Genomic DNA, 49,895 nt, shown 5'->3' with positions numbered 1-49,895 from the left:
CCAGCTGGTGCGAGCTTGCAGCTCGTTCCCTTTATTAAACACTAAATGAGCAGAAAGTATAAATTTTACAATAAAGAAGGACTGTATTTTGTAAGCTTTGCCACAGTTTACTGGCTTGATGTTTTTGTAAGAGATTTATATTTTGATAGGATGCTTGAAAGCCTGGATTATTGCAGAAAGGAAAAAGGCATGGAAATTTTTTGCTGGTGTATAATGCCCAGCCATGTGCACTTAATATTTCGGGCAAAGGACAATAACCCGGGAGAATTATTAAAGAGCCTGAAAACATTTACATCGAAAGCCTTACAGGCATCAATTGAAAACAATATGCAGGAAAGCAGGAGGGAGTGGATGCTATGGCTGATGCAGCGGGCAGGTACAAAAAACAGCAATGTAAAGAAACGGCAGTTCTGGCAACAGCATAACCATCCGATAGAATTATGGAGTGCAGAAGTAATAGACCAGAAAGTAAATTATATACATCAAAACCCAGTAGTATCCGGTTTTGTTACCGAAGCACACCATTGGAAGTACAGTAGTGCAATTGATTACAGTGGCGGAAAGGGAGTTTTAGCAATAGACTTTGTATAAAAGCAGAAAATAAACGAGCTGCAAGCTCGCACTAGCGGATGTTTTAGCAATAGACTTAGTATAAAGCAGAAAATGAACGAGCTGCAAGCTCGCACTAGCGGAGTAAGACTTGCACTCTGGCCAAAGAAAAGCATTTCAGCAGACACAAACCTCCCTGAGCAAACTTCTTCTTCTCTTGAATTTACAATTGGGCATAATGTAGACAGTAAAGAAGAGGTTGACCGCATTATGAAGCAAGCTGAAAATGCTGGAGCCAAAATTATTAAACATGCTCAAAACACTTTTTACGGCGGATACGCTGGTTACTTTCAAGACCTGGACGAGCATTTGTGGGAGATTGTTTGGAATCCGGCATTTGAGACTAATGAACAGGGGTTATAATAGGAAAGCCAGCTCGAATTTGACTATTTAAACCTCTCCCCGCTCCAACCTTTAGGCTTGGCCGGCACGGTGTTTTTAAATCTGATATTTTCTGACAAATCCCCCTCTATCTCAGCCACCACCTCACCGCCGGGAACGTCAAATTTCACGTTCTCAAATTTAAGATTGCGCACATCGTTCAGCTGCATTAAAGCGTCCTGGGCGCTAAGCACCACATTCTTAATTAACATCCCATCTACATCTGCCGCGCGGAAAAGCTTTGTGCTGTTAACCTGGGCATTCTCCAACTTAAAGTTTTGCAAAGGCGATTCAGGGATAGCATCTACCCTTATAAAATATCGGGCATGCTCTATCACTATATCTTTAGCGCTAATATTTTTGTAAAAAGGCGTCAAACGGTTAACCGGCAGTGCCGGTAAGCGCTCTGCAAGCTTGCCCACATAAGTCGGACTGCCCAACATATCCCATCTAAAAGCATCTTCGCGCAGGTTCATGCGCACACGTTCATAATGCAGGTTTTCGCCACCACCGCCTCTGGGCCTTCTGGTTTTAAAGCGGATGCCCACACCAGTATCGTCAAAAACCGAATCGTGCACATATAAATTTCGGATTACCCCCGCTGTTTCGCTACCTACGGTAATACCGCCATGACCTTCGCGCGCCAAACAGTAACGTACCACCACATTTTCGGTCGGTTTGTTCACGCGCATCCCATCTTCGCCCCTGCCGGCTTTCATCGTAAAACAATCATCGCCACAGCTAAGCGTGCAATACTCAATCAGCACATTGCGCGTCGATTCGATATCGATGCCGTCCCCACGCGGAATACCCACCGAATTTACCGTCACGCCACGAATAATAACGCCGTCGCAATACACCGGAACGATATTCCAGAATGGGGTGTTCTCTAAAGAAACCCCTTCTATAAATACGTTTTTACATTCGGTTGGCGAAATAAACATCGGTAAAAAAATATACTGTCCGTTAGCGCCTTCGTACACCCGTTCGCTCACCGGTTTATCATGCGGAACAACATCTTCAATTACGCCAACGTCCATAAAACGCTTGCGCAGAGGCGAATTTGCCGGTGGCCCAACCAGTTTTCCCTTTCCCGTTAGGGCGATATTTTCTTGCTGATACGCATAAATGCAGGCGCCTAAAGAATACATTTCTATCCCCTCGTTACGTGTGAAAACCGCAGGCAGATAATCTTCTACTTCTCCGCTAAAGTGCAATTCGGCGCCCTCTTCTAAATGCAGATTTACATTACTCTTTAGGCTGATTCTACCCGTTTTCCACGCTCCTTTCGGCACAATCACCGTTCCGCCGCCTTGGGCATTTACCTCGTCTATCGCTTGCTGAATGCTTTTTGTCACCAGCACCCCAACCTTTGCACCTTTATGGATAATATTTACCGAGCGCGCCGGGAATGTGGGGCGTTTAAATTCCGGCATCGCAAAAGGAGCTTTTACCGGTGCAATTTCCAAAGGCATCACACTTGCACCCACCTCATTTAGCGTAGGCACAGCCTGATTAAGCTGGATTACATTAAGCGGTTTTACACTGTTGCAGGCTGTTAAAGCACTGAGTATAATACCCGTGATCAAATAATTGAAAGAAAAAGAGCAGCTTTTATAATGTTTGTTCATGTGCATTTGAATAAACGGTTGCAGTTTAAGCGTTGGATGTTACGCTTAACGCGATAATCCCGACCTGTTGCGAAATTAAACCGTAAAATAAGCGCTAAAGGTATTGAAATAGCTTCTGACTTTCTTGTAGCATTTAAGCTAATAACTGTAAGATGTCGAGGGGGTGAAAATTAAAAAGGTAAAAGTAAAAATTAAAAAAACAATCCACTTAGTGTCTCACGCGATAAGCCCGGCCTTCCGAGTTTTGGCAGTGTAGCCCGGGAAATCTTTTGCGAAAAAACATCAATGCTTGCACTAACGTGAGCAAACCGACGAGTGGTGCAGAAACTCTGTTAAAGCACCGCCATTCGCACGGCTTCGGTTTGTGCTCAAAGATTTCCCGCAGGCGCAACAAACAAAATGAGGTCAGCCTTGACCTTTGGTTCTTTGTGTCAAGACAAAGAACTAGGCATGCCGCGCCGATGAGCGGCGGAAAGCATTGTGCTTTGGCAAATTGGATTTATCTTAAGTAACTATTCCCCCGCCTCATTGCCGGCGGTAGGCTATTTCTTTTTTCATTCATCTTTATTTCTTTTTAAAGGCATTCAAGAGTGCTTCGCAATTTTTCATTTCTTATAGTCGTTTTTAAAGGCATTCAAGAGTGCTTCGCAATTTCAGATGAAAAGAAACAAAAATCTTTTTTTGGCGCACAGGTGCCTTTGGGCGCATAGCCAACGCCCAGCAAAAAACCGGCAGCGCTGCATTCTACTATTCCTGCGTACCCGAACGTTCGCTGCAACCCCGAACGTAGAACTGCTTTCGCTTGAGGCTCGGCAGTGCAAGATGTTCGGGAGTACTACGGTTTTTTGCTCTTGCCTGGCACTCGCCGACGCTCACGAGCGAATTAAAAATGTAACACGCTTAGTGTCCCATGCGATAAGCCCGGCCTTCCGAGTTTTGGCAGTGTAGCCCGGGAAATCTTTTGCGAAAAAACATTAATGCTTGCACTAACGTGAGCAAACCGACGAGTGGTGCAGAAACTCTGTTAAAGCACCGCCATTCGCACGGCTTCGGTTTGTGCTCAAAGATTTCCCGCAGGCGCAACAAACAAAATGAGGTCAGCCTTGACCTTTGGTTCTTTGTGTCAAGACAAAGAACTAGGCCTGTCGCGCCGATGAGCGGCGGAAAGCATTGTGCTTTGGCATCTTCCTAAAAAAACATTGTGGTTTGTTAATTCATCTTCCTTACTTAATTTAGTGCCTAACTAAAGAGACTGCAAACACTACCATTTCTGCGTAAATTATAATGCTTAATAATTTTTAGTTACAACACACATCTCACAATAATCAATTCAATAAATTTTAATGGACATTTTAGAAAAAAATAAGGCAATAGTAAGACAATTCAACAGCGAAGTCATTGAACAATGTAATTGGGATTGCTTCAATGCAATGATGGACAAAGGTTTTATAAATCAAACCGCACCTTTAAGCGCTAATAAGGCAGACAGTATGTGGAATACTTTTAACAACATCTTAAAACCTGCTTTTCCAGACTTGAAAGTTGAAATTTACGACCAAATTGCAGAAGGTGATAAGGTAACCACGCGAAAAGCAATTGTGGGGACGCACACAGGTGTTCTTATGGGGATAGCCCCTACAGGCAAACAAATTAAAATTGATGTTATTGATATCGTAAGGTTAAAAGACGGCAAATATATGGAACACTGGGGAATTAATACCTTACAAACTGTGATTGCCGAACTTAAAAAAGTATAATAAGAAAGCAAGGCGTTTGAGAATAAAAACAAAAATCTAACTCTTCCTATTGCCTTATATTGCAAGACTTTAACGAAAACCAGTTCCCGGAATTGAACTTAAAAACTATACTAACACTAAAAAATGCAAGTTACAGAAGAACATAACCAGCGCGTGGCCAAACTCTCTTTCAGCTCGGTTTATCCCGCATTATTGGCTAAGGTACAACGCAAAGGCCGTACGCAGGCAGAGCTTGACGAGGTGATTGAGTGGCTAACGGGCTACACCGCTGCCGAAACCGCAAAATTAGTAGCGCGCGGCACTAACTATCAGGAGTTTTTTGCCCATGCACGCTTAAACCCCAACGCCTCCTTAATTAAAGGAACAATTTGTGGATATAAGATTGAAGAAATTGAAAACGAACTGACGCGTCAAGTGCGTTATTTAGACAAGCTGGTGGATGAACTGGCCAAAGGAAAAGCCATGGATAAGATTTTGCGCAAGCCAGCTTAAAATTGAGTTCCGATTTTGTTAATTTAGCATAAACCTTTAACCTAAGGACTTACGCTATGGAAAAAAATTGTCTGGATTGCGGCTCAGCTTTAAAAGGCAGAGCTGATAAGAAGTTTTGCGACGACCAATGCCGGAGTAATTACAACAACAGAATTAAAGCCGATGAAAGCAAAGAGGTAAAACGCATCAACGGCATCCTGCACAAAAACCGTAAAATTTTAATCGCGCTAAATCCCGAAGGCAAAACTACCGTAGCTAAACAGCGCCTGGAAGAAGTCGGCTTCAATTTTAATTACCACACTCATCGCTACCAAACCAACAAAGGCTCCATCTACATCTTCTGTTACGAATACGGCTACCTCCCCATAGAAAACGATTATTATCTGCTGGTAAAAAACGATTAGTAGAAGCTTCATTAGTAAAATGAGTTCATTGGTTCATTGGTAACATGAGTTTATTAGGCTCCAGACTAACCAACTAACACCGAACCACCTAACAAACTAATCCCGAACCAACTCCCCCTTCGGCTCAAAATTTGCCCTATGACATCCATTATTCACTAAAAAACAAATATTATGGAAAGGGCAGAATTAGAATCAATCATGAAAACCATCGGACACCAACAGCATTCATCTATACTAGGTGGTATGCAGGCCGAGTATGAAGAGCTGGAACGTATGGGCTACATCAGAATAAATTGGGACGAAGATAAACTTACTGCGGTGATTACCCCGGAAGGAAGAGCGTTTGTAGGCTCGCTTTTAAAGAAAGAAGAAGAAAAATAAGCCACTGCAATGGATTTTGTATGGCTAAAACTACATTTTCTGCAAAAACAGACGTCCGGGAACAGCCTTAAGAAGACTCTTTAAACCGCTACTTTACAAGTACTTATTTAACATCGGGCAAAGCAAACTGTATTTTGGTCTGTTCATTGGATTAGGGTGTGCAAACAATTAAAATTGATTATGAAACGATTATTCTTAGTAGCAGCAGCCCTAGTATTTGGAGGCGCTACCTTCGCACAAACTACAACCCCATCCAGCAACACCGGAACAACTCGCTTTGGTTTAAAAGCAGGGGTAAACTTACCAAAGTACAAATTCGTTGATGATGATGCTAACACATCATACGACACAAAAACAACTACAAACTTTAATTTAACAGGCTATGCAGACATTCCAGTATCCACTTATTTTTCGGTACAACCCGGAATATCGCTACAAGGGAAAGGCGCAAAACTCTCCGATGACGACGACAACAACAAAATCGAAGACAACATCTTATCCATCGAAGTCCCAGTAAACCTTTTAGTGAACTTACCAGCGGGTCCAGGCCATATTTACTTGGGCGGTGGTCCGTATGCAGGGTTTAATGTTTCAGGACAAAGAAAATCTACAATTTTAGGAGTCACAAACGAAGATGATTTGAAGTTTGGAAACAGCGACAATGACGACATTAAAGCTTTAGACTTCGGTTTCAACGTGTTGGCAGGTTACCAACTTAGCAGTGGTTTCAACTTTGGCGCCGGTTACGGTTTCGGACTTACTAACTTAGCTCCAACTAGCGATAGCAACACCAACAACGAAATCAACAACCGTGTATGGTCTTTCACCGTTGGTTACGCATTTTAAAAAATTAATCATTAACCTTATAAACAGGGCAGCTTAACCAACTGCCCTATTTTTTTTGCCAAAAAACGAGATTTAAAAAACGTAAAAATAAAGTGGTGATTTATGCGCTAACATTTTATCTTTAAAAGCTAAATAAAACGCTTATTAAAAGATTGTTACCGCTCTCATTTTCTCGCCATCAGGGCAAAAAAAATGCTCCTAGGCTTTTAGCCACTGCCCTTGCTTTGCTTTTTAATTTTGCCGCTTTCGCTGATGCGGATACAGACAGCTTAAAAAACTTATTGCGCACAAAGCCAAAAAATGAAGCCACTATTTTGGCCGAGCTTTGCTGGAATTACAAATATAGCCACCCCGATAGTGCAAAAAGTTATGGTTTGCTGGCTGCCAAAAAAGCAAAAGCACAAAAAAACGATGCGGTGCTATCTACCGCCTACCACAATTTGGCCATTGTTTATGGCGCCGAAAGCAAGTTTGAAGAAGCAATCAACTACAATCAGCAAGCTTTAGCGCTAAAGCGCAAGCTAAAGGACCAAATGGGCATTGCCAACAGCCTAAATAACTTAGGTGGAATTTATGACCAGCAAGGTAACTACATTAAAGCGGTTGATTTATACAAAGAAGCTTACGCCATTTACAAAAAAGTTGGCAACCCAGAGAGTTTAGCACAAATTAACCTTAACCTTGGTATTGTGTTAAAAGCACAAAAACAATATGATAATGTGCTTAAATACTATCGCGAAGCTTACCAGATTTACAAAAACCTAAACAAAACTTTTGAGGTTGGCGCCAGCGAAGCCAACTTAGGCTCTTTCTTTTTAGAAATTAACCAGCCCGACAGTTCCATTTTTTATTCAAAATTGGCCGAGAAGAAATTTAAAGCGTTAAAAATCGAGAATTTTTTGCCGGTAGTGCGTGCCAATTTGGGCATAGCTTATGCAAAAAAAAACGATTTAGCTTCATCTAACCATTATCTAAAACTGGCGGCAAAAGGGCATCAGCTATTCAATAATAAAAAGGAACTTTCCTTTGTACAAAATGGCTTGTCGGAAAATTACGGCACACAAAATATCAGTCAGGCTTTGCTTTATGCCAAAGAAGCATTAAACAATGCAGAGGAATGCAAATCTCTGCCCGAAATAATGAAAGCCAGGCGACAGTTAGCTACGCTTTATCAATACATAGGCAACACAAAGTTAGCGCTTCAAAACTTCCAGCTTTACAGCGATTTAAAAGATTCGCTTTTCACCATCGAAAAAAACAAGCAGATGAGCCAATTTAACGTGGTTTTTGAAACAGAGAAAAAAGACCGGCGCATTACCGAACTGGACCAGCAATCCACTATCCAGCAGTTGGAGATTAAAGAGAAAAACATTCTGCTTTATGCCGCCATTGTACTCATCGGCTTTAGCATTTTTACCGCTTATTTGATGATTAAAAAACGGCGGGCGCAAGCACAAATGGAGCTAAATGCCGAAAAAAACCGTCAGCAAGAACTGCGTGTTAAAGAAGTTTTTGATGCCGAAGAACGCGAAAGGCGACGCATTGCAGAAGATTTGCACGATGGCGTGGGGCAAACCCTCTCTGCCGCGCTGATGAACCTAAACGGCCTGATTGCCAAAGCCGATTTGAAAGATCCGCAACAAAGCGCACTTGCCGAACGCTCGGTTGCGCTATTGAGCGAAAGTTACGACGAAATGCGTGCTATCTCGCACCAGATGATCCCAAATGCCTTGTTAAAATCGGGCTTGGCCGCCGCCGTGCGCGAGTTTGTGAACAAAATCAATCAGCAAACGCTAAAAATAACTTTAGACATTAACGGCCTGCAAGAAAAACTAAACGAAAACGTAGAAACGGTAATTTATAGGGTAATACAAGAAGCTACAAACAATGTGATTAAATATGCCAAAGCCAGTAAGCTTTCTATCCAAATTAATCGCGACGAAGATGGGATAAGCCTTTCTATTGAAGACAACGGAATTGGTTTTGACCCCTCGCAGCTGAAAAAAAGCCAAGGCATCGGATTTAAAAACATGTACAACCGCGTTGCTTCTTTAAACGGCACGCTGGAAATAGATAGCCAGCCCGGAAAAGGCACCTTGTTGAATTTTTATTTGCCGGCTTAGGTTAAAAACTTACGAAGCCTCCAAGACTTCGTAAGTTCATCTGCATTTTAGCTAAGCGCTATCCTTTTAAGCGCTTTTACCGCTCAAAAACCTCAAACTTTTCCCAAAAACCATCTTTTGGCAGGGGCGCATAAATGCTCACCGGTTCTTGCTTTACCGGGTGAATAAACTCCAGCTTTCTGGCGTGTAAACAAATAGATTTTTTACGGCTTCCGCGCGGATATCCGTACTTGTTATCGCCAACTATGGGGCTGCCCAAAGTGGAAAGCTGTACTCTAATTTGGTGTGGTCTGCCGGTTATCGGGTCAACCTCAATTAAATAGTAGCCTTCTAAATTGCCCAATACCTTAAAGTTGAGTTCGGCACTTTGGCCTCCTTTAACCTCTGTATGATAAGCCGTGGTAATATTTTTCTTCGGGTTTTTAACCAACCAATGCAACAGCTTTCCTTCCATCTTGCTAGGTTTCTGCCTAACCACCGCCCAATAGGTTTTGTGCATTTGGCGTTCTTTAAACATTTTGTTGATACGATCCAGCGCTTTAGATGTTTTTGCAAACAAAATAACCCCGCTCACGGGGCGATCCAGGCGGTGCACCACACCTAAGAAAGCACCGTTGGGTTTATGGTATTTTTCGGCGATGTAGGTTTTTACCATTTCATCCAAAGATGGGTCGTTGGTGTCGTCCACCTGCACAATCCATCCTGCTTTTTTATAAACTGCAATAAGATGGTTATCCTCGTAAAGAATGTCTTTATCGGTTACCCTATAAAAATCTGGATCTGCTTGCATGGTTTAATTGTGAATGATTGAATTTTGAATGATAGCTCGGATTTAATTGTGAATGATTGAATCCTTCTAATAATGAACTCCTTACTCCTAATGAACTCCCTTACTAATGAACCAATGAACTCCCTCCTAATGAACTCCTTACTAATTAGCCAACCTCTGCCTCACAGCTTCATAAAGTACAATCCCCGCAGAAACGGAAACGTTTAGAGAAGCAATTTCGCCCGCCATCGGAATTTTGGTCAAATAATCAGCATTACGCATCAGTTCAAAGCTAATTCCTACATCTTCGGCGCCCATAATGATTGCACTGGGCGCGGTAAAATCGGGCTTGTAAATTAAATCGTCGGTTTTTTCGGTGCAGCCCACAATTTGCAAACCCGAATCTTTTAAAAAACGCAAAACCTGCAATAAGCTATCGTGGCGACAAATAGGCACTTTATATAACGCGCCGGCAGAGGTTTTAACCGCATCCGGATTAATTTGTGCAGCTCCTTTTTTGGGCACTACAATAGCATGCACACCGCTACATTCGGCAGTACGCACAATAGCGCCAAAATTGCGTACATCGGTGACGCCATCCAGCAATAAAATCAATGGTGTTTCGCCACGCTCATAAACCGCTGGAATCAAATCTTCAATTTTTTGATAAGTAATGGGCGATATAAACGCAATTACGCCTTGGTGATTTTTAGAGGTGATGCGGTTCAGCTTTTCTACCGGCACCTGTTGCGATGGCACATCGTATTGGCGCAATAAAGTTTTTAACTCGCTTATTAGGCCTCCGGTTAAACCGCGCTGTATAAAAAGCGACTCTATTTCTTTTCCCGAACTAATAGCCTCTATCACAGCACGGATGCCAAAAATCATCTGGTTTACCTCGCGCGGTTCGGCTTTAAATCTTCTCTCTGTCATAAAGCCTGCAAGTTAAATAATAGTTTGGCTACCGTTAAAAATAATTGACGATTACACAAGGCATCCTCAATTGTTAACAATGCCTCATTTTATCAACAAGCCCTAAAAAAAATATAAAGCGTTATTTTTTGATGATGCCAACAACTTTTTCACATGAGCTGTTGATAACTAGGCGTGTAACTTTGCACCAAGGCTTTTGTAATTTTTTTGTTCGCTGCGCTGTTTAAAACTAAGCGTCCCACTCGGCAATTTTTGTATATTTTTGTAGCTATGAGTTCTGAAGTCGACAACAGCAAAAGCACTTTTATTAAAGACAAAAGAAGCAGATTAAGCAATATGGTTTCGGGCTTAGGGAAATTGCCGCCCCAAGCTTTAGATTTAGAAGAAGCTGTTTTAGGCGCCCTGATGCTGGAAAAAGATGCGCTTTCGGCCGTTATCGACATCCTGAAACCAGAAATCTTTTATAAAGACGCCCACCAAAAAATATTTAAGGCTATACAAACACTTTTTACCGCATCATCACCGGTAGATATTTTAACCGTTTCGGCACAATTAAGGCAGGAGGGCGAGCTGGAAATGATTGGCGGCGCTTTTTACATTACCGAACTCACCAACCGCGTGGCTTCTGCGGCTAATATTGAGTACCACGCCAGGATTATCTCCCAAAAATTTATCCAGCGCGAGCTGATCCGTATCTCTACCGACATCATCAACCAATCGTACGAAGATACCAGCGACGTGTTTGAATTGTTGGATTTTGCCGAGAAAAACCTGTTTGATATTGCCCAAAACAACCTCCGCCGCGATTCGCGCAAGATGGACGACATCGTTAAAGAATCTTTAAAGCAGCTGGAAGCTTTACGTGGCAAAGACGGTTCTTTAACCGGCGTTCCTTCTGGTTTTACCGCATTGGATAAAGTAACTAACGGCTGGCAAAAATCAGATTTGGTGATCATTGCCGCACGTCCGGCGATGGGAAAAACCGCCTTTGTACTAAGTTGCGCCCGCAATGCTGCCGTGCAATTTGGCAAAGCCGTGGTGGTGTTTTCTTTGGAGATGTCATCCGTACAGCTCACCAACCGTTTAATTTCTGGCGAGGCAGAAATTGAGCAAGAGAAAATCCGTAAAGGAAGTTTAGAAAACTGGGAATGGCAACAAATGACCAGTAAAATTGGCAAGCTGAGCGAGGCACCACTAATTATAGATGATACCCCAGCACTGAATGTTTTTGAATTTAGGGCAAAATGCCGCCGTTTAAAAGCGCAGTACGATATCCAGATGATTATTATCGATTATCTGCAGCTGATGCAAGGGAAATCTGACGGAAAAGGTGGCGGTGGCGGCGGTAACCGCGAGCAAGAAATTTCCAGCATTTCGCGCGCTTTAAAGCAAGTGGCTAAAGAACTTAACGTTCCGGTAATTGCGCTTTCGCAATTGAGCCGTGCCGTAGAAAACCGCCCCGGAGGCTCCAAAAAGCCGATGCTATCGGATTTGAGGGAATCTGGAGCGATTGAGCAGGATGCGGATATGGTATTGTTTTTATACCGCCCAGAATATTACGGCCTAGACCAAGACGAGAACGGAAACCCAACCGCCGGCGTGGGCGAAGTGATTATTGCCAAACACCGTAACGGCGAAACCGGCTCGGTTAACCTGCGTTTCATTGGTAAATATGTAAAATTTGCCGATTTGGAAGATTTTGGAGGCATCAGCGCGTCAGATGGTGGCGGCGCCGATCCGTTTGCAGGACTAAGTCCTTCTTCACAATTTGAAAGCATTACCCTAAAACCAAAAAACTGGGACGTGGAAGATGATGATCCGCCGTTTTAAGCAAAAGCCGAGTAAGAAACCCACCGTCCCAAATACTTTCATCGGCCCTAGCCGGATTTAAAACCTCGTTCTTATTATAAAATGTTAAGCTAAGCAGCGGCAAAGGCAAAGCAACCCTTACAGCGCAAAAACACCACTTAAACCGCTACAAAAAAAAATTAACGTTGCCAAACCATTTCTGCGGCATATAGCTTAACTTTAATCTTGCATTTTGTTATCCAAGGATATGTCAAAACAAGAAGATAAAAACATCGAAAACCTACAAGAAGAGCTTTTTTTGGTAGAACATGCGCAAAAATTAGCAAATTTCGGTAATTGGTTTTGGGACATTAAAAAAGACAGCGTTCGTTGGTCCGATGTGCTGTACAGCATTTACGGATTAAACAAACAAAATTTCAAAGCTACTTTTTCGGGATATTTAGAGCGTTTGCATCCCGACGATAAAAGTCGGATACAATCCATTATTTCCGATGCCCTCGCGCAGCAAAAAGACGTGCATTTTGAGGAGCGCATCATCCGCCCCAGTGGAGAAATCAGACATTTAAAATCTTGGGGATTTGTAAAAACAAACGACATTGGCGAGCCGGTAAAAATGATTGGAGCATGTATTGATATTACCGAAAGCAAGCTGATTGAACAAAGCCTAAAAGAAAGCCAAAACACCTTAAAACTTTTAATTGCTCGGCAGCATCGCTACATTGAACTGATAGAAAAACAGAGCGAGCGCTTAAATGAAATTTCATATATCCAATCGCACGTGGTGCGTGCGCCCCTGGCAAAAATAATGGGCCTAGTGGATTTGTTGGTGAACCACGACAACGGCAAGGATGATAAAACTGAACTGTTCCAGTATCTGTCTGATGCGTCTTTAGAGTTTGATGAGGTCATCCAATCCATCATCCAAAAAACGGAACTTTAAAAATTGCGCCCAAAAAGCCCGTTGCAGTAAAAGCAACGCTTCTATCCTAAAAATTTTCCTATTTTTGCCCAAACCACCATGCTGATGCGAAACTTAACACTTCTTGACGGTCAGAAATTCCAGGTTACTATACAAAGGCTTTGTCATCAATTAATTGAAAACCATAACGATTTCTCAAATTCGGTAATCTTAGGTATACAGCCGCGAGGCATTTATTTGGCGCAACGTATTTCCAAAGAACTGAAGGAAATTATACCAAGCACACAAATTCAAAATGGCATTTTAGACATTACTTTTTACCGCGATGATTTCCGCCGTGGCGACAGCCCGCTGGTGCCCAATACCACCCAGATTGATTTCATCATCGAAAATAAAAAAGTGATTTTAATAGATGATGTGCTGTGGACGGGGCGCACCATCCGCGCAGCTATGGACGCTATTTTGGCTTACGGCCGCCCAGAAAAAGTAGAGCTTTTGGTGCTGGTGGACCGCCGGTATAGCCGTCAACTCCCTATCGAAGCAGATTACATCGGCATGAAGGTAGATTCTATTTCATCGCAAAAAGTAGTGGTAAGCTGGGAAGAAACCGATAAAGAAGACAAAGTTGTACTTGTATCTGAAAACGTTTAAAATATGTCTGAAATAACACAAAGATTGAGCAGCAAACACCTTTTGGGCATCAAAGATTTAAATGCCCAAGACATTCAGCTCATTTTAGAAACGGCAGATACGTTTAAAGACGTTATAAACCGGCCGATAAAAAAAGTGCCTTCCTTGCGGGATATCACCATCGCCAATATTTTCTTCGAAAACTCTACGCGCACCAAGCTGTCTTTTGAGCTGGCGCAAAAACGCCTTTCGGCAGATGTGGTCAACTTTGCGGCATCAAGTTCATCGGTAAGCAAGGGCGAAACGCTAATTGATACCGTAAACAATATTTTAGCCATGAAGGTAGATATGGTGGTGATGCGCCATCCCTACCCCGGCGCCGGCGTGTTTTTAAGTAAACACATTGACGCGCAAATTGTTAATGCTGGCGATGGCGCGCACGAGCATCCTACACAGGCTTTGTTAGATGCCTTTTCTATCCGCGAAAAGCTGGGCGCTATTGAAGGCAAAAAAATTGTGATTGTGGGAGACATTCTGCACTCGCGCGTGGCACTCTCTAATATTTTATGTTTGCAAAAATTGGGTGCCGAAGTCATGGTTTGCGGGCCAACAACCCTAATTCCGAAATATATACACACGCTGGGCGTTAAGGTTGAGCATGATTTACGCAAAGCCTTAAACTGGTGCGACGTAGCCAATATGTTGCGCATACAGCTGGAAAGGCAAGACATTAAGTACTTCCCATCTTTGCGCGAATATGCGATGATGTACGGTTTAGATAAGAAACTGCTGGATTCTTTAGACAAAGAAATTGTGGTGATGCACCCGGGCCCTATTAACCGTGGCGTGGAAATTAGCAGTGATGTGGCGGATAGCAAACAATCTATCATTTTAAACCAAGTAGAAAACGGCGTAGCCGTAAGAATGGCCGTACTTTACCTGTTGGCCAGCCAAAAATAGCCTCCGGCTAAAGGCTTTTTCAGAAACCTAGATATGATTGGCGCAAAAAATGCGTTGTATTTGCTTTACTAACAGCTGTTAGTTAATTCATAGGTGATAAAGCCGATTGCAAGCCTATATTTATCAGATTTACTTTAAAGAGATTATGCGCAAAATAACGTTCTTTCTTGTTCCACTTTTTTTAACTACCGCCTTAGCGCAAGCACAGCTGCCGGCGTTTTTTAAAATAAACGAGAAATATAAAAATGCTTTAGAGCTGTTAGAGCAGGAAAAATACGCCGCGGCATCGGCACTTTTTTACGAGGTAGAACAAAACGCTACGGTAGAAACGCCACAATCTGAGAAAAACACAGACGTAAGCAACATTAAAATCAACGCCGAGTATTACCGCGCATACTGTGCTTTGGCGCTGGATAATGATGATGCCGAACAATTGTTTAAATTGTTTATCAAAAAACATCCCGAAAGTCCGCGCGCAAAACAGGCTTATTTCCAAGTTGGTAAATATTATTTTAATCAGGGCGATTATCAAGAAGCTTTAGACTGGTTTACCAAAGTAAGCTCGGTAGATTTAGCCGGTAAAGAAGATGCGGAATACAAGTTTAAAACCGCCTATGCCTATTTTGAAACCAACGATTACGCCAGCGCCAAGCCACTTTTTAGTTTAGTTAAAGACGGCGACTCTAAATATCGCGAACAAGCCACTTATTATTTTGCTTACATCTCTTACCTAGATAAAGAGTATGCCGTGGCCTTAAAAAACTTCGAAAAATTAAAAAATTCTAAAACCTACGAAGCGAGCTACCCTTATTATATATCTGCTATTTATTATTTAGATAAACGATACGATGATGTTTTAGCCTATGCGGTGCCTATTGTAGAAAACACTAAGCAACTGCGCGAAACCGAACTGTTACGCATCATTGCCGCTTCTTACTTTGCAAAAAACGACTATACCAATGCTTTAGCGTACTACGAGCGTTTTATGAAGCAAGACATGGGCAAAACCCAAAACAACCACGATAGTTACCAAATTGGTTACACCTACTATAAGCTAAAAAAGTACAATCAGGCTATTGAGCAACTGGGCAAACTGATTAATGATCAAACAGCATACAGCCAAGCCGGTTTATACACTTTGGGCGATGCTTACTTAACCACAAAAAACAAACAGGGCGCGCGCAATGCTTTCCAATTTAGCTCTAAAATGGATTTTGATAAGCAAATTGAGGAGGAAGCACTTTTTAATTTCGCTAAACTGTCTTACGAGCTACAGTTCCACAACATCGCGCTTGACGCAGCACAAGAATATTTAAAAAAATACCCGCGCTCTAAACATTTAAACGAAGCTAAAACCCTGCTGGCAAAGGTTTTATTAAGCACCAAAAACTATAAAGAAGCCATAGATATTTTGGAGGGCATTGATGATAAAACCGAAGACGCCAAAGAGGCTTACCAAAAAGTAACTTATTACCGAGCTTTAGAGTTTTACAACGAGCGCGCCTTTGAAAACTCGATCGGCTTGTTTTTACGGTCGAACAATTTCCCGGTGGATAAAGAAATTTTTGCTTTAGCCACTTACTGGTGCGCCGAGGCGATGTATGAAGTGCGTAAATACAGTGAATCTGTAAATTACTTCGAAAACTTTTTGGGTATGCCTGCATCGCGCAAAACAGATTTGTACAACTACGCAAACTACGCCTTAGGTTATGCAGCTTTAGAGGGAGAAAATTATCCGAAGGCCGCCACCTACTACGCACGTTTTTTAAACGGAAACGAAAAAGATCCTAAAACTATTAAAGATGCCACTTTGCGTTTGGCAGATGCTTACTTTGGCGCCAAAAACTACGACCTAGCTTTAGGCTATTACAATAAAATAATCGCGCAAGGCGGATCAAGTCAGGACTACGCTTTGTTTCAGCGCGGTATTATTGAGGGTTTACAAAACCAGCCACAGGTAAAAATTGCAACCTTAGAATCTTTGCTCGCAAAATTCCCGAATTCTAATTATGCCGATGACGCCGGCTTTGAAATTCCGTACACCCATTTCTTAATTGGCGAGGGCGACAAAGCAAAGACAGATTTAACGGCATTTATCCAAAAATATCCGCGTAGCTCGTATGTTCCGCGTGCCTTGGTGACCATTGGTTTGGTAAATTATGACCAGAAAAACGACCAAGCGGCCTTAGAAACTTTTAAACGTGTTATTGCCGAATATAAATCTACCGATGAGGCACAACAATCTTTAAAGCTGATCCAAAAAATTTATTTGGATATGGGCAATGCCACAGAGTTTATCAATTACGCCAACACCACTTCTATCGGTAATTACACCACTTCCGAACAAGATAATATTATGTTCCAGGCGGCCTACAGCCAATATTTAAGAGGAAACTGGGAAAACGCCATCGAATCTGTAAATGCTTACTTTGATAAATTCCCGAAAGCCATCCAAGATAAACAGGCAAAGTTTATCCGCGCAGAAAGCTATAAAAACTTAGGCAAATACGCACCGGCCATCATTGATTACGAATACATTTTGAACGATTGGACCAGCGAATACACCGAACGTGCTTTGATAAGCATTTCTAAAATTTACCTAAGCACCAAACAGTATAACGAAGCTATCGTTCACCTTAAAAAACTGGAGATTGCATCAGAATATAAAGCCAACTACAGCTTTGCCATCAACAACCTAATGGTTGCTTATGCCGGCATTAAAGTGCCAGATCAAACTTTACTGTACGTAAATTTGGTACGCGATTACGAAAAATCATCTGAAGAAGACCGCAACAAAGCCGGTTTATACGCCGGTAAAGCCTATTTGCTTTTGGCAGACACCGTAAAAGCCAAAAAAGAATTTGAAGGCGTGGTAAAAGCTACCAAATCTGTTGCTGGCGCAGAAGCTTTGTACAACGTAGCCGAAATTCAATATCAGCAAAAAGACTATAAGGCATCGCAAAAAACCTGCTTCCAGCTGATAAACGACATGCCTAATTATGATTACTGGGGCGCAAAATCTTTCATTTTATTAGCCGATAATTATGTGGCTTTAAAAGATAAAGTGCAGGCCATTGCCACGCTAAAAAGTATCATCGAAAACTACGAAGGCGATGACGAAATTGTAGAAACAGCAAAAACTAAATTGAAAGCAATAAACGGCAAATAACAAATGAATAAAACACCATATATCAGCGCTTTTATTTTTTCGAGCTTATTTGCGATTGGCGCTAATGCACAAAACACGGCTAAACCAGCACCTGCGCAAGATGCCAACAAGCCTCAAACTACGTCAAGCACCGCGGTTAAGCAAGATACCAGCAAACGCAACGCAGTAACCGAGGAGGTGGAGATTGTACGCTCGTACAAACCTATTTTGGCCGATGCCGTGAAGATTAGAAGAAGCCCGAATTTGAATGAGACAAAACCTTTTAATCCGCAGGTAAAGTACAACCTGATTGATAAAAAACTGGATTTAAACAGTGGCTTGCGCGAGTTGGAAGCGCAAAAACTGGCCAAAGAAATTGCAGCCCAGCGTCAAAACAATTACGCTAAATTGGGCTTTGGTAATTTAGGCACCGGTTTAGCGCAGTTGAATATCGCTACCGGGCAGGACCCCGCTTTGCAGGCCGGTTTCAACTTCAACCATTTATCTATGAATGGTAAAGAGAACCAGCAGAAAATAAGCAAACAAAGCTTAAGCGGCTACGGCCGAAGCATTGGCGACAATTTAGTGATGGAAGGCAAATTGGGCTACGACCGTTTGGGAACCTATTTTTACGGCACAGATCCCTTAGCATCTTTCAGCAACCCCGACCCGCATAAACAGCTTTTCAACTATTTTAATGCCGAAGGTTTACTTTTTAACCGTGTAGATGCCGATGATGAAAGCAGTTTCACCTACGCCGCAAAAGCCAAAGGCTACATTTTCAATAATGCCTTTAAAGCCAAAGAAAACTCGGTAATCATCTCTGGCGGTTTGGGCCAAGATCTAAACAAATTCCATTTAGGCGCCAATGCATCGGTAGATTTAACCACCAGCAAAGACTCCGCCTACAGCTTCAACAACAATTTGTTTAAACTAAACCCTTACATTAAAATACAAACAGAAGTTTTAAAACTAACCGGCGGTATCAATTACGTAAACGAGTTTGGCAGCAACCAGCGCATCCATATTTTCCCTGCAGTAAGTTTAGATTTTATGCTCATCAAAAACTACCTTACCATTTTTGGAAGTTTAGGTGGCGATATCCAAAAAAATACCTTGAAAAATTTAACGGATGAAAACCCTTATCTGAACCAAAACGTAGGGCTAAAAAACACGGTAGAAAAAATCAATATTTCTGGCGGTATCCGCGGAACCTTTGCACCAAATGTGGGCTACAAAGCAATGGTGAGCTACAAAACCTTGGGCGATCTCTCCTACTTTGTTACCGACAGCACCCAGCGCAACAAGTTTAACGTTGATTATATGCTGGGCAACACCAACGTAATCGGCTTTACCGGCGAGCTTAATATTAACTTTTCTGAAGCCTTCAATTTAGACAGCAAAATTGACGTTAAACAATACGATAATAGCCGAGAAAACTACGCTTGGTTTCGCCCGGGTTTCACCTTACAATCTACCGCTTCATTTAAAATTGTAGATAAAGTAAAAATCTTTGGCGATTTGCTTTTCCAAGGCGAAACAAAAGCGAAGATATTCGACATCCCGTCTAATTATCCTAACCCAACTTTTACTACTAAAACCATTAAGGCTTTCGCCGATATTAGCGTTGGCGCCAACTACCAGCACAACAAACAGCTAGGCGTATTTTTTAGGGTAAACAACATATTAGCTAATGATTACGAACGTTTGCCTTATTACAATAACTATGGCATAAACATCTTTGGCGGTGTAAGCTACGGCTTTTAGAATTTTTTAGGCGTTACCGCTAAAAAAACTATTTTTACAGATTGATGGAAATCGCGAATTATTTGGTTGAATTAATTACGGAAAAAGATCAGGTAACGGTGCCTGGCTTGGGTCGTTTTTTCAAAAAACGGCGCCCCGGATATTATGATGATGCCAACAAAACGTTTTTTCCGCCTGCCAGTGAAATTGCATACAGCGATGAATATATGCACGATGATAAATTGGTGCACCTCATTAGCCAAAAGCAAAACACGCCGCTAACCTCCGCTTATGCGATATTAGATGAATATATCCGCGAAATTAAAGCCGCTTTAAAAGTTGAACCCGTTTTTTTAAACGGCATTGGCACTTTAAAAAGCGAGAACGGCCAGCTAACCTTACAGTCGGACCGGCACCATGCGCTTAACGAAGAGTTTTTTGGATTGCCTGCTTTAGATACTTTTTCGCCACGCTTGGTGGGTAAAGAGGCCGAAACTTATAGCTTGGCGCAACAGGCTTTAAGCACCGCACTGCCCGAAGATTACGAGGAAGAGAAACCAAAACGTGGCATTTTAGCCATTAGCATGGGCATTGTTGCGGTGGTTATTTTGGCCGCTGTGGCGGGATTGTATTTTGCCAAACCAGACATTTATAAAAACCTGATTAAGCAAATCCAAACCTACAACCCGAAAACAAGTCCTAGCCCGATAGCGCCAGTTAGTCCGCCAAAAAACAACGCAGTGGCTTCAGATCTGCAAAAAGCAGATTCTATTTACCAAGAAAACGACATCGAATCTAAACTGAAAGCAGAAGGTTTTGAAGTAGAAAAAGCGAAAGACTCCGCAAATGTATCGGTAAAAACTAACGTTTTGCCTAAGCGCGGAAATATCAAATACGAAATTATTATTGGTTTATACACCAGACGCGAAGATGCCGTTAAAAGAGTAAGCCAATTAAAGGCAAACGGTATTGATGCACATATTGTAGAAGACGCCGATGGCCCGATGATAAAAATCAGCTGCGCCACACTTTACAGTGATGCCGAAGCAGAAAAAGAATTAGCAAGAGTAAGAGAAGAGTTAAACCCACAAGCATTTAAAAAAGCGATTAAAATTTTAAATTAAAATATGTTTTTACAGGACACCTTACAACCCTTAACCGATACGGCAACAAGTGCTGTTTCTGCATTGCAGGCCTCTCCAGATCAAGAATTGAGTTTATTTGATTTGCTAACCAAAGGTGGCTGGGTAATGATACCGCTGACCATTTTGGCACTTTTGGGCTTGGTGATATTTTTTGAGCGCTATTTGACCATCAGAAAAGCCGCACGTGATGAATCACAACTGACTATGCAAGTGCGTTCTAGCATTAAAACAGGCAACCTAGAGTCGGCAATTGCCATTTGCAAAAGCAGCAATACGCCTTTAGGCCGAATGTTGCAAAAAGGTTTGTTGCGCATTGGCAGGCCCATTAAAGATATTGAGGGCGCTATTGAAAACATTGGCCGTTTAGAGGTTTCTAAATTGGAAAAAAACCTCGGTATTTTAGGAGTAATTGCCGGTATTGCGCCCATGTTGGGTTTCGTGGGTACCATTATCGGGGTAATTACCATTTTCCATGATGTATCTGTAAAAGGCGTAATTGAAATTGGAACCATTTCTGGCGGCTTGTATGTGAAGATGATTTCATCTGCTACCGGTTTGATTATCGGTATTATTGCCTACATTTTGTACAATGTGCTTACCGCGATGGTGGATAAAGTGGTGTTGAAGATGGAGACAGATTCTATTGAGTTTATTGATTTATTAGAGGAGCCAGGCCGATGAATTTTAGGAAAAGACAAAGACCACATGTAGAGGTGCACACATCAGCACTGAACGACATCATGTTCTTTCTGTTGCTGTTTTTCCTGTTGGCATCTGCTGTGGTAAACCCAAACGTGGTAAAGCTGTTTTTACCGCGTTCAAGCTCGGGACAGGCATCGCCGCAAAAAACCATTAATGTTTCCATCACAAAAGATTTGGAATATTATGTAGAGAAAGAGCAAGTTCCGTTTAATGCTTTAGAGCAAAAGATAGCGGCATATCAGCAAGCAAATCCTGATTTAACCGTTATTTTATATGCAGACAATACCATCGCTATACAAAATGTGGTGAGTTTAACAGATATTGCCAACAAGCTTAAAATAAAACTGGTGCTGGCCACCGAACCGCAAAAATGATTAACAACTTATTAAAGAGCGATAACGACAATAATTACCCGAAAGCCATAGCAATTTCGGTAGGCTTGTTAGTGGCTTTTTTGCTGTTGAGCATTTTTTACATTGTTAACCGCGCCGCACCGCCAGAGGAAGTTGGTATTGGCGGTATTATTGTAAACTACGGCACCTCTGATGAAGGGCTGGGCAACGATTACATGAGCGTTGAAGAGCCTTCTGTTGACCCCAACGCCAACAATAAAGCTCCGGATAAAATTACGCCTAATGAAGAGGTTACGGCAAACACGCAATCGGTAAATGCCGATAATAATATTGTAACGGATGACAATTCTGACGCGGTTAGTTTAAACACCAAAAATAACGCTACCAAAAACGCCCCTACGCAAAAAACAGAAGATAAACCCGCCAAACCGGTTATTAACCAAAACGCTTTATATAAAGGCAATAAAAACAAGGGTACAGGCACAGGCGATGGTACGGGCGGCGCGCCGGGCAACCAAGGAAAACCCGAGGGCGACCCCCTGGCGGATAACTACGATGGCACAGGCTCTGGAAACGGCGGTGTGGCCTTATCTTTAAAAAGCAGGCGCTTTGTGAACTTGCCGGTGATAAAAGATGATGGACAAAAATCCGGAAAAGTGGTGGTGGAAATCCGAGTGGACAAAAATGGCGTGGTAACAAGCGCCAAAGCCGGTGGCAGAGGCACTACCCTAACCGACCCCGTGTTGTGGGATAAATGCGAAGATGCGGCTTTAGGTTCGCGCTTTAACACTTTGGAAAACGCACCGGATATGCAAGTGGGCACAATTGTGTTTAACTTTAAGGTGAAGTAATCGCAAGCATTTAAAAATCCTTTCTTTTTAATTTTTACCTGCTCTAATTTTTTTAATTATTTTTATCTGTTAAATCCCGGATATGGAAACGATAAACATTAAAGCTTATACATCTGACAGCTCTAAAATTGACGCTTTAAAGGCTTTTATGAAAGCGTTGAAAATTAAGTTCGAGGTTTCAAAGGAAACCCCTTACAATCAGGAATTCGTAAACAAGATTTTAGAAGGAGAACAAGATCTTTTAAAGGGAAAAGGTGAAAAAATGACTTTAGATGAGCTAAAAGCCTTATGGAAATAGTTTTTCTACCCAAAGCAAAAGAAGACTTAGACTTTTGGGTAAAATCTAAAAACACCAATATTTTACAGAAAATTTATCAACTTACAGAAGCGATAGTAAACACTCCTTATAGAGGGATTGGCAAACCTGAAGCTTTAAAACACCAATTGAGTGGCAAATAGTCTAGGCGGATATCGCTTGAACACCGCTACGTTTACAAGATTGAAACAGACCGGCTTATCGTGTTTTCTCTAAAAGGCCATTATTGATGTTATAAACTCAAAGTATCTCACACTTATTCCATAAAAATTTACATATAAGAGGTTTTACAACTCAAAATTATGCGAAAAGTTAGGCATTTAACAATTCACTCATTCTAATATTCACTCATCCCATCATTCATTCATTCTATCATTGTATCAATCTATCATTGTATCAATCTATCATCCAAAATTAAACAATGACCTATCCCCAAACCCTAGACTACCTTTATACCAAACTGCCCATGTTTACGCGCGTTGGCGCATCGGCGTTTAAAAAGGACTTGCACAACACCATTAAGTTTTGCCAGCATTTGGGGCATCCCGAAAAAAAATTTAAAAGCATACACATAGCCGGCACAAACGGGAAAGGCTCGACCTCGCATATGTTGGCGGCGGTTTTACAGAAAGCAGGATATAAAACCGGCTTATACACCTCGCCCCATTTAAAAGACTTTCGCGAGCGCATTAAAATAAACGGCGAAATGATTGGCGAGCAACAAGTAGTTGAATTTGTAGAGCGTAATCGAGAACTGATAGAAAACCTAGAACCTTCTTTTTTTGAAACCACCGTGGCTATGGCTTTCCAGCATTTTGCGACAGAACAGGTAGATGTTGCAGTGATTGAAGTGGGTTTAGGCGGCCGTTTAGATTCTACCAACGTTATCCATCCAGAGCTTTCCATTATTACCAATATCGGGTTTGACCATATGAGCATGTTGGGCAACACTTTGGAAGAAATTGCAGGCGAAAAAGCGGGGATTATCAAAAATAAAGTACCGGTTGTAGTTGGCGAATACCAAGCAGAGATAGCTAACGTTTTTGAAAATATCGCGGCAGAGAAAGCTTGCGATTTAAGCTTTGCCAGCGAAATGTGGGCCGTGCTACACAACCATGTTACCGATGCTAAAAGGCACTTAGAACTACAGGGCGGAACACAACAATTATCACTCTATTTAGATCTTACCGGCACGTACCAAATTAAAAATGTGAAAACCGTTTTGACCGCAGTCAATCAACTGCGCCAACTGGGTTTCAACATTAGCGATGACCACCTGCTAGCTGCATTAAGCGAAGTAAAAACACTCACCGGTTTAATGGGGCGGTGGCAAACGCTTCAACAACAACCCTTGGTCATTTGCGATACCGGACATAATGAAGACGGCATTAAAGAAGTTTTGCAAAACATTAAACTTACGCCGTACCAAACTTTAAGGATGGTTATTGGGATGGTGAAAGACAAAGACATTAGCAAAATCTTGAGCCTTTTGCCTAAAAATGCGGTTTACTACTTTTGCACGCCCAATTTAGAGCGGGCAAAACCTGCTGATGAATTACAAAGAGAAGCTTCTGAATTTGGTCTAGTTGGTGAGGTCTTCGCTTCCGTACAAAATGCTTTATATCGCGCCAAAACTGAGGCTGAACTTAAGGATTTAATTTTTGTTGGCGGAAGCACTTTTGTAGTTGCGGAAGTGGTTTAACCTTTATTCCGCTCGGAATTTCTCCACTTTATATTTTAAAATAACTGCACCAAGCTTGCTTTGGTAGCCCATTACCGGTGCAACCAATAAATTCAGCGAGTCGTTGATGCTGTTTACGCTCACGGTGTCGCTCTTTAAAAGCGCCAAATAATCTGGCTTAGCCATGGTATCTTCCAGCTTTTTGTCGGTGGAGTTGATGATTTTTCCCGCTGCATTTAACAAAGTGATTTCTGTAACGTTCCTTTCCTTCACCAAATCGGTGTTAAACACGTTAATCTCATCTAAATTATTGCGCAACATTTCGCTACGGATAGCCCAAACCAGAGGTTTAGCACTCAATTTTAACAGTTGCTTGTTTTGTTTGCTCAAGGCCGAATCTGCCTGTGCAGACAAGTCTTTACGTAGATGTTTTAGTTGATAGCTCTGATAAAAGTATAAACCAGCGCCAACAACAATTAGTATCATGATGATGACCCAACGGTAATCCATTTTCTTCTTTTCCTGATTTTCCATATCCATAATTATTTTTTGGGATGTTGTTCTGCTTGTGTTTTGACGTTGAAACTGGGCACCACATAATCTTTAGGCAAATAATCGGCCGGAATGGTGGTTACGTTGCCATCACGTGCGGCACGGTAATGTGGCGACATAATCTCGATACCGGCTTCATTACAGGCATCTTGAATGTTTTGATACAGATTTGAGTAAATAACGGCCTGCTTGCTGGCATGTTTGGTGTAAGCGTTAATTTGGTAGGCCACGTAAAAATCCTCTAATCCGGTTTGCAGTACAAAAGGCTTTGGCTCCTGCTCTATCAAATCGGTGTTTAACGCCGCCTTTATCAGCACTTCGTATAAAGTACGCCAGGGCACATCGTAACCAATGGTAATGGTTACGTGCACAATTAAACCCGGCGAACTTGCGCGTTGACAGTTTGCAGTGTAGTTGATGGTACTGCCAGAAAGCACTGCCGAGTTAGGCACCGTAATATCCTCGTTCTTGATTGTTTTTAAGCGGGTAACCAGCATGGTTTTCGCCATTACATCGCCAACATGCTCCCCTATTTTTACACGGTCGCCAATTTTAAATGGACGCATATAGGTAATTACCAAACCCGAAACCATGTTGGCAATGGCGCTGGACGAGCCCAAGGAAATGAGTATACCCAAAAAAACCGACACACCTTGGAAAGCGGGCGAATCTGACCCGGGCAAATAAGGCCATATGATAACCAACATAAAGGCGTATAAAATAAAACGCAAGATGTTAAACGTCGGATACGCCCAATCTTCATGGAAGCCGGATATTTGAATATTGCCCTTGCTTATCTCGCGCACAAAATAATGCAAGGCTTTAATGGTGTATCTAAAAATAAAGTAGATAACTAATATGGTGACAAGGTTGGGTAAAAAATCAACAATGGCATCTAAAGAAGATAGGAGCGGCGTTAAAATCCACTGAATAAGCTGCCCCGTAAGACTTTTGGTTTGCGGAAAAATGCTGAACAAAAGAGGCAAAGAAAGATAAATGACCAATAAAATTAGCAACAGCCTTAAAACATTATAGACTTTGAGCAAAAAAGAACGCAGTTGAGCTGCATTAAAAATTCGAACTTTTTTGCGCCACAGAAAATCAAAAAACTGTTGATTTTTTAAGTCCAAAAAACGTTCGCCATGCTTAAAAACTTTGTTGAGCAATTTGATCAAAACCCCCAAACCAATAATTACCCCTAAAGCCAAAGCAATATTTTTTGCCCAGTTTATTAAACTGTTCTGCTTTTTCTGTAATGATATTTCATTCTGGATGGTCTTTAGGTAGCGTTTAGCCAAGCGGGCTGGCGTTTCATCAAACCATAAAGCATCTAAATCACTTACAGACATGACCACAACTTCGCGGTTGTAAATAATATCGTAGCTGTCTTCGTTTTGTTGAATTTTAAGCGAATCTGACCTAAAAAACGGGTCGCGGTACAAGTTTTCGATTTTTTTAGAGATAGACTCTGCGCGGTCTTGCGCTTTAAAAGACCCTACACGCATATAAACGTGGAAAAGCGTATCGTGCAAAAGCACCACCGGGTAGCCTTTTGTACTTTTTTTTAACTGCGCAATTTTTTGGCTTTGTTGTACCCGCCTTACCGAGTCGGATTTATGAATTGCCACAAGCTTTTTTTGTAGTTCAAGCGTTTTAATTTGGTCGCCTTTTACGTTCCGCAGTTCTTCTTGGATTTGTAATTTAAGCAGAGAATCTAAGCGGCCTTGTTGCTGTTGACGGATAAGAATGCTTTCCGTAACGCGTGCGGTATCATTTTTAAGAGAGTCTTGAAAGGCCTGTGCTTTTAAATATTGCGTTTGCAACATCCAAACCGTCAAAAAACAAAATACTAAACACTTTTTATGCATAAGAAGCTCCCGAAAATTAAATATAAAAAAGCCGGTGAACTTTTAACAGATTAAAAGTGCTTTTGTTTGTTTAGCGCGATGGGAAAAAACAAAACCCGGCAAGGAGAATATCCGAACCGGGCAAGCGCTAAATAGTTTTCAATGCGAAAAAAACTAATAGCTCACACACCGCGAAGCTTTTGGTTTACACCGCACAACCATTTTGTATTGCTGTCAATTGCGCTTCAATGGCGTTTCCGTCAATCAAACCCCAATGTTCAGCAATTTTACCGTCATTAATCTTAAAATAACGAAAGCCGTTTACGGTTAAAGAGGTGCCGGTACTTTCAATTCCGCGCCACAAACCAATATGCCTTAACTGCAATTTCACCTTTACCATTGCCCTATTTTTATCTGCCAGCACATCTTCTATATGCGTAAAATGCGAGAATGCTTCAGATGTCATCTCAATCCATTTGATGGTGGCTTTAACATCGTTTCCTAATGATTTGGGGAGCGAAAAATCTCTGTAATCATCACATAAATATATCGTTGCATTAGCAAAAGATTGCTTGTTCCAAAAATCATTAATGAAGTTAATAATCAAGTCTTGATTGTTCATTTGTAATAAATCTATCGGTTAGCTTTGATATCGAAACTTAAATCTATGCCATCAAGCAAACGGTCATCCGCAGGGTAACTTTCGTCTAGATGATAGTTCATCCCCCACAGGCTTTGTTTAAAACTTGGTTTAGCTTTAAGCGATAGTACATTGCTGTTTAAAATAATCCGCGCAGGAAATTCTAAAGCATGCGTTTGCCCTAATAATGTCATTTCTCCCCTCACTTGGTAATTGTATCCGTTAACGTCATTGTTAAGCCTTTCGGCCGATAGAAATCTGAAACTTACTTTAGGATGCATCGCCATGTAAAAAAAGTCGGATGTTTTTAAATGATTTTCCAAAACAGGTTTCAGATGCGCAGGTAAATTTGTCACCTCGATAGTTAAAACGGGCATCTCTACAAGTCCAGCATGAATTCGTTTTAATTCTCCTCCCGGACTCACCACTGCATCCACGTTTCCCGTAGCTTGTATGGTGCCTTCGTTAAAATTGCCGTCAGCTGCTTTTCCTTTCCATGCTATTCGCGATTCGGGCGCTAAATTAAAAGTCACCAAATTGGTGTTTTTCGGCTCTTCCGGATCGTCAGAACATCCAGCCATTAAAAGACTTGCTACTAAGCCAATTGTTAAAATTATTTTTTTCATGTTTTATCGTTAACGGCAGTAACGCAGGTGTCCACGATTTAAACATTTGTCACTGCCTTATTTCAGCTTACAAGTCTGAGATAAAACAGCTGATAAACCACACAACAAAGCCAGAAAACAATTTCTATCGGTGAAAGTTTCGTTTACATCGACAAATGCGTAAAGTATCAAAAAGCACAGTGTCTATCTATAAATAGCACGCAGTCATAATTTATATATTATCATTTTAAGAAAATGAGTTATTTTTATTTATCAAAAAAAGACAAAATGAAAGCATTAAAGATTATTCTTTTCACTTTAGGAGGCATCGTGCTTATGGTAGTTGCAGGCGCAACATACGTCAACTTTGCACTTCCTAACGCCCAACCGGCAACGCAAATTAAAATTGACATTACCCCCGAACGTATTGCCCGAGGTGCCTATTTAGCTAATCATGTGGCGGTTTGCATGGACTGTCACAGCAGCAGAAACTGGGACCTTTACTCGGGTCCTATGGTTAGTAATTCCTTAGGAAACGGTGGCGAGCAATTTGACCAAAAAAAGGGCTTTCCGGGAAAAATTTATGCGCCCAACATTACGCCCTATCACCTGAAAAATTGGACAGACGGAGAGATTTTAAGAGCTATTACTACCGGAGTAAGCAAAGACGGCCATGCGTTGTTTCCACTGATGGCTTATCCGAGATTCGGAAAAATGGATAAAGAAGACGTTTACAGCATTATTGCCTACATTAGAACTTTAAAACCCATTGCTAAAAACAACCCGAAAACCGAACTGGATTTTCCGGTAAATCTTATCAACAAAACTTTACCAAAAGAAGCGGATTTTAAAGCCAAACCGGCAGAAAACAACCAGATTGCTTATGGTGCTTATTTGGTGAATGTAGCCGGATGCGTAGATTGCCACAGCAAAACAGAAAAAGGCAGCGTAATTGCCGGCACCGAGTTTGGCGGAGGAATGGAGTTTGCCATGCCTAACGGGAAAATCACGTCGCCCAATATCACCATGCACAAAGCCAACGGTTTAGGAAATTGGAGCAAGCAAACATTTGTTTCGCGTTTTAAAGCTTACGCGGATAGTAGTTACAAAGCGCCAAAAGTTGGTTTAACCGTTGCCAACACGCCCATGCCCTGGACCATGTATGCCGGAATGAGAGAGAAAGACTTAGAAGCTATTTATGAGTATTTAAACAGCCTGAAACCGCAAAACAATAAAGTTGAATTGAGGCAATATTATTAAGCTAAAGCGCTCTTCCATTTACACCAACAGTAAATGGCCGAGCGCTTTTTTCATCAATCTACCCCATATCTAAACAACTAAACAAACGCCGTTCATCTACTCGTTGCGGTAATAACACCTTTAAATAAGCCTTCCGGCATCGGTCAAAACTTTAGCTCTTCAAACTTTTTAGCATTGTTAAAAAATTCATCAAATGAAAAGAAAATTAACAAACAAAACGTTGGGGCTTTTGCTAGGCACAACAACACTCTTAAGCTCATGCTACTCGTACACCGCAGTAGTGGGCAAAGGGCCACAAACTCATGAGAAAATTGTAAAGTGGAATCACTATGTAGTTTACGGCCTGGCGCCGATAGCGGTGTCGGATGCTAAACAGTTGGCAGGTGACGCGAAAGACTACACGCTGCACATAGAGCATAGCTTTGTAAACGGATTGGTAGCGGCGCTCACTTTCGGCATTTACACGCCAACTACTGTAAGTATTACCAAATAGTGTTAAAAAAGGCCGGCTAAAGCCAGATGCTGTACCATCTGGCTTGGCTTGCCCTAATGCGAAGAAATGAAAAATTTAATTTCTTGTTTGCTGATGCTTATTTTGATTTTTAGCTTGCGCGAAGTAATTAACGTTACTCGTTATAATGACAGCCTAAACAGCTATTGCGTAGGATATGTTATTGGTAACGCTGCCGTGTTGATGGGCGCGCTATTTATTTTATATAGGATAAACAGACAACGCCTTTCCTAAACGTAAAAACGCAGAGTTTTTCACTTCAAGAGAAGTTTCCGAAAAGTTCGCGCAGTTTCTTTTGACTCTCCAGTTTGTAATTGCGGCCAATTGGCAACTGCTTTCCTAATATTTCGATGCAATAAGAGTGATAACTTTCTATTTTATCACAAGCTACCATAAAAGACCTGTGGATGCGGATAAACTGGTTCTCGGGCAAAAGCTCTTCAAGGGTGCTAATTTTCTGCTTGCTTATCAGCACCCGATCTTTTAAAAACACCTTGATATAATCTTTCGCGCTCTCTATCCAATAAATATCGCTTACCCTAACTTTTACCATTTTCCGCTCTACACGTAGGTAAAGCACACTTTCTGTAGGCGTTTGTACAGGCTCGGCTTTTAAAGTTAAACCGGTATTTTGCTTTAATTTATAATAGTCAAGCACTTTTTCCATTGCTTTTAAAAAGCGGTCAAAAGATATTGGCTTCAGTAAATAATCTAAGGCATTTAGCTCAAAAGCCTCTAAAGCAAAGTTTTGATACGCGGTGGTGAAAATAATGCGTGGCGGGCGCTTTAAAGTCTTTACTAAATCTGTGCCCAGCAAACCCGGCATTTTAATGTCTAAGAAAAGCAAATCAACAGGCGTGCTCTGCAATATCTGAAAAGCACGCACGGCATTGTCGCATTTTTCTACAAGCTCAAGCTCTGGAAAATTACGGATGTAGTTAGCAATTACTTCTATAGCTTGGGGCTCGTCGTCAATGATTAGTACTTTAATTTTCATAATGGCTTAGGATTTAGGTTGCAGATCTAAGTTTAAAACCACCGCATATAAAAGTTCTTCATCTATAATTTTTAAGGTATGATGCTGATAACAAGTCAGGTTTAACCGTTTCTGAATGTTTTTAAGCCCTATGCCGGATGCTTCCCCTTGAGCTTCGACTAGCTTGGTGGGTTTGTTGTTAGATATCTTAAAGGTAAGTTTATTGGCTTTAACCACTATATCAATGTTTATCCAAGCATCTGAACTTATCTCGGCGGCGCCGTGTTTAAAAGCGTTTTCAACGAAGGTGAGCATCAGCAAAGGCGGTATGCTTAAACCGTCCAAATCTCCCTCTATGTTCAAATTCAAATCCAAACGGTTGTCCACATAGCGTACACGTTCTACATCTATATAACTTTTTAAAATAGAGATATCCTTTTTTAAATCAACGCGGTCGGCATCGCATTCGTAAAGCATATACCTTAAAATTTCGGAAAGCTTCAATATCAGAAACGGCGATTTTGAGGATTGTTGAAGACTTAAAGAGTAAATATTGTTTAAAGTATTGAACAGGAAGTGCGGATGAATTTGATTTTTCAGAAAATTAAGTTCCGCTTGCAATGCCACTTGCCTATCTGCACGCCACAGCACAAAAAACTTCAACGAAACGGCTATCCAAACCAATTGGTTGCTTTGTTCAAAAGCGTTGATGATGAAAACCGGTTTTAAATACTGTTCTGTAATGCTGCCGTCTAACTTTTTCCACCGGTAAGCAGGGTTATCTACCAGCATTTCTTTTAGGATGTAGGGATCCGAAAAAAATATCTCGATGCTACGAAAGACGAAGGCACAAAAACAAGCCAAGGCTATGATGGTGAGGATAAAGGCGGGATATTTTTTACGGAACAAAAAATGCGGAATGGCAAAAAGCGAGATGCTGTAATAGTAAAACAGATGTAGCGGCAAAAACATCAATATCACGTTGAAGGCTGTGGCAAAACTAAGCCCGGCGATAGTAAAGGAAGAGGTAATTACCAATGTGCAAAGCAACCAAAACAAAATATGGTTTACCAAGCCTGCGTTAAGTTGGTTTGCACGGATATCCATCTCCAAATATAATTACCCGCCGGTATTTTTTCATGCAGCGTAGATGGGCGTAAGCTTTTTGTAGACAAACGGTTAAAAACAAAACATAAAAAAAGCACGATGTGCTTTTCATCGTGCAATTTGTTTTGAATAGCAACTATGAAATTATCGTGATATCCATACAAAATGCAAATAAAAACGTAATGTTTAAAAATCATCCGTTCTAAACGGCGATGCCGGCAAACCATCTTTGTTAAACAAATTGGGGTTCATCGGGCTATCGGCCCAAGCATAACGCACATATTTAGGGTTCGCCACATCCGGCGAACTTACCACAACGTTATTTCCTACAATCTTTGCATTTGCCCAAACAAATTTCCCGTCCTCCCCGGCAATGGCAAAATCAGATAAAGGCGCTCCATCTATGGCTTGCAAGCCTAAGCCTGTGTGTGTAAAATGAACAATAATTTCCTGCCCTTTTATCTCGGCAGATTGAAAAATCGGTCCACTGTATTCCAGCTGATTTTCACCATAGTCGAAATGGCGGGCAATCAGAGCTAAACGCTCCCCTACCTCCTGTTTCCGGTCCGGGTGAATATCGTTCCATTCGCCCAAATCAATGGTTACTGCCATTCCGGTGTTTGGGATGCTTAAAGTTTTGAGTGCTGCTTCGCGGACCAGAGCCGTTCCGCTTTCTGATGGCAGATAGCTTACATCGCCAAAATTGGGCAGTTGCACATAATAGAAAGGTAAAGCTGCGTTGCGGAATTGCTGGCGCCAATCGGCAATTAAGGCTGGCAACAGCTTAGCATATTCCCGCGCATTGCCGGTATTGCTTTCGCCCTGATACCATAGCACCCCTTTTATGGCGTAGTTTTTAAACGGCGCAATCATGGCGTTGTACAAAGCTGTAGGCTGGCTTTGAGCATTTACAGGACCTCGTTCGCCGGTTCGTTTGGCGGGCTTGCTAATTTGCCCTACTTTGTAACTCCAGTAACCTTTTAAATCTATCTTGGTACCACCGAAATCCAGTTTATAGGGCTTATCTGGCACAAAACCGCCTTTTCCTCCGTTGTTTTGTACCCGAACCACAAAAAGGTTTTTGCCGGCCTTAAGCAAATTAGCAGGCACTTTGTACACCCGCTGCGGATATTGATAGCTTGTAGAACCCACTTGCTTTCCGTTGATATAGAACACATCGGCATCTACAATACGTCCCATTAAAAGTGTTGCCGCTTTGTTGGCCAATTCTGCCGGAATGTCAATCTCTTTGCGGAACCAAACTACCCCGTCTAAATTGCGTAAACCTTGGTCTTCCCAAAAACCGGGAATATTTATCCTTCTCCAGCCGTTTGGCTCGTAGTCTTCTTGATACCATTTGGGGTTTGCGCTTAAGCCTAAATCATTGCCATAACTTCCGTATTCAAAAGCTTGCTCTTTTGCGCGCTTAGCAATGTAAGCGGTGTCTTTGTTTTGCCTGATGCTTGCTTTAATAGCATCAAAATTGTTAAAACCGGCTTCGCTAATCCAAGCTTCAATAGGCGTACCTCCAACGCTCGAATTAATAATTCCTATCGGGATGCCATGCTTACGGTAGATGTCGCGCGCAAAGAAATAAGCCACTGCCGAAAACTCGAGTACATTACCGGGATTGGCAGGTTTCCAGCTGCTGGTTTTTAAGGCAGTTTCTGGACCGTTTAAATTGGTTGCCGTAGGCACCCAAAACTGCCTGATCTGAGGGAAATTGGCTTCATCAATATCTTTCTGGTACCGCAAGGCGTGTAAACGCATTTGATGCACCATGTTAGACTGGCCTGCGCACAACCAAACATCACCAATAAGAATACCTTTGAGTACGATGGTATTTTTGCCCTTTAGGCTCATCTGATAAGGGCCACCTGCTTTCATGGCCGGCAAAATAATTGTCCATTTGCCCTGCGCATCCGCAACTGCTTTACCCGATTTTCCGTTAAAATTTACTTTTATTTGCTCTCCAGCGCTGGCCCAGCCCCAAATACGCAAAGGCTTATCTCTTTGTAAAACCATGCTATTGGCTATCAGTTGAGGCAATTTTATTTGGGCAAAAACAGTTTGTTGCAAGCCAACAAACAACAAGGGCAAAAGCAATTTTTTAAAGTTCATGTTGAAGGTTTAAATGTGTGTTTGCAGAATGAAGTTGCGCCGAGAAAAACCAAACCATTTCTCGGCACAGACCTCAATCAAACCAACTACTAATTACCTTTAAATTTAACAGGGTGTTAATTTTGTAAGGGTATAGCATCGAAATTAGGCTTTAAAACAGAAACAAGGTGTTACATTTGTTCAAATTGATGTTTGATTTGTTCAAAAACGCAAAAAATTATTTACTGCGTTCCACCGTTTTCTCTGCCCGCTTGGCGCTGATGTATTCTGATGGCAACATCCCGTAACGCGTTCTGAAAGCCCTAGCGAAGTAGTTAGGGGTGGCAAAACCTACGGAATAACTGATCTGCGAAACGTTGAGCTCGCTTTTTTCGAGCAGCACAGCGGCTCTATCCAACTTTATAGAGCGAATATACTCTACCGGACTTTCGCCCGTAAGCTCTAAAATTTTGGTGTAAAGCGATCCGCGGCTCATGCCCAAGTGCCTGCTTAAATCTTCTACAGAAAGCTGGGAGTTGGTAAGGTTTTCATCAATATACAACACCGCTTTATTCAACAATTTTTCGTTGTCCGATTCGATATCCACTATCGGCGCATCTACTTTAATCCGTTTGCTATAAGTGCTTTTCAAACTCTCATTGAGCGCTAGTAGATTGGTGATTTTGGCGTGTAAAATCTCAAAATTAAATGGCTTGGCCATATAGTCATTTGCGCCTTTCTCCAGGCCCTGCAACTGGTCGCTTTCGGCGCTCAGCGCGGTGAGCAAAATTACCGGGATGTGGCAGGTGCGCTTGTCGGTTTTTATTTTTTGGCATAGCTGGGTACCGCTTACGTAAGGCATACTGATATCGCTCACTACCAAATCCGGATGTGCCGAGAGTACTTTTTGCCAGCCGTCTTTGCCGTTGCCTGCCTCTACTACTCTGTAATACTTCTTTAAATTGTCTTTTAAATAAAAACGGAAATCCTCATTATCTTCTACCAGTAAAACTACCGGCAAAGTTTGATGATGACCATCGGGTTCTTGGATATCCTCAGAGGCCTCATCGTACATGAAAACCGCATCTTCTTCTAAAATAAGGGCATCTTCAATTTTACGCAAAGGCAAGTTTACGCTAAAAACCGAGCCCTTGCCGGCAATACTCTCCACTTCTATAGTGCCTCCGTGCAAACGCACAAACTCTTTGGTGATAGAAAGCCCAATGCCGCTGCCTTGGTTTAAAATTTCTTCGCCGGTTTCGTTCTGGAAAAAACGCTCAAAAATTTTCTCCGTGGTGTCTTGCTTCATGCCTATCCCCGTGTCGGACAAGCTGATCCGCAAACCACGGTCATTTGGCAAAGCATCAATTTTCAAAAATACTTCTCCGTCTTTTAAAGTGAATTTAAAAGCGTTTGATAAAAGATTAAACAAGATACGCTCCATCTTATCCTGATCAAACAACGTAAAATAGAAACGTAAGGCACTCTGAAACTGAAAATTAATCTGCTTACGCTCGGCTAAATCCTTAAACGAATCGGCCACCTCACGCGCAAAGGCCACAAAATCGCCTTCGCTGGCCTGTAGTTTTTGCTCTTTTAGCTTAATATTCCTAAAATCTAAAAGTTGGTTTACCAAGTTGAGCAATCTGCGGGCATTCCGGCGCAGCATATCCAACTGGTTGGCCCGCTCGGGCGAGGTTTCCTGTTGCATCAGTTGCTCTAAAGGCCCCATAATCAATGAAATGGGCGTACGGAATTCGTGACTGATATTGGTCAGGAACTTTATTTTTAGCTGGTCAAATTGATGTTTACGTTCCGCTTCTCTCCGCTCCTCGGCTAAAAGCAGTTCGGCGCGGTTGCGTTCTTGCTCCACGGCAAATTTGGCTTTCAGCTTTTGGATGCCGAGGTAACGGATGGTCCACAAAATGCCAGCAAATAGCAAGAAGTATAAAGTGTAGGCATAATAGGTCCTCCAAAATGGCGGTTTTACGGTAACGCGTATAGATTTTAAGGGCGAATCCCATTCGCCGGCATCGCTAGTGGCGCGGACTAAAAAGGTGTAAGTTCCCGGGTCCAAATTGGTGTACATGGCGGTGCTGGCATTGCCTACGCTGTTCCATTCTTTATCAAAACCCTCTAACTTATAAAAATAACGATTTTCTTGTGGCGATGTAAAGTTGAGAGCGGCAAAGCTTAATGAGAAATTTTGACCGTAATCTAAGTGCATTTCCTTGGCTACAGAGATATCCTCGTCAATTTGTGAATCTGGGCCTGGCACCACGCTTTGGTTGGCAATTTTAAGGTCAGTTAAAATTACCGAAGGCACATTTTTGTTGGTGTACAGCTGCGAAGGATGAAAATAATTGATGCCATCTGTTCCGCCGAAGAACAAGCGGCCGTCGGCCAGTTTTATACCCGATCCGGTAACAAAGGGACTTTGCTGTACACCGTTGTGGCTAAAGTAGTTTTTGAATTTCCTGCTGTCGGGATCGTAACTACTGATACCGCGGTTGGTGCTTAACCAAATTTTTCCGGCATTGTCTTCCAATATCTTGTAAATTACGCCGTTAGCCAAACCCCTCGCTTCAGACAAGGACGTAAACTTGGCGGTTTTAGGATTATAGATGGTTAAGCCACCGCCTATGCTACCGATGTACATTGAACCGTCCTGGGCGCGGTGCAGGCTGGTAATGTTATCATTGGCCAGGGTTTTATTGGCTTTAGAAAGCATTTTTGATTTACCTGTCAAAGGATTATATATTGCAATCCCGCTGCCGCTGGTGGCTATCCAGATATTGCCGTCTATATCTTCCTCTACTGCCCTAATGTAACCGTTAATATCTAAAAACTGCGCCCCTTTTTGCGTTCTGCTGAAATGGATAAAGCGCTTACTTTCTGCGTCGTAGCAGTCTACACCTTCGCCGTTTGTGCCCACCCAAACATTCCCACGGCTATCTTTTTTGATGCAAAAAACATCGTTCCCGTTTAAATGCTCGCCTTTTGCGCCTTTGCGTATTTGCGTTTTTGCACCTGTTTTGGTGTTTAAGATAAACAGGCCTTTCAAATAGGTGCCAATCCAAACCTCATCGCCCACTTTTTCCATAGCTAAAATGGCCAAGCGTTCGTCATCCGCCCCAGCGAGCGGAATGTGGTTAAACATGCCCTTTTTGATGTGGAAAGCACTTAAACCTCCGCCATCAGTACCTATAAAAAGCGTGTTAGCGTCTGTTTGCACAAAGGAAGTTACTACGGGCGCGTTAAGGCCGTAGGGATCAAACTTGTTGCTTTTCACATAGTTGAAGAAGGCCAAGTTTTTATCAAACTTATTTACGCCACCACGGAAAGTTGCCGCCCAAAAGATGCCTTGCTCGTCAATCAAAAGGCTTTTTACGGCTTTTCCGCGCAAGCTGTTGTTGTTGCGCCCCTCAAAACCCAGCCTTTGGAACTGTCCGCTGGCCGGGTCAAAGATATTAAGGCCGTCTTCTGTGCCTATCCAAATTTTGCCGTTAGGTTCGTTTGCAATGGTATAAACGATATTGTTGCTGAGGCTGTTAGGATTGCCCGGCTGATTACGGAAATTGATGATTTTTTGACTGCCCGCCCTTAAAAGGCTTAAGCCGTTATTGGTGCCCACCCAGATGTTTCCTTTGTGGTCTTCGGAAATTGCCAGTATATAATTATCGGCGATACCGCTTTTATCCTGAACGTAATAGCTAATTCTTTTTGATTTAGGGTTGTAGCAATACAAGCCATTTTGTGTGCCTATCCACATCCTATCCTGACTGTCGGCTAAAACCCGTGTTACGGGACCGTTTGCGATAGCGTCTTCTTTGTTGGGTAGTTTTAACTCTTCCAGCTTTGTGGTGTTGGGATTAAATATACTGAGTCCGAAGTAAGACGCGGTCCAAATACGCCCTTTGCTATCAAAAGCAAGAGAGCTGATGGATTGTTTAATTACGCCGCTATAATCCCTAAAAGAGTTGGAACGGCGGTCGTACATCGCTAAACCGTTTTCGGTTCCTAACCACAGGTTGCTATTCTTGTCTTCATATATGGCATTAATTAAATTTGCCGGCAAACCCTTAGGTTTTGCATCGTTTTGACGGTAGATGTTAAAGTGTTCTCCGTCATAACGGTTTAAGCCATCCGAGGTAGCAAACCACATATAGCCTAAACGGTCTTTCAACATGGCATTGATGGTATTTGAAGACAAGCCTTCTTTGGTTCCAATGTTCATGAAGTTGATGTTGCCGTTATCTGCATAAGCAGAGCCTGCAAATAAAAAAAGTTTTAAAACCACCAGTATTTTTAGGGCGCGCAAAATCATCTGACAAGTAATATAAAAACCGGCATAGGTTAGCGCCGGCCATCTAATATACCCATTTAGGTTCAAAATTCGCGCTTTAGCTAAGAATTTTGCATTCGATTGTCTTTTTGTAAGATTTGCTATTGCACCTGCAATTCCGCAACAGCATAGTTGCCGTTACGAAATGCTAAATGCGGGTTAGGTCCCAACCAAAAAAAGTTGAGTGTATTTTACAAGGGCTTAGGTTAAAAGTTTACAACTTCCCAAAATGCCTTTTTAGGTTTAAAGTCTTGATCAAACAGTAACGGATAATTCTTACGCCCTTGTACCGGATAGTGGTCCAGCCAGGTGTAACGGTCGGACAAGTTCCAAAAAGTTACGCCCGTTAGTACCTTTTTATTCTGACGGAATACTTTGAAAATCTTGGCATATTGTTCTGTCTGGCGGTTTTGCAAGTCTGCAGTAAAAACTCCATCCTCCTCTGGACGCTTTGCGCGACGTTCTTTTTCCCAAGGGTAAATAGAAACATCTAGCTCGGTAATCTGCACGTCTAAACCCAAAGATGAAAACTGTTCAATGGCGGTTTTAAGCTCTGCTTCTGATGGCTCGTAGATAGACCAATGGCCTTGAAGCCCCACGCCGTGGATTGGAACTTTTGCATCTACCAATTTTTTCAAGAGGCGGTACACCCTCTCTCTTTTCTCTGGACGTACTACATTGTAATCATTGTAAAAAAGTTTGGCTTGCGGATCTGCCTCGTGCGCATATTCAAAAGCTTTCGCGATGAAATCTTCGCCACAGATTTGGTACCATAAAGAGTTACGGAGGAAATTATCGGGATTATCGTCAATGGCTTCATTCACCACATCCCAAGCATAAATTTTCCCTTTGTATCTTTTAACCACGGTAAATATATGGTCTTTTAACCTCTGCAAAAGCAAGTCTTTACTGGCAAGCTCTCCGTTAGCATCTTTAAACATCCAATCTGGTGCTTGCTCGTGCCAGCAAAGCGCATGGCCACGTACTTTTATGCCATGGTTTACGCCAAAATTGACAATTGAATCGGCATCTCGCCAGTAGTAAAAATTTTCGCGCGGGTGCAAGGGTTGCATTTTCATGGCGTTTTCTGCCGTGATACTGTTAAAGTTTTTCAACAAAAATTCTGCTGTTTCGTCTTTTAAGTCGCTAGGCCTAACGGCCACACCCATTGGAAAATAGCTATGGTAATAATCTTTTAAACCATTAGGCTCATTGTTGTTTACGCTAGTTTTTGTTGCTGTGCAAGCGCAAAAAAGCAAAATCCCCAGCGCAGATGATATAGTTGTATTTCTCATTTTTACGTGTTAAAGTCCGATGGTGGGCAGTACATTGTGTTAAATAGGTGCTGTTTGACGCGTGCGTGTAGCCGACGGCTAACAGCAAACTTTAGGTCACTAAGTTAGGGTTGGACTTTATGTTTAAAGGGTTGTTTTGTTTGAAAAACGAGTACAAATGTTTAAAATTCGATAAGAAAAACGGCCTTTCGGCCGTTTTAAGTCGCGTGTACCTATTTTCTAAAATTAGCGACTAATTATTTCCAAATATGCAGGCAACATTCCGTTGGCTTTTGCAGTTATTTTAATTTTGCCAGTTTTTGCTTCCCTGCTTTTGACGATGGCCAAAGCCAATCCTGAAAATGCATTTCGTTGGTGTAGCGCAAAGGAATTTAAATCTGCCGGATTCCCATTGTCGGTAGCCACCAGATCCCCTACTCCTTCTACTTCGAAGCTGATGAGATTATCTGCCTCGGGAACAAGATTTCCGTGTTCGTCGCGCACTTCTACTGTCACAAATGATAAATCCTGACCGTCTGCTTTGATGTTATTTCTATCGGCCGATAACACCAATTTATAAGCCTTGCCTGCGGTAGCCACACTGTCGCTAGCCCATATCTGGCCGTTTTTGTAAGTGACTACTTTTAACGCTCCGGGCTGGTATTTTACATCGTCCCAACGGAAACGGTATTCATATTCTCCAAGCTTTTTACGTCCTAGAGATTTACCGTTCAGGAATAATTCTGCCTCGTCTGCCGAGCTGTACACATGAACCGGCGTAATTTTATCCTCCCTACCCGGCCAAGTCCAGTGCGGTAAAATGTGCGCCATCGGTAAATCGGGACGCCAACGTGCCTGGTAAAGATAATATCTGTCTTTTTTAAAGCCGGCCAAATCGATAATGCCACAATAAGAACTTCGGGCGCCGTAATATGGCGTTGGCTCGCCCAGATAATCCCAGCCAGACCATACAAATTCGCCTGCCACGTAAGGATGTTTATCTTGCGATGCAAAAACTTTATCGGGCGAAGCCCCAAAAGGAGAAGTATATAAATCATAGGCACTTACGATTTGTTTGACTGGATTGCCTCCGGAGGTATCGCTTACTGGTGCGCTTATTTGTGGGGTTACCGGAAAAAGATAAGTGCCACGGGTGCTTAAAGCTGAAGCGGTTTCGCTACTAAAAATCAATTTATCTGGAAATGCCTGATGAAAAGCAGGATACAGCGGATGCGTACGGATGCCTTTTAAGTGGCTATACGCTGGTGCATCCCGGATGCCTTCTCCTTGGTAATTGAGACTTAAAATATCCATTACAGCAGGGAAAGGCATATCCGGTTTGGCGTAGTTCATAGATGCCGTTGCAGGGCGCGTAGGGTCTTCATCTTTCACAATATCATACAGCTTTTTAGAAAGCGCAGCCCCTTCTTCGTCTGTATATTGCTCGCCCACTTCGTTGCCATAGCTCCAAGCAATAATAGATGGGTGGTTTTTATCACGGCGGATGAAACTTCTTAGATCCGCTTCGTACCAATCTTTAAATATCAGGTGGAAATCTAAGGCCGTTTTGCCTTTTTCCCAGCAATCAAAAACCTCATCAATTACCAAAAAGCCCATGCTGTCTGTCAAATCCAACAGTTCTGGCGCAGGCGGATTGTGCGCCAACCTGATGGCGTTACAGCCCAGTTCTTTTAGCATTTCCAATTGCCTTTGTGCCGCGCGCCGGTTAAACGCTCCGCCTAAGGCTCCTAAATCATGGTGTTGGTTTACGCCCTGAATTTTTATGGGCTGCTGGTTCACCAAGAGTCCTTTTTCGGCGTCAAACTCAATACTTCTAATGCCGAAACGCGTTTCGTACTCATCTATCTGTTGCTTGCCATCAAATACTTTTGTTAGCGCCAGATATTGTGCCTGTTTGTTGGACGGTAAAGCTTCCCATAAATTTGGATTTTGTATTTTAAGCGTAGTGCTGATTGTTTCTGTTTTGTCTGCTCCGACACTTGCCATCTGCGCTTGGGTAGTGGCCACTTTTTTATCGCGAGAAAGCGATTTTGTTAAGGTGTAGATTTCAGTAATTACCTTTACCTGACTGGTCTTTTTACGCTTATTTTGGATTTTCACATCGATATCGATATCGGCAGCTTTCCTCGTTACGTTTTTACTGCGCACAAAAGTGCCCCAATGCGCAACGTGGACAGGATTGGTTTTGGTGAGCCAAACATTCCTGTAAATGCCAGCTCCCGGATACCAACGCGCGGAATTAGGCGGATTATCTATACGGATGGCCAGCTGATTTGCCTCTCCAAAATTTAAATAAGGTGTTAGGTTGATGCGGAAAGAATTGTAGCCATAAGGCCAGCCCCCGGCCAAATGCCCGTTTACCCACACCATGGCATAAGACATGGCGCCATCCACATCTAAATAAATGTTTTTATTTTGATCTGCTTTGCTGATGTCTACTTTTTTGCGGTACCAGGCCACGCCTTGTATAGGCAAGCGCCCCATTCCACCGCCCACAATGGCGTTACCTTCTTTGTAAAAAGGCTGATTGATGGCCCAATCATGGGGGAGATTTAAGGCTTGCCATTTGCTATCGTCGAAACTGCTTTGTACAAAAGGGAAATTAGCGCCGGGATTGCCTTGGGGCTTTACAAAATGTTGCGCCGGATTTTTAATAAACTCATTTGCGGTGGGCAAAATAAAAGGTTTTAGTACAAATGCCACAGCGGTAGCCTTTGTTTCTAAAGTTGCGCGGGTATCGGCTACGATGTCGTCTTTTTTGTTGTAATCGGTTGGGCGGATATCATATATCAAAGAGTCCGTTGCCCCTTCGTAACGCATAAATTGCCAGTTTTCGTTGATGTTGATGCGTTGGCGTTGGGCTTGGGCAATAGTTGAAAAGGCTAAGCAATTCAAAATTATTAGCAAAAAACGGGAAAGCAAAATAAGGGTGCGCTGGATAAACATGGTACGGGCAATTTAAAATAAAAAGGTTGGTTTGCGTTTGTGCAAACCAACCATATATATGAAACGATGAATTTAGTTGTAACCTGGGTTTTGGTAGGCTTGTTTCTCAGCATCGGTCATGTCTAGGGAATTCAGTTGCCCCGCCGGTATCGGGCGGAGGTACAAATAAGGTTTGATATCGCGTGTTACCGTAACCGGAGTATGGTCTCCAACATCAGCGCCGCAAATTTGGTAAGTTTTAGATAATTCTTCCCATTTCTGTGTCCTGATCAAATCGTACCAACGATAACCTTCACCGTAAAATTCTCTGGAGCGCTCTGCTAATATGTAATTGATATCAATGGTAGCCGGTGTGGCAGCCGTCATGGCAGCGCTATTATCAGCAACTTTGGCTACGTTTCCGTTGTTATCAAAACGCCATTTTCCGGCTCTCGCCCTCAATACATTTACTAAATCTCTAGCGCTTTTGCCAGCAACTGTAGTAGCGCCTTTAACCGCTGCTTCGGCAGCTATTAGGTAAAGCTCAGAGAATTTGGCGATGTTGAATGGTCTGGTACTACCTGCGTTTGGCTGTCCATAACCGCCATCGTTATCCGTACGGTATGGCCCTAATTTCCAAAGTCCAGGGTACACCAATCTGCTAATCCCGCTCGGCGCTATTACATAATCAGCTCTGCCCGGCAATACACCGGCTCCGATATTTGCATTTCCGTTTGCGTAAGTTACTAGCGGATCGTCATTATCTAAGAAAGTTAGAATAGCGCCACCAGGACCAACCTGCATTCCGTTTGCATTGGTTACCACTGGCGGTGCTCCTTCAGCTTTCTGAAAATTTGCACGGTAAACAGTCGTAAAAGTTCCGTCATACCTGGAATCATTCACTTTATCGGCAAAGGTATTTTTTATAGCTCCAATTGTTGGGCACATCCTTGTCCATGGCCTGCCCAAATGCTGTTCTGCTTCGCGTTGTACAGAGCTTACACCGCCACTGCGGATGTTGGTATAATTCCAGGTCATCATCCATCCGGCAAAATTATCCGGCGCACCGCCGCTGCCATAAATTAAACTTCCTCCGTTGTAAAACTCGCTGGTTTCTGTATGATCTGCATATAACAATATCTCGTTATTTCTATCATTTGAACCCAAATTTACATCGTAGTAAGTACCCTGCAACCCAAAAGGTCCAGGGTTATCAATTCCCTCATTGGCAACATTGTATGCCTGCTGGAAATACCATGCTGCATCGTGTCCGTCTGGATCTGTACGCGCTGTTTCTGGGTAAGTTGGGATGTTGTTCGGGTTTTGCAACCACCATCCATAAGTTAAATATGCCTTTGCTAGATATAGGCGCGCAAGCGTTTTGGTTGCGGCACCTTTTACTCTTGGCGCAGCAGGCAAATCTGCAACGGCCTTCAACAAATCTGGGAAAATAGCTTTAGTGTAAACCTCTGGAACCGTGTTACGCACTGAAGTTCTAGTGGCGGTATTGTTAAATTTCAATTCGCCCGAACCCAAATCTAAAGGTACACCACCAAAAGTTTGCACCAACAAAAAGTAATCAAAAGCTCTAAAAAAATAGGCTTCTGCTATTAAAGCATTAGAGATAGTACCTATCGATGAAGCATTTTCTATAACGCCATTTGCCGTGTTAATATTAGAAAAGGTGATGCCCCAGATTGCGTCGGACCTACTTGTGGACGGATCGATAATCCCTTGCCCCGATAAATCCATCACCTTAAAGTTACCGTCGGCACTTTGTGCGTAAGTTACTTCATCTGTACCGGTTAAAGTGGTATTGTAATAATAGGCCTGGCCATACATGTAGCGTAAATGTGCATACATAGAGGTTAAACCGCCGGCAACACCACGTTCTGTCTTAAAAAATCCAGGCTCGTAAAAGCTACGTGGTTGTTCGTCTAATAAATCGTTGCACCCTGTTGACAGCAGCAGGGAAGCCGCCGCCGCAACAAAATATTTTCTATAATGTGTTTTCATCTTTTAAATATTAGAATGTCAAATTCAAACCTAAAATATAATTACGTGTTGACGGCGTATTTGTGCCTATCGTCAAGATTCTTCTCAAGTTTTGAGACAATGGCACAGCCGCATTCTCGTTTCCATAAGAGTTGGTTTCTGGATCCATACCCGACTGATCGTGGTACGGGGAGAACAATACAAAAGGATTTTGAACCGTAAAGTAGGCTTTCAGGTTGATTTTATTGTTTTTGATTAAGGAACGATTAAAATCGTATCCCAGAGTAATGGTACGTACCTTTAAATATGAACCGTCAAAATAACCCAATGTGCTGCCGTATTTTGGATTGTCACCGCTTAAATGGCGCCCTGGTCTAGGATATTCTGCGTTAGTGTTATCCGGTGTCCAATAATCCACCTGCACGTTATTATTTCGGCTGGTTAAGGTGTTTAAGTAACCAGATGAACCGTACAAAGAACTGATAAGCACACCACCATGTCTGTAGATAGCCACGGCGCTTAAATCAAATCCTTTATAAGCAAAACGTGTATTAAAGCCCCCTTGGAAATCAGGATCCACATCTATGATTTGTCTATCAGCCTCACCGATGGCTCTTTTTGGAGTACCGTCTGCATTGTATTCGCCAGTGTATTTCACTTTGATAGAGCCTATAACGTCATCATCGGTACCTGGTTCCAATATGCTACGGTATGGATCATTTTGTTGCCAAAGGCCAATTTTTTCATAGTCATAGATGGCATTGATGTTGTGCCCAACAAACCAGGCGTTACCTTCGTCACGTAGCTGGCCAGACGCTAGCGCCACCAATTTGTTTTTATTGGTGTAAAAGTTTACACCTGCCTGCCAAGTAAGTCCATCTGGGTTGTCCAAAATCGTTCCGTTCAAACTAATTTCTACCCCTTTATTTTGCGTTTCGCCTACGTTTTGAGTGATGGAAGCTACGCCTGAAGTTTCTGGTAAACCAACCGCCAACAAAATGTCTTTGGTATTGGTTACGTAATACTCCGCAGTACCAGAAAGGCGGTTATTAAACAAGGAAAAGTCTACACCTAAGTTTGTTGTTTTGGAATATTCCCAACCCAACTTTGGATTAGGTAAAGATGATACGTAATATCCTGTTTCGTAGACATCATCGCCGAAGTTGTAAGGGCGTGTGCTAAGTCTTCCAAGAGTAGCGTAGGGCTGTACGGCCTGATTTGATGTTTGACCAAAGCCTGCCCTTATTTTCAACATATCGATTTTAGAAACGTTAAAAAATGATTCCTTGGATATATTCCAACCTACTGAAACTGCAGGATAAGTATGCCACTGATGCCCGGGAGCTAACCGAGACGATGCATCTGAACGCAAGGTTGCGCTTAACAAATAACGGTCGTCATAAGAATACATAATACGGCCCATGCCAGATATTAAGCCCCACAATTGATAATCCTGATTATTAGGGTCGATTGTTTTTTCACCGGCTGCTTGCCCTAGGTTGTAGAATTGGAACGCTTCTGCAGGAATGTCTTTAACTGAAACACTTGAACGGTTATACTTGTTTTGCTCAGCAGAGTATAACGCAACAACATTAAAATTGTGTTTTCCTATGGTTTTATCATAGGTGAGCAAGTTCTCTATAGTCCAATGATAAGTTTGAGAATTGCTGATGCCGGCATTGGACACGGTTGTTGCATTTACCGCATTAACCCCTTGCCCGGTAAAGTTACCATTGTTGCTGTTAACAAAATCTAGCCCCAGATTGGTGCGGAATTTAAGGCCTTCTACCCACGGAATACTAACCTCGCCATAAAAAGAATTGTATGTTGCGAAACCTCTAGTCTCATTTAGCCAAAGACCGTTGTTTGTAAGGCTGTCCACAACGCCGCTAGTGAGTACATAAGAATCGCCAGAAGCCATGTTTACCACACGTTTTAACGAACCGTCGCTTTTATAAGGATTAATTAAAGGCGAAAACGCGTATGCGCCGAAAGTGCCTATTTGGCCACCTTCATTTAAGTTGTAATTGTTATTAGAGGTAAAGCCAACACGAAATATTTTACCTAAGTTTTGATCCATGGAAGCTTTAAAAGAATATCGGGAATATTGCTGACTTGGCACAACAGCTTGATTCTTATAATATCCTAATCCAAAATTATAATTACCGGTTTCTGTACCGCCCGAAACGCCAATATCATGACTGGTAACCGCACCCGTTTTAAAGAACAAGTCTTGCCAATCCGTATTTACAGCATCGTCTTCATCCACTCCGTTTGATGTATAAACTTTCGCTTCTTTACGTAAAGCAGCAAGTTGTGGGCCGTTCATCATAGGCACTTTAGCAAAAATTTCTTGGCTTCCGGCATATGCGTTATATGATACTCGGGCTTTTTGGTTTTTCTGGCCTCTGTTTGTGGTAATTAAGATAACCCCGTTAGCGCCTCTAGCTCCGTAGATAGCCGTTGCCGAAGCATCTTTTAGCACATCGAGGCTTTTAATGTCATTAGGGTTGATATCAGAAATAGAGCCGGTGAAAGGTATACCATCCAATACGATAAGCGGATTGTTATCAGCGGTTAGTGAGCGCGTACCACGGATGCGTATCTGGGTAGTAGCACCGGGCTTACTAGAGGTTTGTGAAATATCCACACCCGCCAAGCGCCCCTGTAAAGCCTGGGTAACGTTTGCGGTTGGCACCTCAGTAAGTTTATCGCCACTGATGGAAGCTACGGAACCGGTTACCGCTTCTCTGCGTTGCGTACCGTATCCGATTACTACAACCTCACTTAGTGATTTAGAGTCCGCTGCCATGTTCACGTTAACAGTTGCTTGTCCGTTTAATGGCTTTTCAACTGCGGTATAGCCTATAAACGAGAATACCAATACCGCATTTTTGCCAGGAACAGACAATGCGTAATTTCCATTGGCATCTGTTTGCGTACCGTTTGTAGTACCTTTTACCATTACACTTACGCCAGGAAGGCCCATGCCGGTATCATCTGTCACTTTACCTTTTACGGTTGTTTGCGCGTAGGCAGTGATTGAACTGGCTAAACCTATTACTATCAGTAATAATAGCCGGAGGCTTCGGACAGCAGCCTGTCCTTCGCCGAAACAATTTTGTAGAATTGATTTCTTCATAAAATTTAGTTTAATAATTCGGTTAGTTTAGCAGCGCAATATCAATTCCTATATCATCTTTTGATTCCGCCGTTTGTTCCTATCGGCTTAGGCAATCGATTTCTATGCCCTCGATATTGCTGTATGCAATTGTAAAACTACGGAGGTGTGGTGCGCAAGAAGGTTACAAATGTTCAATTTAAGGGAACAAATGTTTAATTCACCGTCTATGCCTGCCAAATCACCATCCATAAATTACATTAAATAATTAAGGCATAAAGCTTTAGCCATAAAAAAAACCGAACGCTAACGAAAAGAAAAAATAGTAGATTCAACCAGAAATTTCTAAAGATTTGATATCCTTTCAACTTTATGGCAGAAATAAAATATCAACTTATCCAAGCAAACGACGATAAACACATTGCAATCATCGCCGACTGGTATTTAAAGGAGTGGAACATTCCCATAGCCACCACCATTGATAAAACAAGAAATTTATCGGGGGCTTATCATGAATTTCAGGTTTTAATGATGCTTGACGACGAGCCTATTGCAACTGGTGGAATTTACCAACACGTGGGGCTTTTGGATAAAGTACCCCGGTTAGGCGTTTACAAAAATTGGTTGGCACTGGTATATACCAAACCCGACTACAGAGGACAAGGTTTAGGTACCTTAATTTGTAAATACATTGCAGCACACGCAAAACAACAGCTTGGCCTAACCGAGATGCACTTGTTTACCCATACGGCAGCGCGTTTATACCAACGGCTAGGCTGGCAACAGATGGAACGGCTTGCCTTAGGCGGCAAAGATATTGTTGTGATGAAAAAACAATTGGAAGAATCGGATCTGTTGTGAAACTTATCTTTCCGGCGCTAAAACCGGAAAGATAAGTGTTCTTCAAATTGGAATCTCGATAACTATTGATGCGCTTGATAGCTATCTGAAATTTATTTGGCAAGCTTCACCGAGACAATTGATTTGGCCGGCAGGCTCAAAGTTAGTGCAGTTTTCTCTGCATTGAGTGCTACGCTATGCTCGGCCATATCTAATGTTTCTGAGGTAATTACTGCATTTGCACTTTTAACGCTTAGCGGCAGGTTGATATTTAAAGCAGGAACGGTTGTAGCGCCACTATTGACAAAAACCATCGTCATATCATCCTGGCCTTTATATGCGGTGACGCTAATTTCGCTGTTATTTGCAACTTTCCCAATTTGTACCCTGGTACGGCCGGTTGCATATTTAGCGTAATGAGAAAGCACGTAGCCCCTCTTTAGCGTTTGGCCCATGGTGGTGCCTTTATCTCCATCGCCCAACATGCTGTACGATCTTTTTAAGTACCACCAGAAGTAAGCGTTAAAGTTATTCTCCATGCAATCATTCAGTTCTTTGGCGAGAACTAAGGCTTGCGCCCAGCCCATTCCGTCGTTCACCTCGTTTAAGAGGTGCTCTGTCATCCAAATTTCTTTGCCTTTTTGCCGCGCCAAAGGATAGTCTTGCAAGCCGCCGCCATACAAGTGGCCACCGGCAATATCTAAGTTGTTTACCGCCACCGGATCGTTAAGCACAGGGTCCGTGTACATTTTCTTAAAGTTGACCGCTTCTGCAGCAAGCACTTTGGCGTTGATGCCTCCGGCGTAGTTTTTTATAAAATCAAGTATTTGCGTCGGCGACCATTCGCAACCGTCGTATTCTGGACTCCAATCCGGCTCGTTTTGAATAGAAACAGCCTCTATGGTGATGCCCTTATCTTTCATAAAGGCAATAAAATCATTAAGGTGCTGTACATAGTCGGCATATTTTTCTGGCAGAAGGTAGCCGTGAAGGTTGCTATTGCTGCTTTTCATTGCAGAGGGCGGTGTCCATGGAGATGCTAAAATTCTTGCGCCTAAAGATTGTGCCTTTAGGGTTGTAGCCACATCACGGCCCCAATCTGCTTTGTTGGGATAAATCATAATCCGCATCATGTTATAGCCGAGACCATCTTTTGAATACATCTTTTCCACCTCGGCGGTGCTGAGCTG

General features: G+C 42.3%; 41 protein-coding genes. 25 read left to right on the top strand and 16 right to left on the bottom strand.

Annotation, left to right across the window (positions count from 1 at the left end; all coding sequences use genetic code 11):
* Positions 1-45 precede the first annotated feature (45 nt).
* Together BCY91_RS05905 and BCY91_RS05900 are read left to right on the top strand one after the other, a co-directional pair.
* Entirely contained in the window at positions 46-591 is a 546-nt protein-coding gene (locus BCY91_RS05905) for an REP-associated tyrosine transposase (RefSeq protein ID WP_120181092.1), read from the top strand.
* Between the two features lie 72 nt (positions 592-663).
* Positions 664-972 (top strand): VOC family protein, encoded by a 309-nt coding sequence (locus BCY91_RS05900; RefSeq protein ID WP_120181091.1) that lies wholly within the window; start codon positions 664-666, stop codon positions 970-972.
* A gap of 23 nt (positions 973-995) precedes the next feature.
* Here the strand turns inward: BCY91_RS05900 and BCY91_RS05895 are convergent, their stop codons facing one another.
* Complete coding sequence (locus BCY91_RS05895) at positions 996-2,621, bottom strand: glycoside hydrolase family 28 protein (protein WP_120181090.1); 1,626 nt, start codon at positions 2,619-2,621, stop codon at positions 996-998.
* 1,343 nt (positions 2,622-3,964) lie between these two features.
* Here BCY91_RS05895 and BCY91_RS05890 point away from each other — a divergent pair.
* The 6 genes from BCY91_RS05890 to BCY91_RS05865 all read left to right on the top strand — a co-directional run bounded on the left by BCY91_RS05890 (position 3,965) and on the right by BCY91_RS05865 (position 8,624).
* Positions 3,965-4,378 carry an ester cyclase gene (locus BCY91_RS05890; RefSeq protein WP_120181089.1) on the top strand — a complete coding sequence of 138 codons (414 nt, stop codon included), beginning with the start codon at positions 3,965-3,967 and terminating at the stop codon, positions 4,376-4,378.
* A 123-nt stretch (positions 4,379-4,501) separates the two neighbouring features.
* Positions 4,502-4,870, top strand: coding sequence for a DUF2200 domain-containing protein (locus tag BCY91_RS05885; RefSeq protein WP_120181088.1), 369 nt, complete (start codon positions 4,502-4,504; stop codon positions 4,868-4,870).
* 56 nt (positions 4,871-4,926) lie between these two features.
* Positions 4,927-5,274, top strand: a complete 348-nt coding sequence (locus BCY91_RS05880) for a hypothetical protein (RefSeq protein ID WP_120181087.1) — start codon at positions 4,927-4,929, stop codon at positions 5,272-5,274.
* A gap of 171 nt (positions 5,275-5,445) precedes the next feature.
* Positions 5,446-5,655: a hypothetical protein gene (locus BCY91_RS05875; RefSeq protein ID WP_120181086.1), complete on the top strand. Its 210-nt coding sequence runs from the start codon at positions 5,446-5,448 to the stop codon at positions 5,653-5,655.
* Between the two features lie 180 nt (positions 5,656-5,835).
* Positions 5,836-6,501, top strand: coding sequence for a porin family protein (locus BCY91_RS05870; RefSeq protein WP_120181085.1), 666 nt, complete (start codon positions 5,836-5,838; stop codon positions 6,499-6,501).
* Between the two features lie 152 nt (positions 6,502-6,653).
* The gene (locus tag BCY91_RS05865; protein WP_120181084.1) at positions 6,654-8,624 is read left to right on the top strand and encodes a tetratricopeptide repeat-containing sensor histidine kinase; all 1,971 of its coding nucleotides are present in this window, start codon (positions 6,654-6,656) and stop codon (positions 8,622-8,624) included.
* Positions 8,625-8,700: 76 nt separating this feature from the next.
* Here the strand turns inward: BCY91_RS05865 and BCY91_RS05860 are convergent, their stop codons facing one another.
* Complete coding sequence (locus tag BCY91_RS05860; protein WP_120181083.1) at positions 8,701-9,414, bottom strand: RluA family pseudouridine synthase; 714 nt, start codon at positions 9,412-9,414, stop codon at positions 8,701-8,703.
* 141 nt (positions 9,415-9,555) lie between these two features.
* Positions 9,556-10,326, bottom strand: coding sequence for a 23S rRNA (guanosine(2251)-2'-O)-methyltransferase RlmB (gene rlmB / locus BCY91_RS05855; RefSeq protein WP_120181082.1), 771 nt, complete (start codon positions 10,324-10,326; stop codon positions 9,556-9,558).
* Positions 10,327-10,596: 270 nt separating this feature from the next.
* Between rlmB and dnaB the strand changes: the two genes are divergently transcribed.
* From dnaB to BCY91_RS05790, 13 genes are all read left to right on the top strand, one after another.
* Positions 10,597-12,156: a replicative DNA helicase gene (dnaB, locus tag BCY91_RS05850; protein ID WP_120181081.1), complete on the top strand. Its 1,560-nt coding sequence runs from the start codon at positions 10,597-10,599 to the stop codon at positions 12,154-12,156.
* A 226-nt stretch (positions 12,157-12,382) separates the two neighbouring features.
* Positions 12,383-13,075: a PAS domain-containing protein gene (locus BCY91_RS05845; RefSeq protein WP_120181080.1), complete on the top strand. Its 693-nt coding sequence runs from the start codon at positions 12,383-12,385 to the stop codon at positions 13,073-13,075.
* An 84-nt stretch (positions 13,076-13,159) separates the two neighbouring features.
* Positions 13,160-13,705 (top strand): bifunctional pyr operon transcriptional regulator/uracil phosphoribosyltransferase PyrR, encoded by a 546-nt coding sequence (pyrR, locus tag BCY91_RS05840; protein WP_120181095.1) that lies wholly within the window; start codon positions 13,160-13,162, stop codon positions 13,703-13,705.
* A 3-nt stretch (positions 13,706-13,708) separates the two neighbouring features.
* Positions 13,709-14,644 carry an aspartate carbamoyltransferase catalytic subunit gene (locus BCY91_RS05835; protein WP_120181079.1) on the top strand — a complete coding sequence of 312 codons (936 nt, stop codon included), beginning with the start codon at positions 13,709-13,711 and terminating at the stop codon, positions 14,642-14,644.
* Between the two features lie 145 nt (positions 14,645-14,789).
* Entirely contained in the window at positions 14,790-17,813 is a 3,024-nt protein-coding gene (locus BCY91_RS05830) for a tetratricopeptide repeat protein (RefSeq protein ID WP_120181078.1), read from the top strand.
* Positions 17,814-17,816: 3 nt separating this feature from the next.
* A complete protein-coding gene (locus tag BCY91_RS05825) occupies positions 17,817-19,559 on the top strand; it encodes a TonB-dependent receptor (protein ID WP_120181077.1) in 1,743 nt (580 codons plus the stop codon).
* A gap of 44 nt (positions 19,560-19,603) precedes the next feature.
* On the top strand, positions 19,604-20,662 hold the full coding sequence (locus BCY91_RS05820; RefSeq protein WP_120181076.1) for an HU domain-containing protein: 1,059 nt from the start codon (positions 19,604-19,606) through the stop codon (positions 20,660-20,662).
* Positions 20,663-20,665: 3 nt separating this feature from the next.
* A complete protein-coding gene (locus BCY91_RS05815; RefSeq protein WP_120181075.1) occupies positions 20,666-21,364 on the top strand; it encodes a MotA/TolQ/ExbB proton channel family protein in 699 nt (232 codons plus the stop codon).
* Entirely contained in the window at positions 21,361-21,759 is a 399-nt protein-coding gene (locus BCY91_RS05810; RefSeq protein WP_120181074.1) for an ExbD/TolR family protein, read from the top strand. Before BCY91_RS05815 ends, BCY91_RS05810 begins: the two co-directional genes overlap by 4 nt.
* Entirely contained in the window at positions 21,756-22,589 is an 834-nt protein-coding gene (locus tag BCY91_RS05805; protein ID WP_245989015.1) for an energy transducer TonB, read from the top strand. Before BCY91_RS05810 ends, BCY91_RS05805 begins: the two co-directional genes overlap by 4 nt.
* An 82-nt stretch (positions 22,590-22,671) precedes the next feature.
* On the top strand, positions 22,672-22,887 hold the full coding sequence (locus BCY91_RS05800; RefSeq protein WP_120181073.1) for a DUF2683 family protein: 216 nt from the start codon (positions 22,672-22,674) through the stop codon (positions 22,885-22,887).
* Complete coding sequence (locus BCY91_RS05795; protein WP_220699434.1) at positions 22,878-23,048, top strand: type II toxin-antitoxin system YoeB family toxin; 171 nt, start codon at positions 22,878-22,880, stop codon at positions 23,046-23,048. Before BCY91_RS05800 ends, BCY91_RS05795 begins: the two co-directional genes overlap by 10 nt.
* A 278-nt stretch (positions 23,049-23,326) precedes the next feature.
* On the top strand, positions 23,327-24,607 hold the full coding sequence (locus BCY91_RS05790) for a bifunctional folylpolyglutamate synthase/dihydrofolate synthase (protein WP_120181072.1): 1,281 nt from the start codon (positions 23,327-23,329) through the stop codon (positions 24,605-24,607).
* A gap of 3 nt (positions 24,608-24,610) precedes the next feature.
* On the opposite strand, the gene BCY91_RS05785 is transcribed toward BCY91_RS05790, so the two are convergent.
* From BCY91_RS05785 to BCY91_RS05770, 4 genes are all read right to left on the bottom strand, one after another.
* Positions 24,611-25,120: a hypothetical protein gene (locus BCY91_RS05785; protein WP_120181071.1), complete on the bottom strand. Its 510-nt coding sequence runs from the start codon at positions 25,118-25,120 to the stop codon at positions 24,611-24,613.
* Between the two features lie 8 nt (positions 25,121-25,128).
* A complete protein-coding gene (locus BCY91_RS05780) occupies positions 25,129-26,964 on the bottom strand; it encodes a mechanosensitive ion channel family protein (protein WP_245989014.1) in 1,836 nt (611 codons plus the stop codon).
* Between the two features lie 226 nt (positions 26,965-27,190).
* Positions 27,191-27,607 carry an ester cyclase gene (locus tag BCY91_RS05775; RefSeq protein WP_120181069.1) on the bottom strand — a complete coding sequence of 139 codons (417 nt, stop codon included), beginning with the start codon at positions 27,605-27,607 and terminating at the stop codon, positions 27,191-27,193.
* A gap of 11 nt (positions 27,608-27,618) precedes the next feature.
* Positions 27,619-28,251 carry a YceI family protein gene (locus tag BCY91_RS05770; protein ID WP_120181068.1) on the bottom strand — a complete coding sequence of 211 codons (633 nt, stop codon included), beginning with the start codon at positions 28,249-28,251 and terminating at the stop codon, positions 27,619-27,621.
* A gap of 267 nt (positions 28,252-28,518) precedes the next feature.
* On the opposite strand from BCY91_RS05770, the gene BCY91_RS05765 reads away from it, so the two are divergent.
* From BCY91_RS05765 to BCY91_RS05755, 3 genes are all read left to right on the top strand, one after another.
* Positions 28,519-29,490, top strand: a complete 972-nt coding sequence (locus BCY91_RS05765; RefSeq protein ID WP_120181093.1) for a c-type cytochrome — start codon at positions 28,519-28,521, stop codon at positions 29,488-29,490.
* A gap of 193 nt (positions 29,491-29,683) precedes the next feature.
* Positions 29,684-29,983 (top strand): Bor family protein, encoded by a 300-nt coding sequence (locus tag BCY91_RS05760; RefSeq protein ID WP_120181067.1) that lies wholly within the window; start codon positions 29,684-29,686, stop codon positions 29,981-29,983.
* Between the two features lie 66 nt (positions 29,984-30,049).
* Positions 30,050-30,235, top strand: a complete 186-nt coding sequence (locus BCY91_RS05755; protein WP_120181066.1) for a hypothetical protein — start codon at positions 30,050-30,052, stop codon at positions 30,233-30,235.
* Positions 30,236-30,260: 25 nt separating this feature from the next.
* Here the strand turns inward: BCY91_RS05755 and BCY91_RS05750 are convergent, their stop codons facing one another.
* The 8 genes from BCY91_RS05750 to BCY91_RS05715 form a co-directional block, all read right to left on the bottom strand.
* The gene (locus BCY91_RS05750) at positions 30,261-30,998 is read right to left on the bottom strand and encodes a LytR/AlgR family response regulator transcription factor (protein WP_120181065.1); all 738 of its coding nucleotides are present in this window, start codon (positions 30,996-30,998) and stop codon (positions 30,261-30,263) included.
* A 6-nt stretch (positions 30,999-31,004) separates the two neighbouring features.
* The gene (locus BCY91_RS05745) at positions 31,005-32,084 is read right to left on the bottom strand and encodes a sensor histidine kinase (RefSeq protein WP_120181064.1); all 1,080 of its coding nucleotides are present in this window, start codon (positions 32,082-32,084) and stop codon (positions 31,005-31,007) included.
* 186 nt (positions 32,085-32,270) lie between these two features.
* On the bottom strand, positions 32,271-34,205 hold the full coding sequence (locus tag BCY91_RS05740) for a sialate O-acetylesterase (protein ID WP_120181063.1): 1,935 nt from the start codon (positions 34,203-34,205) through the stop codon (positions 32,271-32,273).
* Between the two features lie 217 nt (positions 34,206-34,422).
* A complete protein-coding gene (locus BCY91_RS05735; RefSeq protein ID WP_120181062.1) occupies positions 34,423-38,511 on the bottom strand; it encodes a hybrid sensor histidine kinase/response regulator transcription factor in 4,089 nt (1,362 codons plus the stop codon).
* A 224-nt stretch (positions 38,512-38,735) separates the two neighbouring features.
* On the bottom strand, positions 38,736-39,824 hold the full coding sequence (locus BCY91_RS05730; RefSeq protein WP_120181061.1) for an endo-1,4-beta-xylanase: 1,089 nt from the start codon (positions 39,822-39,824) through the stop codon (positions 38,736-38,738).
* Between the two features lie 225 nt (positions 39,825-40,049).
* Entirely contained in the window at positions 40,050-42,719 is a 2,670-nt protein-coding gene (galB, locus tag BCY91_RS05725) for a beta-galactosidase GalB (protein WP_245989013.1), read from the bottom strand.
* A 123-nt stretch (positions 42,720-42,842) separates the two neighbouring features.
* Positions 42,843-44,765: a RagB/SusD family nutrient uptake outer membrane protein gene (locus BCY91_RS05720; RefSeq protein WP_120181059.1), complete on the bottom strand. Its 1,923-nt coding sequence runs from the start codon at positions 44,763-44,765 to the stop codon at positions 42,843-42,845.
* A gap of 10 nt (positions 44,766-44,775) precedes the next feature.
* On the bottom strand, positions 44,776-47,886 hold the full coding sequence (locus tag BCY91_RS05715) for a SusC/RagA family TonB-linked outer membrane protein (RefSeq protein WP_120181058.1): 3,111 nt from the start codon (positions 47,884-47,886) through the stop codon (positions 44,776-44,778).
* A 351-nt stretch (positions 47,887-48,237) separates the two neighbouring features.
* Here BCY91_RS05715 and BCY91_RS05710 point away from each other — a divergent pair, with 351 nt between their 5' ends.
* The gene (locus tag BCY91_RS05710; RefSeq protein ID WP_120181057.1) at positions 48,238-48,726 is read left to right on the top strand and encodes a GNAT family N-acetyltransferase; all 489 of its coding nucleotides are present in this window, start codon (positions 48,238-48,240) and stop codon (positions 48,724-48,726) included.
* 92 nt (positions 48,727-48,818) lie between these two features.
* On the opposite strand, the gene BCY91_RS17560 is transcribed toward BCY91_RS05710, so the two are convergent.
* On the bottom strand, positions 48,819-49,895 hold a 1,077-nt coding region (locus BCY91_RS17560), incomplete at its 5' end, for a glycoside hydrolase (protein ID WP_220699433.1).

Source organism: Pelobium manganitolerans (assembly GCF_003609575.1).
Lineage (GTDB): Bacteria > Bacteroidota > Bacteroidia > Sphingobacteriales > Sphingobacteriaceae > Pseudopedobacter > Pseudopedobacter manganitolerans.
Note: the sequence above shows the minus strand (reverse complement) of the source record. Positions and strands in the feature narration are given on the sequence as shown.

What these genes read in the sequence shown, in the direction of transcription:
- BCY91_RS05905 (WP_120181092.1), top strand. Translation starts at nt 46, where the DNA reads ATGAGCAGAAAGTATAAATTTTACAATAAAGAAGGACTGTATTTTGTA.
- BCY91_RS05900 (WP_120181091.1), top strand. Translation starts at nt 664, where the DNA reads ATGAACGAGCTGCAAGCTCGCACTAGCGGAGTAAGACTTGCACTCTGG.
- BCY91_RS05895 (WP_120181090.1), bottom strand. Translation starts at nt 2,621, where the DNA reads ATGAACAAACATTATAAAAGCTGCTCTTTTTCTTTCAATTATTTGATC.
- BCY91_RS05890 (WP_120181089.1), top strand. Translation starts at nt 3,965, where the DNA reads ATGGACATTTTAGAAAAAAATAAGGCAATAGTAAGACAATTCAACAGC.
- BCY91_RS05885 (WP_120181088.1), top strand. Translation starts at nt 4,502, where the DNA reads ATGCAAGTTACAGAAGAACATAACCAGCGCGTGGCCAAACTCTCTTTC.
- BCY91_RS05880 (WP_120181087.1), top strand. Translation starts at nt 4,927, where the DNA reads ATGGAAAAAAATTGTCTGGATTGCGGCTCAGCTTTAAAAGGCAGAGCT.
- BCY91_RS05875 (WP_120181086.1), top strand. Translation starts at nt 5,446, where the DNA reads ATGGAAAGGGCAGAATTAGAATCAATCATGAAAACCATCGGACACCAA.
- BCY91_RS05870 (WP_120181085.1), top strand. Translation starts at nt 5,836, where the DNA reads ATGAAACGATTATTCTTAGTAGCAGCAGCCCTAGTATTTGGAGGCGCT.
- BCY91_RS05860 (WP_120181083.1), bottom strand. Translation starts at nt 9,414, where the DNA reads ATGCAAGCAGATCCAGATTTTTATAGGGTAACCGATAAAGACATTCTT.
- rlmB (WP_120181082.1), bottom strand. Translation starts at nt 10,326, where the DNA reads ATGACAGAGAGAAGATTTAAAGCCGAACCGCGCGAGGTAAACCAGATG.
- dnaB (WP_120181081.1), top strand. Translation starts at nt 10,597, where the DNA reads ATGAGTTCTGAAGTCGACAACAGCAAAAGCACTTTTATTAAAGACAAA.
- BCY91_RS05845 (WP_120181080.1), top strand. Translation starts at nt 12,383, where the DNA reads ATGTCAAAACAAGAAGATAAAAACATCGAAAACCTACAAGAAGAGCTT.
- pyrR (WP_120181095.1), top strand. Translation starts at nt 13,160, where the DNA reads ATGCGAAACTTAACACTTCTTGACGGTCAGAAATTCCAGGTTACTATA.
- BCY91_RS05835 (WP_120181079.1), top strand. Translation starts at nt 13,709, where the DNA reads ATGTCTGAAATAACACAAAGATTGAGCAGCAAACACCTTTTGGGCATC.
- BCY91_RS05830 (WP_120181078.1), top strand. Translation starts at nt 14,790, where the DNA reads ATGCGCAAAATAACGTTCTTTCTTGTTCCACTTTTTTTAACTACCGCC.
- BCY91_RS05825 (WP_120181077.1), top strand. Translation starts at nt 17,817, where the DNA reads ATGAATAAAACACCATATATCAGCGCTTTTATTTTTTCGAGCTTATTT.
- BCY91_RS05820 (WP_120181076.1), top strand. Translation starts at nt 19,604, where the DNA reads ATGGAAATCGCGAATTATTTGGTTGAATTAATTACGGAAAAAGATCAG.
- BCY91_RS05815 (WP_120181075.1), top strand. Translation starts at nt 20,666, where the DNA reads ATGTTTTTACAGGACACCTTACAACCCTTAACCGATACGGCAACAAGT.
- BCY91_RS05810 (WP_120181074.1), top strand. Translation starts at nt 21,361, where the DNA reads ATGAATTTTAGGAAAAGACAAAGACCACATGTAGAGGTGCACACATCA.
- BCY91_RS05805 (WP_245989015.1), top strand. Translation starts at nt 21,756, where the DNA reads ATGATTAACAACTTATTAAAGAGCGATAACGACAATAATTACCCGAAA.
- BCY91_RS05800 (WP_120181073.1), top strand. Translation starts at nt 22,672, where the DNA reads ATGGAAACGATAAACATTAAAGCTTATACATCTGACAGCTCTAAAATT.
- BCY91_RS05795 (WP_220699434.1), top strand. Translation starts at nt 22,878, where the DNA reads ATGGAAATAGTTTTTCTACCCAAAGCAAAAGAAGACTTAGACTTTTGG.
- BCY91_RS05790 (WP_120181072.1), top strand. Translation starts at nt 23,327, where the DNA reads ATGACCTATCCCCAAACCCTAGACTACCTTTATACCAAACTGCCCATG.
- BCY91_RS05785 (WP_120181071.1), bottom strand. Translation starts at nt 25,120, where the DNA reads ATGGAAAATCAGGAAAAGAAGAAAATGGATTACCGTTGGGTCATCATC.
- BCY91_RS05780 (WP_245989014.1), bottom strand. Translation starts at nt 26,964, where the DNA reads ATGTTGCAAACGCAATATTTAAAAGCACAGGCCTTTCAAGACTCTCTT.
- BCY91_RS05775 (WP_120181069.1), bottom strand. Translation starts at nt 27,607, where the DNA reads ATGAACAATCAAGACTTGATTATTAACTTCATTAATGATTTTTGGAAC.
- BCY91_RS05770 (WP_120181068.1), bottom strand. Translation starts at nt 28,251, where the DNA reads ATGAAAAAAATAATTTTAACAATTGGCTTAGTAGCAAGTCTTTTAATG.
- BCY91_RS05765 (WP_120181093.1), top strand. Translation starts at nt 28,519, where the DNA reads ATGAAAGCATTAAAGATTATTCTTTTCACTTTAGGAGGCATCGTGCTT.
- BCY91_RS05760 (WP_120181067.1), top strand. Translation starts at nt 29,684, where the DNA reads ATGAAAAGAAAATTAACAAACAAAACGTTGGGGCTTTTGCTAGGCACA.
- BCY91_RS05755 (WP_120181066.1), top strand. Translation starts at nt 30,050, where the DNA reads ATGAAAAATTTAATTTCTTGTTTGCTGATGCTTATTTTGATTTTTAGC.
- BCY91_RS05750 (WP_120181065.1), bottom strand. Translation starts at nt 30,998, where the DNA reads ATGAAAATTAAAGTACTAATCATTGACGACGAGCCCCAAGCTATAGAA.
- BCY91_RS05745 (WP_120181064.1), bottom strand. Translation starts at nt 32,084, where the DNA reads ATGGATATCCGTGCAAACCAACTTAACGCAGGCTTGGTAAACCATATT.
- BCY91_RS05740 (WP_120181063.1), bottom strand. Translation starts at nt 34,205, where the DNA reads ATGAACTTTAAAAAATTGCTTTTGCCCTTGTTGTTTGTTGGCTTGCAA.
- BCY91_RS05735 (WP_120181062.1), bottom strand. Translation starts at nt 38,511, where the DNA reads ATGATTTTGCGCGCCCTAAAAATACTGGTGGTTTTAAAACTTTTTTTA.
- BCY91_RS05730 (WP_120181061.1), bottom strand. Translation starts at nt 39,824, where the DNA reads ATGAGAAATACAACTATATCATCTGCGCTGGGGATTTTGCTTTTTTGC.
- BCY91_RS05720 (WP_120181059.1), bottom strand. Translation starts at nt 44,765, where the DNA reads ATGAAAACACATTATAGAAAATATTTTGTTGCGGCGGCGGCTTCCCTG.
- BCY91_RS05715 (WP_120181058.1), bottom strand. Translation starts at nt 47,886, where the DNA reads ATGAAGAAATCAATTCTACAAAATTGTTTCGGCGAAGGACAGGCTGCT.
- BCY91_RS05710 (WP_120181057.1), top strand. Translation starts at nt 48,238, where the DNA reads ATGGCAGAAATAAAATATCAACTTATCCAAGCAAACGACGATAAACAC.